At 59.4% G+C, this 57,671-nt stretch carries 50 protein-coding genes (2 of these 50 only partly in view); 23 read left to right on the forward strand and 27 right to left on the reverse strand.

All coding sequences use genetic code 11. The features are described 5' to 3' along the window. The 5 genes from HU718_RS02085 to HU718_RS02105 all read left to right on the forward strand — a co-directional run. A protein-coding gene (locus HU718_RS02085) for a MotA/TolQ/ExbB proton channel family protein (RefSeq protein ID WP_134176178.1) crosses the window boundary here: on the forward strand, positions 1-353 show its end. The gene continues 373 nt to the left of window position 1, outside the view; only the last 353 of its 726 coding nucleotides appear in the window; its start codon lies off the left edge, out of view; the stop codon is at positions 351-353. A gap of 1 nt (position 354) precedes the next feature. Further along, positions 355-756 (forward strand): ExbD/TolR family protein, encoded by a 402-nt coding sequence (locus HU718_RS02090; RefSeq protein WP_003220570.1) that lies wholly within the window; start codon positions 355-357, stop codon positions 754-756. Between the two features lie 362 nt (positions 757-1,118). Beyond that, positions 1,119-1,700, forward strand: a complete 582-nt coding sequence (locus tag HU718_RS02095; RefSeq protein ID WP_093440491.1) for an alpha/beta hydrolase — start codon at positions 1,119-1,121, stop codon at positions 1,698-1,700. A gap of 54 nt (positions 1,701-1,754) precedes the next feature. Then, complete coding sequence (locus tag HU718_RS02100; RefSeq protein WP_110720868.1) at positions 1,755-2,687, forward strand: sigma 54-interacting transcriptional regulator; 933 nt, start codon at positions 1,755-1,757, stop codon at positions 2,685-2,687. Positions 2,688-2,853: 166 nt separating this feature from the next. After that, positions 2,854-3,651: a MetQ/NlpA family ABC transporter substrate-binding protein gene (locus HU718_RS02105; RefSeq protein WP_007918708.1), complete on the forward strand. Its 798-nt coding sequence runs from the start codon at positions 2,854-2,856 to the stop codon at positions 3,649-3,651. A gap of 233 nt (positions 3,652-3,884) precedes the next feature. On the opposite strand, the gene HU718_RS02110 is transcribed toward HU718_RS02105, so the two are convergent. Next, positions 3,885-5,026, reverse strand: a protein-coding gene (locus HU718_RS02110) for an IS3 family transposase (protein ID WP_437180867.1) whose coding sequence is annotated in 2 segments (ribosomal slippage) — positions 3,885-4,765 and positions 4,765-5,026 — 1,143 coding nt in all. Because the reading frame shifts where the segments join, the coding sequence is not laid out codon by codon here. Between the two features lie 934 nt (positions 5,027-5,960). On the opposite strand from HU718_RS02110, the gene HU718_RS02115 reads away from it, so the two are divergent. From HU718_RS02115 to HU718_RS02130, 4 genes are read left to right on the forward strand one after another with little or no spacing between them, the layout of a single operon-like run. Beyond that, the gene (locus HU718_RS02115; RefSeq protein ID WP_095113915.1) at positions 5,961-6,626 is read left to right on the forward strand and encodes an amino acid ABC transporter permease; all 666 of its coding nucleotides are present in this window, start codon (positions 5,961-5,963) and stop codon (positions 6,624-6,626) included. After that, on the forward strand, positions 6,607-7,266 hold the full coding sequence (locus HU718_RS02120) for an amino acid ABC transporter permease (protein ID WP_007918714.1): 660 nt from the start codon (positions 6,607-6,609) through the stop codon (positions 7,264-7,266). The genes HU718_RS02115 and HU718_RS02120 overlap by 20 nt, the downstream gene beginning before the upstream one ends. Beyond that, positions 7,263-8,045 carry an amino acid ABC transporter ATP-binding protein gene (locus HU718_RS02125; protein ID WP_186616652.1) on the forward strand — a complete coding sequence of 261 codons (783 nt, stop codon included), beginning with the start codon at positions 7,263-7,265 and terminating at the stop codon, positions 8,043-8,045. Before HU718_RS02120 ends, HU718_RS02125 begins: the two co-directional genes overlap by 4 nt. Further along, positions 8,042-8,914 (forward strand): transporter substrate-binding domain-containing protein, encoded by an 873-nt coding sequence (locus HU718_RS02130; RefSeq protein ID WP_150708887.1) that lies wholly within the window; start codon positions 8,042-8,044, stop codon positions 8,912-8,914. The genes HU718_RS02125 and HU718_RS02130 overlap by 4 nt, the downstream gene beginning before the upstream one ends. 351 nt (positions 8,915-9,265) lie before the next feature. On the opposite strand, the gene HU718_RS02135 is transcribed toward HU718_RS02130, so the two are convergent. Next, positions 9,266-10,462, reverse strand: a complete 1,197-nt coding sequence (locus HU718_RS02135; RefSeq protein ID WP_186616651.1) for an AAA family ATPase — start codon at positions 10,460-10,462, stop codon at positions 9,266-9,268. 147 nt (positions 10,463-10,609) lie between these two features. Here HU718_RS02135 and HU718_RS02140 point away from each other — a divergent pair, with 147 nt between their 5' ends. The 4 genes from HU718_RS02140 to HU718_RS02155 all read left to right on the forward strand — a co-directional run bounded on the left by HU718_RS02140 (position 10,610) and on the right by HU718_RS02155 (position 18,179). Continuing rightward, positions 10,610-11,713 carry an efflux RND transporter periplasmic adaptor subunit gene (locus tag HU718_RS02140; protein ID WP_150731268.1) on the forward strand — a complete coding sequence of 368 codons (1,104 nt, stop codon included), beginning with the start codon at positions 10,610-10,612 and terminating at the stop codon, positions 11,711-11,713. Beyond that, positions 11,710-12,774 (forward strand): efflux RND transporter periplasmic adaptor subunit, encoded by a 1,065-nt coding sequence (locus HU718_RS02145; protein ID WP_127925420.1) that lies wholly within the window; start codon positions 11,710-11,712, stop codon positions 12,772-12,774. Before HU718_RS02140 ends, HU718_RS02145 begins: the two co-directional genes overlap by 4 nt. After that, positions 12,771-15,836 (forward strand): efflux RND transporter permease subunit, encoded by a 3,066-nt coding sequence (locus HU718_RS02150; protein WP_186616650.1) that lies wholly within the window; start codon positions 12,771-12,773, stop codon positions 15,834-15,836. Before HU718_RS02145 ends, HU718_RS02150 begins: the two co-directional genes overlap by 4 nt. 90 nt (positions 15,837-15,926) lie before the next feature. After that, entirely contained in the window at positions 15,927-18,179 is a 2,253-nt protein-coding gene (locus tag HU718_RS02155; RefSeq protein WP_186616649.1) for a glycoside hydrolase, read from the forward strand. A 1-nt stretch (position 18,180) separates the two neighbouring features. Here HU718_RS02155 and HU718_RS02160 read toward each other — a convergent pair whose 3' ends face one another. Next, entirely contained in the window at positions 18,181-18,807 is a 627-nt protein-coding gene (locus tag HU718_RS02160) for a class I SAM-dependent methyltransferase (RefSeq protein ID WP_186616648.1), read from the reverse strand. A 244-nt stretch (positions 18,808-19,051) separates the two neighbouring features. Here HU718_RS02160 and HU718_RS02165 point away from each other — a divergent pair, with 244 nt between their 5' ends. Next, the gene (locus HU718_RS02165; protein WP_225936834.1) at positions 19,052-20,449 is read left to right on the forward strand and encodes a hypothetical protein; all 1,398 of its coding nucleotides are present in this window, start codon (positions 19,052-19,054) and stop codon (positions 20,447-20,449) included. A 264-nt stretch (positions 20,450-20,713) separates the two neighbouring features. Here HU718_RS02165 and HU718_RS02170 read toward each other — a convergent pair whose 3' ends face one another. From HU718_RS02170 to HU718_RS02220, 11 genes are all read right to left on the reverse strand, one after another. Beyond that, positions 20,714-21,358, reverse strand: coding sequence for a methionine ABC transporter permease (locus HU718_RS02170; RefSeq protein ID WP_034151854.1), 645 nt, complete (start codon positions 21,356-21,358; stop codon positions 20,714-20,716). Then, positions 21,348-22,469 carry a methionine ABC transporter ATP-binding protein gene (locus HU718_RS02175; RefSeq protein WP_186616647.1) on the reverse strand — a complete coding sequence of 374 codons (1,122 nt, stop codon included), beginning with the start codon at positions 22,467-22,469 and terminating at the stop codon, positions 21,348-21,350. Before HU718_RS02175 ends, HU718_RS02170 begins: the two co-directional genes overlap by 11 nt. A gap of 2 nt (positions 22,470-22,471) precedes the next feature. After that, positions 22,472-23,281 (reverse strand): MetQ/NlpA family ABC transporter substrate-binding protein, encoded by an 810-nt coding sequence (locus HU718_RS02180; protein WP_186616646.1) that lies wholly within the window; start codon positions 23,279-23,281, stop codon positions 22,472-22,474. Between the two features lie 119 nt (positions 23,282-23,400). Beyond that, positions 23,401-24,759, reverse strand: coding sequence for an LLM class flavin-dependent oxidoreductase (locus HU718_RS02185; protein ID WP_186616645.1), 1,359 nt, complete (start codon positions 24,757-24,759; stop codon positions 23,401-23,403). After that, positions 24,759-25,952: an SfnB family sulfur acquisition oxidoreductase gene (locus HU718_RS02190; protein ID WP_186616644.1), complete on the reverse strand. Its 1,194-nt coding sequence runs from the start codon at positions 25,950-25,952 to the stop codon at positions 24,759-24,761. The genes HU718_RS02185 and HU718_RS02190 overlap by 1 nt, the downstream gene beginning before the upstream one ends. 23 nt (positions 25,953-25,975) lie before the next feature. After that, a complete protein-coding gene (locus HU718_RS02195) occupies positions 25,976-27,217 on the reverse strand; it encodes an SfnB family sulfur acquisition oxidoreductase (protein WP_186616643.1) in 1,242 nt (413 codons plus the stop codon). A 268-nt stretch (positions 27,218-27,485) separates the two neighbouring features. Further along, on the reverse strand, positions 27,486-28,250 hold the full coding sequence (locus HU718_RS02200) for a hypothetical protein (RefSeq protein WP_102899611.1): 765 nt from the start codon (positions 28,248-28,250) through the stop codon (positions 27,486-27,488). A 473-nt stretch (positions 28,251-28,723) separates the two neighbouring features. Further along, entirely contained in the window at positions 28,724-29,473 is a 750-nt protein-coding gene (gene tcyN / locus HU718_RS02205; protein WP_186616654.1) for an L-cystine ABC transporter ATP-binding protein TcyN, read from the reverse strand. Positions 29,474-29,477: 4 nt separating this feature from the next. Continuing rightward, positions 29,478-30,143, reverse strand: coding sequence for a cystine ABC transporter permease (tcyL, locus tag HU718_RS02210; RefSeq protein WP_007918741.1), 666 nt, complete (start codon positions 30,141-30,143; stop codon positions 29,478-29,480). Beyond that, entirely contained in the window at positions 30,143-30,943 is an 801-nt protein-coding gene (gene tcyJ, locus HU718_RS02215; protein WP_095122237.1) for a cystine ABC transporter substrate-binding protein, read from the reverse strand. The genes tcyL and tcyJ overlap by 1 nt, the downstream gene beginning before the upstream one ends. A gap of 307 nt (positions 30,944-31,250) precedes the next feature. After that, complete coding sequence (locus HU718_RS02220) at positions 31,251-32,243, reverse strand: D-cysteine desulfhydrase (protein WP_095122235.1); 993 nt, start codon at positions 32,241-32,243, stop codon at positions 31,251-31,253. A 190-nt stretch (positions 32,244-32,433) separates the two neighbouring features. Here HU718_RS02220 and epsC point away from each other — a divergent pair, with 190 nt between their 5' ends. Both epsC and betT read left to right on the forward strand, forming a co-directional pair. Next, the gene (gene epsC / locus HU718_RS02225; RefSeq protein WP_095122234.1) at positions 32,434-33,360 is read left to right on the forward strand and encodes a serine O-acetyltransferase EpsC; all 927 of its coding nucleotides are present in this window, start codon (positions 32,434-32,436) and stop codon (positions 33,358-33,360) included. 400 nt (positions 33,361-33,760) lie between these two features. Further along, on the forward strand, positions 33,761-35,722 hold the full coding sequence (gene betT, locus HU718_RS02230; protein WP_186616653.1) for a choline transporter BetT: 1,962 nt from the start codon (positions 33,761-33,763) through the stop codon (positions 35,720-35,722). A 24-nt stretch (positions 35,723-35,746) separates the two neighbouring features. Here the strand turns inward: betT and HU718_RS02235 are convergent, their stop codons facing one another. Beyond that, a complete protein-coding gene (locus HU718_RS02235) occupies positions 35,747-36,007 on the reverse strand; it encodes a hypothetical protein (protein ID WP_095122232.1) in 261 nt (86 codons plus the stop codon). 311 nt (positions 36,008-36,318) lie between these two features. On the opposite strand from HU718_RS02235, the gene HU718_RS02240 reads away from it, so the two are divergent. Both HU718_RS02240 and HU718_RS02245 read left to right on the forward strand, forming a co-directional pair. Then, positions 36,319-36,501: a type II toxin-antitoxin system HicA family toxin gene (locus HU718_RS02240; protein ID WP_026000492.1), complete on the forward strand. Its 183-nt coding sequence runs from the start codon at positions 36,319-36,321 to the stop codon at positions 36,499-36,501. A gap of 59 nt (positions 36,502-36,560) precedes the next feature. Further along, positions 36,561-36,962, forward strand: coding sequence for a type II toxin-antitoxin system HicB family antitoxin (locus tag HU718_RS02245; protein ID WP_150708876.1), 402 nt, complete (start codon positions 36,561-36,563; stop codon positions 36,960-36,962). 5 nt (positions 36,963-36,967) lie between these two features. On the opposite strand, the gene HU718_RS02250 is transcribed toward HU718_RS02245, so the two are convergent. Then, positions 36,968-38,005 (reverse strand): LacI family DNA-binding transcriptional regulator, encoded by a 1,038-nt coding sequence (locus tag HU718_RS02250; RefSeq protein ID WP_186616641.1) that lies wholly within the window; start codon positions 38,003-38,005, stop codon positions 36,968-36,970. Positions 38,006-38,210: 205 nt separating this feature from the next. Between HU718_RS02250 and HU718_RS02255 the strand changes: the two genes are divergently transcribed. The 3 genes from HU718_RS02255 to mgrA all read left to right on the forward strand — a co-directional run bounded on the left by HU718_RS02255 (position 38,211) and on the right by mgrA (position 42,905). After that, on the forward strand, positions 38,211-40,436 hold the full coding sequence (locus HU718_RS02255; RefSeq protein ID WP_150708874.1) for a TonB-dependent receptor: 2,226 nt from the start codon (positions 38,211-38,213) through the stop codon (positions 40,434-40,436). Between the two features lies 1 nt (position 40,437). After that, entirely contained in the window at positions 40,438-41,757 is a 1,320-nt protein-coding gene (locus tag HU718_RS02260) for an LLM class flavin-dependent oxidoreductase (RefSeq protein ID WP_186616640.1), read from the forward strand. A 110-nt stretch (positions 41,758-41,867) separates the two neighbouring features. Beyond that, positions 41,868-42,905, forward strand: coding sequence for an L-glyceraldehyde 3-phosphate reductase (gene mgrA / locus HU718_RS02265; protein WP_007917913.1), 1,038 nt, complete (start codon positions 41,868-41,870; stop codon positions 42,903-42,905). Positions 42,906-43,103: 198 nt separating this feature from the next. On the opposite strand, the gene tauD is transcribed toward mgrA, so the two are convergent. The 8 genes from tauD to HU718_RS02305 all read right to left on the reverse strand — a co-directional run bounded on the left by tauD (position 43,104) and on the right by HU718_RS02305 (position 52,970). Then, positions 43,104-43,946: a taurine dioxygenase gene (gene tauD / locus HU718_RS02270; protein ID WP_186616639.1), complete on the reverse strand. Its 843-nt coding sequence runs from the start codon at positions 43,944-43,946 to the stop codon at positions 43,104-43,106. 142 nt (positions 43,947-44,088) lie between these two features. Next, positions 44,089-44,928, reverse strand: a complete 840-nt coding sequence (gene tauC / locus HU718_RS02275; RefSeq protein ID WP_186616638.1) for a taurine ABC transporter permease TauC — start codon at positions 44,926-44,928, stop codon at positions 44,089-44,091. Further along, the gene (tauB, locus tag HU718_RS02280; protein ID WP_038359812.1) at positions 44,925-45,719 is read right to left on the reverse strand and encodes a taurine ABC transporter ATP-binding subunit; all 795 of its coding nucleotides are present in this window, start codon (positions 45,717-45,719) and stop codon (positions 44,925-44,927) included. Before tauB ends, tauC begins: the two co-directional genes overlap by 4 nt. Before the next feature lie 16 nt (positions 45,720-45,735). Further along, positions 45,736-46,713, reverse strand: coding sequence for a taurine ABC transporter substrate-binding protein (gene tauA / locus HU718_RS02285; RefSeq protein ID WP_186616637.1), 978 nt, complete (start codon positions 46,711-46,713; stop codon positions 45,736-45,738). Between the two features lie 441 nt (positions 46,714-47,154). Then, a protein-coding gene (locus HU718_RS02290) for an IS3 family transposase (RefSeq protein ID WP_437180867.1) occupies positions 47,155-48,296 on the reverse strand; the annotation gives its coding sequence in 2 pieces (ribosomal slippage) (positions 47,155-48,035 and positions 48,035-48,296; 1,143 coding nt in all). A gap of 112 nt (positions 48,297-48,408) precedes the next feature. After that, positions 48,409-49,992 carry a glutamate--cysteine ligase gene (gene gshA / locus HU718_RS02295; RefSeq protein ID WP_186613093.1) on the reverse strand — a complete coding sequence of 528 codons (1,584 nt, stop codon included), beginning with the start codon at positions 49,990-49,992 and terminating at the stop codon, positions 48,409-48,411. A gap of 270 nt (positions 49,993-50,262) precedes the next feature. Beyond that, positions 50,263-50,646: a PaaI family thioesterase gene (locus HU718_RS02300; RefSeq protein WP_007917925.1), complete on the reverse strand. Its 384-nt coding sequence runs from the start codon at positions 50,644-50,646 to the stop codon at positions 50,263-50,265. Beyond that, positions 50,646-52,970, reverse strand: coding sequence for a Tex family protein (locus HU718_RS02305; protein WP_186613091.1), 2,325 nt, complete (start codon positions 52,968-52,970; stop codon positions 50,646-50,648). Before HU718_RS02305 ends, HU718_RS02300 begins: the two co-directional genes overlap by 1 nt. Before the next feature lie 358 nt (positions 52,971-53,328). On the opposite strand from HU718_RS02305, the gene ompR reads away from it, so the two are divergent. Together ompR and HU718_RS02315 are read left to right on the forward strand one after the other, a co-directional pair. After that, positions 53,329-54,069, forward strand: a complete 741-nt coding sequence (ompR, locus tag HU718_RS02310) for an osmolarity response regulator transcription factor OmpR (RefSeq protein WP_095123420.1) — start codon at positions 53,329-53,331, stop codon at positions 54,067-54,069. Positions 54,070-54,182: 113 nt separating this feature from the next. Continuing rightward, positions 54,183-55,496 (forward strand): ATP-binding protein, encoded by a 1,314-nt coding sequence (locus HU718_RS02315; RefSeq protein ID WP_007917930.1) that lies wholly within the window; start codon positions 54,183-54,185, stop codon positions 55,494-55,496. Positions 55,497-55,819: 323 nt separating this feature from the next. Here HU718_RS02315 and rimK read toward each other — a convergent pair whose 3' ends face one another. The 3 genes in view from rimK to rimA are tightly spaced (at most 16 nt apart) and all read right to left on the reverse strand, a layout consistent with a single transcriptional unit that may run on beyond the window. Then, on the reverse strand, positions 55,820-56,725 hold the full coding sequence (rimK, locus tag HU718_RS02320; RefSeq protein ID WP_007949201.1) for a 30S ribosomal protein S6--L-glutamate ligase: 906 nt from the start codon (positions 56,723-56,725) through the stop codon (positions 55,820-55,822). After that, complete coding sequence (gene rimB / locus HU718_RS02325; protein ID WP_042557136.1) at positions 56,722-57,201, reverse strand: retropepsin-like aspartic endopeptidase RimB; 480 nt, start codon at positions 57,199-57,201, stop codon at positions 56,722-56,724. The genes rimK and rimB overlap by 4 nt, the downstream gene beginning before the upstream one ends. A 16-nt stretch (positions 57,202-57,217) precedes the next feature. Then, positions 57,218-57,671 carry the 3' portion of a S6 modification regulatory phosphodiesterase RimA gene (gene rimA / locus HU718_RS02330; protein WP_186613107.1) on the reverse strand. 326 nt of this gene lie beyond the right edge of the window, so the window shows 454 of its 780 coding nt (coding positions 327-780); the start codon falls outside the window, past its right edge; it ends in the stop codon at positions 57,218-57,220.

The raw sequence follows: 57,671 nt of genomic DNA on the forward strand, positions 1-57,671 counted from the left end.
TCGCCAGTATTGGCAGTACCTCGCCGTTCATTGGTTTGTTCGGCACGGTGTGGGGAATCATGGAAGCGTTGAAAGGCATCAGCGCGGCCGGTTCGGCGAGCCTGGAAACGGTGGCCGGGCCGATCGGTGCGGCACTGGTCGCCACGGGTGTGGGGATCGCCGTCGCGGTGCCGGCGGTGCTGGTTTACAACTATTTTTTGCGTCGGTTGAAACTGACGGCGGCGGATCTCGATGACTTCGCCCACGACTTCTACAGCCTGGCGCAGAAGAGTGCGTTCCGCGTGTTGATCCATCCCACCGCGCACAAGGTCGCTGCGCCGGGCAACGCAGCAAAAGTGAAGGAGGCGTCCTGATATGGCCTTCTCCACGCAAGACAGTGATGAGGTACTCAGCGAGATCAACGTGACGCCGCTGGTGGATGTGATGCTGGTGCTGCTGGTGGTGTTTATCGTCACCGCGCCGCTGCTGACCAACGCGATCCCGATCAACCTGCCGAAGACTGAGGCGGTGGCGCCGGTCGAGCAGAAGGATCCGCTGGTGGTGAGCATCGACGGCGCGGGCAAACTGTTTATCAACAAGGATGAGATTCAGCCGGACTTGCTGGAATTCAACCTCAAGTCGGCCAAGGCCAAGGACCCGGAAGTGCGCGTGCAGTTGCAGGCCGATGACGGGGTGAACTACGGCGAAGTGGCGCGGGCGATGGCTTCGATTGAACGGGCGGGGATTACCAAGTTGTCGGTGATTACTGCGCGGTGACAGATTCAACGTTTTTCCGGGGCCGTCTCCTTGGCAGGGTGCGGCCCTTTTTTTATTTTTGGCAGGGAGAAAAGCCCCTCACCCTAGCCCTCTCCCGGAGGGAGAGGGGACTGACCGCGTTGTTTGGCCGCTATACGCCGACCTGAAATACCCAGTCGAACTCCGGATTTGAAAGGCCAGGTGATCGGCTCCCTTCCCCCTCGCCCCCTTGGGGGAGAGGGCAGTGAGGGGGAAAAGATTTCAAGCCATGCACACGTCTCATATTCAATTCAGGTCTTAATAAATAGCTTCTTATTCCTTAACGAATATAAATCCCCTCCCTATACTCGTTCAGGAACAGACACGACGCAGGAGAGCTCCCCATGCGCAACGAATCAATCCGCTACCTGATTGTGCCGGGCTGGCAAGGATCGCCAGATGATCATTGGCAAAGCCACTGGCAGAACAGCCTGCCAAACAGTGCGCGGGTCGAGCAGGCCGATTGGCTGACGCCGCGTCGTGAAGACTGGGTCGCGGCACTGGCCGAGGCGATTGCTGCCGACAGCACGCCGGTCATCCTTATCGCCCACAGCCTCGGCTGCATCACCGTTGCCCACTGGGCGGCCACGGCGCCGTTGCAATACCTGCGTCAGGTCCGCGGCGCCTTGCTGGTTGCGCCGGCCGATGTCGAGCGCCCGGCCTGCGCGCCGGCGCTGCGTAACTTCGCACCGATTCCGACTGATCTGCTGCCGTTCCCAAGCCAGGTGGTCAGCTCCGACAACGACGCCGCCGTCAGCGCACCGCGCGCTCTGGAACTGGCGCGCAACTGGGGTGCCGAGGCGGGGATTCTCGCCGGTGCCGGACACATCAACGTCAAGTCCGGGCATCAGCGTTGGGAGCAGGGTTTTGCTTATCTATATCGCTTGCAAAACCGTATGGAACACCACGCTCGCCGCCGCGCCTGATTTTTATTTCTTTCAACGCCCCCGTCTCCCGGCGGTTTTGGGCGGGAGTCTGCCATGAGTTTCGAAACCTTCGGTCAGCCATTGCTGACCTTTCCTGACGCGGAAAAAAGCCCCCTGAGCATTCGCGCCAAGGCATTGGTGTTTGTCGACCCACGCTCGCGTCAGTTGCGTGAAGAGCTGGAGCAATTGGCGCCGCGCTCGACCTCGGTATTGATTCGTGGCGAGACCGGCACGGGTAAAGAATTGCTCGCCCGGCACATCCATCGCGCCAGTGACCGCAGCGGTCTGTTCGTTTCGGTCAATTGCGGCGCGATCAGCCCTACCTACGCCGATGCCGAACTGTTCGGTTACGCCGCCGGCAGTTACAGCGGCTCGGCCAGCAGTCGTGCCGGATGGTTCGGTTCGGCCAATGGCGGCACCTTGTATCTGGATGAAATCGGCGACTTGCCGCTGCCGATCCAGATCAAACTGCTCGCCGCCCTGGAGAACCACGAAGTCACTCGGGTCGGTGCGCATCAGCCGAGCCCGGTGGATGTGCGTCTGGTGGCCGCGACCAGCATCGATCTGGCGCAAGCAGTGGACGCCGGGAAATTCCACGAGCGGCTTTATCACTACCTCAGCGAAGGTCATCTCGAGTTGCCAGCGTTGCGCGCGCGTATCGGCGATATCCTCTCGTTGGCCGAGTACTTCCTTGGCATCTATAGCCAGCGCCTCGACCTGCCTGTGCCGCTGATCAGCGAAGCAGCGCAACACGTGCTCGAACAACACAGCTGGCCGGGCAACACCCGCGAGCTGGAAAACGTCATTCACTTTGCCTTGCTGGTGAGCACCGGTGACGAGATTCTCCCAGAGCACCTGAACCTGCCCGAGGTGTCTGGGCCGCAGCTTCAGATCGAGCGACTGGTTGCACAAATCAACATCGGCGGCAGCGTCGATGAGCGTAAGGCATTGAAAGATTTGCTGATTCGTTTGGGTGAGGCGTTGTAACCGTTTCGTTCAACATGAACAAAATGGAATATGAAGCTGAATAAACGTTATTGTCCGGGAATAAAAAATCCCGGTATTGTCCGACCCACGCCAGCGATATCACTTCACTGGCACACGTATTAATGCCGTCGTCGATGACGACCGTGATTTTCGATAAGGACACTGCATGAAAAAGGTTCTGTTGTTTACCGCATTGGCGGCTGCTCTGACTGCTTCCCTGGCCAATGCCGGCGAGAAACTGGTGGTTGCTGCGACCCCGGTGCCGCACGCTGAAATCCTTGAGCTGATCAAACCGACCCTCGCCAAAGAAGGCGTGGATCTGGAAATCAAAGTCTTCACCGACTACGTTCAGCCGAACGTACAGGTTGGCGAGAAGCGTCTGGACGCCAACTACTTCCAGACCCTGCCGTACCTGAACAGCTTCAACCAGGGCAAATACAAGGACGACAAGTCCAAGTACCTGGTGACCGTGCAGGGCGTGCACGTTGAACCGTTCGGCGGCTACTCGAGCAAATACAAGACCCTGGCTGAATTGCCGGACGGCGCGACCATCGCCATCCCGAACGAAGGCAGCAACAGCGGCCGTGCCCTGATCCTGCTGCAGAAGGCAGGCCTGATCGAGCTGAAAGACCCGAAAAACGCTCTGGCAACGCCAAAAGACATCGCCAAGAACCCGCATAACTTCAAGTTCAAGGAACTGGAATCGGCCCTGCTACCACGCGTTCTGAAAGAAGTTGATCTGGACATGATCAACACCAACTACGCGCTGGAAGCCAAGTTGAACCCGCAGAAAGATGCGCTGGTGATTGAGGGCGCTGACTCGCCGTACGTGAACTTCCTGGTGGCCCGTGAGGACAACAAGAACAGCGACGCGATCCAGAAACTGGCCAAAGCCCTGACCAGCCCGGAAGTCAAAGCGTTCATCGAGAAGAAATACAACGGCGCGGTACTGCCGGCGTTCTGATCTGACGCTTGAGTGAACCCCTTCAAGGTGTGAAAACGCCGATGGCCAGCGATGGGCATCGGCGTTTTTGTGTGTGCGTTGAAAAGCCCCTCACCCTAGCCCTCTCCCGGAGGGAGAGGGGACTGATTGGGGGATGCTGTAGAGGTACGCCGATGTGAAAGATCTCCGCCGAATCCATAATCGGGTGATCTGGTCAAACGATACTGGACACGGTTATAGGGTTTTACCCTTTTTCATGCCGCCAGGGCCTCCATGTCCACCGGAGTTCGGTAGCCATTGTGACTGTGCAGCCTGATCCGATTGTAATAATGGGTCAGGTAGCGCAACACATCGGTACTGGCCTCGTCTTCGTTTCGGTAGCCTGTCTTGGGTATCCATTCAGATTTCAAACTGCCAAAGAAACGCTCCATCGGCGCGTTATCCCAGCAGTTTCCTCGTCGACTCATGCTTTGTTTTATGCGCATGTCCGCCAGCGTTTCACGAAACACTTTACTACTGTAATGACAGCCCTGATCCGAATGGAACATTAGGTTTTCAGGGCGTCCTCGCGACTCGAAAGCCATCTTTAACGCTCGACAGGTCAGAGCTGAATCCGGACTTCTGGACATCGCCCAGCCGACGATGCGGCGGGCATGCAGATCAAGTACAGCAGCCAGATAAACCCAGTAAGTACCGGCCCAAATGTAAGTCACGTCGCCACACCACACTCGATTGGGGGCCTCGACATTGAATTTACGCTCCAAATGATTGGGGGCGTATTGCGCCTCCGCACCGCTGGGTTTGTACCGATGCCTGCGCCGTTGCTGGCTCTTCAAACCGAGCTCGCGCATCAGGCTACGAGCCATGTAACGACCTACCGACTCTTTTTCGTTACACAGCGCTTTTGACAGGCTGCGCGCGCCCATTGAGCCGCGACTTTGCTCATGTAATTCGGCAGCCTTGATCTTTAGGCGATCGCGCCCGACATGCACTTTCGCCCGCTGTTTCAGACGCTCGTAATAACTGCTGCGGTTGATACCAAACACGCCACACAACTCGGATCTTGGATATTGCTCGCTTAACTCCTCGACCAGCCTTACCGATCGAGGGAATCCGACATCAAGAGAGCTGTAGCCTTTTTTAAAATTTCCTTCTCGCGCTCAATCCGTCGAATTGTTGCTTCCAGTTCTTGGATGCGTTGTTGGTCAACGGTCATGGCCTTGGACTTCTCAGGCGTCTTGCCGCTGCGCTCCGCACGCAGTTGCTCAACCCAGCGGCGCAGAGCTGTAGGGCCCACGCCCATTGCTTCACAGGCTTCACTCACCGAATAGTCTTTATCCAAAACCAGGCAAGCCGCATCCCGTTTGAAATCTGTCGAAAAATATCGTCTGGTCAAATCACACCTCGTCGTTGGGCGTAGATTAACGCCCTTTAGGGGTGTCCAGAATCATTAAGCCAGATCAGACTCGATCTTTCAGGTCGATGTTTGACGCAAGACACCTCGGTCGGCTCCCTCTCCCAGAGGGAGAGGGGACTGATTGGGGGATGCTGTAGAGGTACGCCGATGTGAAAGATCTCCGCCGAATCCATAATCGACTCGATCTTTCAGGTCGATGTTTGACGCAAGACACCTCGGTCGGCTCCCTCTCCTAGAGGGAGAGGGGACTGATTGGGGGACGCTGTAGAGGTACGCCGATGTGAAAGATCTCCGCCGAATCCATAATCGACTCGGTCTTTCAGGTCGATGTTTGACGCCAGACACCTCGGTCGGCTCCCTCTCCCAGAGGGAGAGGGGACTGATTGGGGGATGCTGTAGAGGTACGCCGATGTGAAAGATCTCCGCCGAATCCATAATCGACTCGGTCTTTCAGGTCGATGTAAAACGCCAGACACCTCGGTCGGCCCCCTCTCCCTCCGGGAGAGGGCTGGGGTGAGGGTGCTGTTGATCTTGACCTCAGGCCACCTGAGCCTTCAACGCCCGCCTCAACGCTACCAACAATTTCACAATCTCCTGCGGATCCAGTCGCTGCGGCACTTTTACGTCCATGTTCTCTTCCTTGTTATGTAATTGGCCGGGGGGAGTCTGGCCAAAAGCTGTTCATCCTTGGAGGGCTTTCGTGAAAAAAAGATCCGTCCTACAGCGCAAAGGAAAATAGCCTTCTTATTCCTTCCCGGCAAACCCACAAGATAGTTTTTTGGGTGATATCAATATGCTTTAACGGTATTTAAATTCTTGTTTTTATACCTATAAAGTCGGTGCTTGCCGGACAGCCATCCGCTGTCCATGGACTGCACCACCGTCGCTTACCGAGCGATGTCCAGGACGTTTCATGACCTTCGATTACGCTTTTATCCTCAGCACCCTGCCGGCGTTTCTCAAAGCCGTGGGCGTGACGCTGCAGGTCGGTTTTATCGCCATAGGCACCTCGCTGCTGGTGGCGCTGCTCAACGCGACGATTCTGGTGTTCCGCACGCCGTACCTGCAAAAACTGGTCGGCCTGTATGTGGAGCTGGCGCGCAACACGCCGCTGTTGATCCAGTTGTTTTTCGTCTACTTCGCCTTGCCGGCAGTGGGGGTCCAGGTTTCCGGTTTCACCGCCGCGATCATCACCATGACCTTCCTCGGCGGCGCTTACCTCACCGAAGTGCTGCGTGCCGGCGTCGATGCGGTGCCGCAGGCGCAACTGGAATCAGGGCGCTCGATCGGCCTGTCCCACGGCCAGTTGCTGCGCTACGTGATCCTGCCGCAAGCGGGGATTCTCAGTCTGCCGTCGTTGTTTGCCAATTTCATTTTTCTGCTCAAGGAAACCACCGTGGTCTCGGCGGTGGCGGTGCCGGAAATTCTCTACACCACCAAGAGCTACATCGCGCTCTATTACAAAACCTACGAAATGCTCGCCGTGCTGACGCTGATCTGCGTGCTGCTGTTCCTGCCGCTGTCGCTATTGCTCAGCCGTTTGGAAAGGAGGCTCCAGCATGGCCAGTTCGGGTCTTGAACTGCTCTGGGTGTCGTTGCCGCAATTGGCCAAGGGCGCCGGACAAACCTTGTCGATCTCGTTTCTGAGCATTGCCATCAGCACTGTCGGCGGCGTGCTCTACGGCGTGTTGCGCACGCTCAACGTGACGTGGCTGAATGCGATTTTGCGGGTCTATCTGGAGCTGTTCCGGGCGATTCCGGTGCTGGTCTGGTTGTATCTGTTGTTCTTCGGTCTGCCGATTTTCTTCGGCCTGAGCATTCCCAGCTTTTGGTGCGCGGTGCTGGTGCTGTCGCTGTGGGGCGCCAGCGAGGTCGGCGAAGTGGCGCGTGGTGCGCTGCATTCGTTGCCACGCGGACAGCGTGAAGCGGGGCTGTCGATCGGTCTGAACGCCGCGCAACTCTACGGCTACGTGTTGCTGCCGCAAGCACTGAAACGCATGACGCCGCCGACCATCAACGTCTACACGCGAATCATCAAGACCAGTTCGCTGGCGGTGCTGATCGGTGTGGTCGACGTGATCAAGGTCGGCCAGCAGATCATCGAGCGCACTTACGAATCGGTGCTGATCTACGGCGCGCTGTTCCTGTTTTTCTTTTTCATCTGCTACCCGCTGTCGGCCGCCTCGCGCGTGCTGGAGCGGCGCTGGACGCAAGCATGAGCGCATTGATCGAGTTTCACGGCTTCAACAAATTTTATGGTGAGCAGCAGGTGCTTAACGGCATCGATCTGCAGGTGCAGAGCGGTGAAGTGATCGTCATCCTCGGCCCCAGCGGCTGCGGCAAAAGCACCTTGCTGCGTTGCCTCAATGGTCTGGAAGAAGCCCACAGCGGCAGCCTGAAATTTCTCGGCCGTGAGCTGCTGGGCAAGGCCACCGACTGGCGCGAGATCCGTCAGCAGATCGGTATGGTGTTCCAGAGTTATCACCTGTTTCCGCACATGAGCGTGCTCGACAACCTGCTGCTCGGCCCGCTCAAAGTGCAGAAGCGCCAGCGTCGCGAAGCGCAGCAGCAAGCCGAAGCCCTGCTCGAACGCGTTAGCTTGGCCGACAAGCGCGACGCCTTCCCGCGTCAGTTGTCCGGCGGCCAGCAGCAACGCATCGCCATCGTCCGCTCGTTGTGCATGAACCCACGGGTCATGCTCTTCGACGAAGTCACCGCCGCCCTTGACCCGGAGATGGTCAAGGAAGTTTTGCAGGTCATTCAGGGCTTGGCCCGCGAAGGCATGACCCTGTTGATCGTCACCCATGAAATGGCCTTCGCCCGCGCGGTGGCCGACCGCATTGTGTTCATGGATGCCGGGCGCATCCTTGAACAGAACCCGCCCGAGATTTTCTTTACGAACCCGCAAACCGCACGCGCGCAGCAGTTTCTGGAGAAGTTCTCCTTCGTTGCAACACTGCCAAAAACGAATCCGACAAAGGAACTGGAACTGTTATGAAAACTGCCGCTTTTTTACTGCCCCTGCTCAGCCTCGCCTTGCTTGCCGGTTGCAGCAAGACCGAAGAACCGCCAAAACCGAAAGTCGCCAGCGAAAGCACCGCGCCGGCTGGTTATCTGGACAAGATCAAGGCTCGCGACAAGTTGATTGTCGGCGTCTTCACCGATAAGCCGCCATTCGGCTTTGTCGATGAGGCCGGGCGCTACGTCGGCTTTGATACTGATATCGGCCGGCGTTTCGCCAAGGATCTGCTCGGCGATGAAAACAAGGTCGAGTTCGTTGCTGTTGAACCCGCGAGCCGCATCCCGTTCCTGCAAAGCGACAAGGTCGACCTGATCCTCGCCAACATGACCGTCACGCCTGAGCGCAAGGAAGCGGTGGAATTCACCAACCCGAACCTCAAGGTTGCGGTGCAGGCGTTGGTGCCGCAAAGCAGCTCGGTGAAAAGCCTCGATGATCTGGCGACCCGCACCACTATCGTCACCACCGGTACCACTGCGGATATCTGGCTGACCAAGAATCATCCGGACTGGAAACTGCTCAAGTTCGAGAAAAACTCCGAATCGCTGCAAGCCTTGGCCAACGGCCGTGGCGATGCCTATGCGCAGGACAACCTGGTGCTGTTCAGCTGGGCCAAGCAGAACCCGGGCTATCGCGTGCTGGATGAAAAGCTCGGTGCCGAAGCGCCGATTGCGCCGGCGGTGAAGAAGGGCAATATCGAGCTGCGTGACTGGGTGAATACAGAGCTGGTCAAGCTGGGTGAGGAGAAGTATCTGCTCAAGCTGTACGACCAATATGTGCGTAAAGAGCTGAGCGATGACACCAAGCCTGAGAGCGTGATTGTCGAGGGTGGCAAGTGGCAGGGGTGATTGCCTGTTGAATCGGTGGTGAGGCCTGCCCCTCACCCCAGCCCTCTCCCGAGGGAGAGGGAGCCGACCGAGGTGTCCTGCGTCATACATCGACCTGAAAAACCGAGTCGATTATGGATTCACAGAGTCATTTTCAGGTCGGAGTAATTCAACAGCATTCCCCAATCAGTCCCTCTCCCGTAGCGAGAGGGAGCCGACCGAGGTGTCTTGCATCAGACATCGACCTGCGGAACCGAGTCGATTATGGATTCACAGATGCATTTTCACGTCGGCGTAGTTCCCGAACATCCCCCGGTCAGTCCCCTCTCCCTCTGGGAGAGGGCTAGGGTGAGGGGCTTTTGGCTGGAACGCTCAATCCGGCCAATGCCACGCCGGCTCATCCAGCACCCGCTGGCCGACAATCCCGGTCTGCCCCAGGGTTTTCTCCAGCACAATGCAATTGCACTCGGGATCTTCCTGCAATGCCGAAATCAACCGCCGCGCATGTGACACCACCCACACCTGACATTGCTCCGAGGCACGGATAATCAACCGCGCCAACGCTGGCAACAGATCCGGATGCAGACTGGTTTCCGGTTCGTTCAGTACCATCAATGACGGTGGCCGTGGCGTCAGTAATGCCGCGACCAGCAGCAGATAGCGCAGCGTCCCGTCCGACAACTCCGCCGCCGATAACGGCCGCAACAAGCCTTCCTGATAAAACTCGATGGCAAACCGTCCACCAGCCTGCGCTTCGATATGCACCCGCGCGCCAGGAAACGCATCGGTAATCGCCGCACGCATCGCATCCCCATCACCAATCTCGATGATGGTCTGCAACGCCGCCGCCAGATCCCGCCCGTCGTGATACAGCACCGGCGTGCGCGTGCCCAATTGCGGCTGGCGCACCGGTGCATCGGCATCGCTGCGAAAGTGATCGTAAAAGCGCCAGCGGCGAATGAACTCACGCATCTGGAACACTTCCGGTGAGCTGCGCAGGCTGCCGACCTGATCGAACAGGCTGTCGAAGTTCGGCGTGTGTTGCGCCAGCACATCCCATTTTCGTTCGGTGCGTGCGCGGATCATCGGGCCGTCGCGATCGACCAGCAGGCTGGCGGGGCGGTAAAGCGGGCCGGCCCAGATGCATTCGCGCTTGATCTGCGGGTCGAGGCTGAAGCGCGAAGGGATTGGTCGCGAATGCTCGGGCAGCATGAAGTGACCGTTGGAATCGGGCAGCCCGAGGCTGATCGAATAACTGAAATCTTCCCCGGCGAACCCCAGGCGCAGTCGCTTCACCCCCTGGCGCACCGTCGACTGAATGGGCACTTCGCCGTTGCGCATACGCCGACTGATGGTTTCCGGCCCGGCCCAGAAGGTCGACTCCAGTCCGCCTTCACGGGCCAGCGCATTGACGACGCCACCCTGCGCGGTTTCCGCCAGCAAGCGCAAGGCGCGGTAGAGGTTGGACTTGCCGCTGCCGTTGGGGCCGGTGATCAGGTTCAGCCGGCCCAGCGGGATCACCAGTTTGTTGATCGAACGGTAATTGGCCACTGCCAGAGTGTTGAGCATGGAATTCCTTCTCTTGAGGCGCCCATTGTAGGAGCTGCCGAAGGCTCCTACAGGGAAATGTTGTGATCGCGCAGGCGAAGGCGGAACCCTGTTCTAAGCTCACAGTCGTATCGTCACTTGCACGTTCGTACACAGGAAGGAGTCTGCATGGCGAGTCCCGGTTTGAAAACAGCGGTCATGCTGAGTCTGTTCACCTTGGTGACCGCATGTGGCGAGAAAAAAGCCCCCGCTGAGTACCTGCCACGGGTTTTTGTACAAGAGGTCAAACCCACGGATTACGCGGCTTCGGTGACATTGACCGGGGACGTGCAGGCGCGCGTGCAGACCGAACTGTCGTTCCGCGTCGGCGGCAAGATCATCCAGCGCATGGTCGATGTCGGCGATCGCGTCACCGCTAAACAAGTGCTGGCCAAACTCGACCCCAAGGATTTGCAGACCAACGTCGATTCGGCTCAAGCCCAGGTAGTCGCCGAACAAGCCCGGGTGAAACAGAGCGCTGCGGCCTTCGTGCGCCAGCAAAAACTCCTGCCCAAGGGCTACACCAGCCAGAGCGAATACGATTCCGCCCAAGCGGCGTTGCGCAGCAGCCAGAGCGCCTTGAGCGCGGCGCAGGCGCAATTGGCCAACGCAAAGGACCAGCTGAGCTATACCGCGCTGATCGCCGATGCCCCGGGGGTGATTACCGAGCGCCAAGCCGAAGTCGGCCAGGTCGTGCAGGCCACGGCGCCGATTTTTTCGTTGGCCCGCGATGGCGACCGTGACGCGGTGTTCAACGTCTACGAATCGCTGCTGGCCGAGCGTCCTGCGGATCCGTCGATCGTCGTCAGCCTGCTCGATAACCCTGCCATCAAAACCACCGGTACGGTGCGTGAAATCACCCCGGCGGTGTCGGCGCAGTCCGGCACGGTGCAAGTCAAAGTCAGCCTCGACAGCCTGCCACAAGGGATGCAGCTGGGCTCGGTGGTCAGCGCCACCGCCAAGGGCAGCGGCAAGTCGGCAGTCGAATTGCCATGGTCAGCACTGACGAAAAACATCAGTGATCCGGCGGTGTGGATGGTCGACGATAAAGGTGAAGCGCAGTTGCACAACGTGACCGTCGGCCGCTACCTGATCGGCAAGGTCATCATCAGCGAAGGCCTCAAGGGCGGGGAGAAAGTCATTGTCGCCGGTGGGCAGTTGTTGCATCCCGGCATGAAAGTCGAAATCGCTGAAAACACCTACAAGGATCTGCAGCCGGGAGCGCAGCCATGAAGCGTCTGGGACTGTTATCCGTGGGCGTGTTGCTGGCGGCCTGCTCGAAAAGCGAGCCACCTCCGGAGCCGGTACGTCCGGTGTTATCGGTCAAGGTTCAGGCGCTGAGCGAGGAAAGCCTCGGGCGTTTCGCCGGCAGCATCCAGGCGCGTTATGAAAGCAACACCGGTTTCCGCGTCGGTGGCCGCATCGCCAGCCGCAACGTCGATGTCGGAACCGAAGTGCAAAAGGGCACGCTGCTCGCCACCCTCGATCCGTCTGATCAGCAGAACCAATTGCGTTCGGCCCAGGGCGATCTGGCCAAGGTTCAGGCACAACTGATCAATGCCCAGGCCAATGCCCGCCGTCAGCAGGCGCTGTTCGATCGTGGCGTAGGAGCGCAGGCACAACTGGACATCGCCACCACGGACTTGAAAACCACCCAGGCCTCGCTGGACCAGGCACGGGCGGCGGTCAATCAAAGCAAGGACCAGCTCGGCTACACCGAACTGCGTTCCGACCATAAGGCCGTGGTCACCGCGTGGAATGCCGAAGCCGGGCAAGTGGTGACGGCGGGCCAGCAGGTCGTGACTCTGGCGCAACCTGACATCAAGGAAGCGGTGATCGATCTGCCCGACACCCTGGTCGATCAGATTCCCTCCGACGTGGTGTTTCTGGTGGCCGGGCAACTCGACCCGAGCATCAACACCACGGCAACCCTTCGCGAGATCGAACCACAGGCGCAAAGTGCCACGCGTACGCGTCGCGCACGCCTGACGCTGGCCGAGACACCCGACGGTTTCCGCCTCGGCACGGCGATCAGCGTGACCCTCAGTTCGGCGATCAAACCGCGCATCGAATTGCCGGCTACCGCTGTGCAGGAGGTCGACGGCAAACCACGGATCTGGGTCATCGACACCCAGAGCAAAACCGTCAGCCCCCGCGACGTCAGCGTGATCAGCCGCACCGACAGCAGCGTGGTGCTCGCGGGCGGCGTGAAGAATGGCGAGCGCGTGGTCAGCGCCGGCGTCAACAGCCTCAAACCCGGACAATCGGTAAAACTTGACGAGGACAGTCAATGAAAGGCTCTTTCAACCTCTCCGAATGGGCCCTCAAGCATCAGTCATTCGTCTGGTACCTGATGTTCGTCGCGTTGCTGATGGGCGTGTTCTCGTACTTCAATCTGGGCCGCGAAGAAGACCCGTCGTTCACCATCAAAACCATGGTGATCCAGACCAAATGGCCGGGCGCGACCCAGGAAGAAACCCTCGCGCAGGTCACCGACCGCATCGAGAAAAAACTCGAAGAACTCGACTCTCTCGACTACGTGAAAAGTTACACGCGCCCCGGTGAATCGACGGTGTACGTGTACCTGCGCGACACCACCAGCGCCAAGGACATCCCGGAAATCTGGTACCAGGTGCGCAAGAAGATCGACGACATTCGCGGGCAGTTCCCCCAAGGTATTCAAGGGCCCGGGTTCAACGACGAGTTCGGTGATGTGTTCGGCTCGGTCTATGCCTTCACCGCCGACGGCCTGACCATGCGCCAGTTGCGCGATTATGTAGAACAGGCGCGGGCCGAGATCCGCAATGTACCGGGGCTGGGCAAGATCGAAATGATCGGCCAGCAGGACGAAGTGATTTATCTGAACTTCTCTACCCGCAAACTCGCGGCGTTGGGTATCGATCAGCGTCAGGTCGTGCAGAGCCTGCAATCGCAGAACGCCGTGACCCCGGCCGGTGTGATCGAGGCCGGCCCTGAGCGGATTTCCGTGCGCACTTCCGGGCAGTTCGCCTCGGAAAAGGATCTGGCCGAGGTCAATCTCAAGCTCAACGACCGTTTCTATCGTTTGGCTGACATCGCCGACATCACGCGCGGTTACACCGATCCGGCTACCCCGGAATTTCGCTTTGACGGCAAACCGGCCATCGGTCTGGCGATTGCCATGCAGAAGGGCGGCAACGTTCAGGAGTTCGGCAAGGCGTTGCACCAGCGCATCGATGAACTGACCGCAGACTTGCCAGTTGGCGTGGGTGTGCACACCGTGTCCGATCAGGCGGTGGTGGTGGAAGAAGCGGTCGGTGGCTTTACCAGTGCCCTGTTCGAGGCGGTGATCATCGTGCTGGTGGTCAGCTTTATCAGCCTCGGCGTGCGTGCCGGTCTGGTGGTGGCGTGCTCGATTCCGCTGGTGCTGGCGATGGTGTTTGTGTTCATGGAATACAGTGGCATCACCATGCAGCGGATTTCTCTCGGCGCACTGATTATCGCCCTCGGCCTGCTGGTGGACGACGCGATGATCACCGTGGAGATGATGGTCACGCGCCTGGAAATGGGCGAGAGCAAGGAGGAGGCCGCGACGTACGCGTACACCTCGACGGCGTTCCCGATGCTAACGGGGACGCTGGTGACGGTCGCCGGTTTCGTGCCGATCGGCCTCAACGCCAGTTCCGCCGGTGAGTACACCTACACGCTGTTTGCGGTGATTGCCGTGGCCATGATTGTGTCGTGGATTGTCGCGGTGTTCTTCGCTCCGGTGATCGGCGTGCACATTCTCAGCGCCAACGTGAAGCCCCATGACGCCGAGCCGGGCCGCGTCGGGCGTGCGTTCAATGGCGGTCTGTTGTGGGCGATGCGCAATCGCTGGTGGGCGATCGGCATCACCGTACTGCTGTTTGCCCTGTCGATTTTTTGCATGCGCTTTGTGCAGAACCAGTTCTTCCCTGCATCGGACCGCCCGGAAATTCTCGTCGACCTGAACCTGCCACAGAACGCCTCCATCGACGAAACACGCAAGGCAGTCGACAAGCTGGAAGAAACCCTCAAAGGCGACCCGGACATTGTGCGCTGGAGCACCTACATCGGTCAGGGCGCGATCCGTTTCTACCTGCCGCTCGACCAGCAATTGCAAAACCCGTACTACGCACAACTGGTGATCGTCAGCAAAGACTTCGAGGCCCGTGAGGCACTGAGTCAGCGTCTGCGCGAGCGCCTGCACAAGGACTTCGTCGGCATCGGCAGTTACGTCCAGGCGCTGGAAATGGGCCCGCCGGTGGGGCGGCCGATCCAGTACCGGGTCAGTGGCAAGGACATCGATCAGGTGCGCAAGCACGCCATCGACCTCGCCACCGAACTGGACAAGAACTCGCACATCGGCGAGATCATTTACGACTGGAACGAGCCGGGCAAAGTCCTGCGCATCGACATCGCCCAAGACAAGGCGCGGCAGCTCGGGCTGTCGTCCGAAGACGTGGCGAACCTGATGAACAGCATCGTCAGCGGCGCGCCGCTGACCCAGGTCAACGACGACATCTACCTGATCAATGTGGTCGGCCGGGCGGTGAATTCGGAGCGTGGTACGCCGGAAACCCTGCAGAATCTGCAGATCGTTACGCCCAACGGCACATCGATTCCGTTACTGGCGTTCGCCACTGTGCGCTATGAGCTGGAACAGCCGCTGGTGTGGCGTCGCGACCGCTTGCCGACCATCACCATCAAGGCCTCGGTGCGCGACGAGATCCAGCCGACCGATCTGGTGAAACTGCTCAAGCCGTCGATTGATGCCTTCGCTGACAAACTGCCAGTGGGCTACAAGGTCGCCACGGGCGGTACGGTCGAGGAAAGCGGCAAGGCCCAGGGGCCGATTGCCAAGGTCTTGCCGTTGATGCTGTTTTTGATGGCGACCTTTCTGATGATCCAGTTGCACAGCGTGCAGAAGATGTTCCTCGTCGCCAGTGTCGCGCCGCTGGGACTGATCGGCGTGGTGCTGGCGCTGGTGCCGACAGGTACGCCGATGGGCTTCGTGGCGATTCTGGGGATTCTTGCGCTGATCGGCATCATCATCCGTAACTCGGTGATTCTGGTGACGCAGATCGATGAGTTCGAGAAGAAGGGCTATGCGCCGTGGGATGCAGTGGTCGAGGCGACTGAGCATCGGCGCCGGCCGATCCTGCTGACCGCGGCGGCGGCGAGCATGGGCATGATCCCCATCGCCCGGGAAGTGTTCTGGGGGCCGATGGCGTACGCGATGATTGGCGGGATCGTGGTGGCGACGTTGCTGACGTTGCTGTTCCTGCCGGCGCTGTATGTGGCCTGGTACAAGATCCGCGAGCCGAAGAAGGACGCTTCGTCATCGACCCACTGAGTGCGTTTGTTACACCTTTGGGAAAGGTCTGACTTACAACTGTGATGCCTTGCGTTACCGTCCTTCCTCCATTTGGAGGAGGGACGCCCGATGTCGACTGTCACTTGCTGGTTGCGCCAACTGCTGTTAGTGGCCGGCCTGTGCCTGTCGCCTTCATCGCTGGCCGAAACGCTGCTGCAAAACCCGCTGTGGCGCGTACAGCTCGACCCCGCAACCCTCGCCGTGCGAGTCACCCCGGCCAACGGCGCGACTGTGCAGGCATCGACGGGCGTCGCTGCGCACAGGATCAGCAACCTGGTGCAACGTGACAATCGTGTCGACTGGCAATGGGACGATGGCGCCTGGACACTCAGCGTTGATCTCGATCAACGCGACCTGAACTTCTCGATCACCGCACGCGCCCCGGCTGAACTTGAGTTCTTGCGCCAGCCCGGCAATACCATGGGCAAGGGCCTGATCTGGCCCTTGGCCGAGGGCCATTATGTGCCGCGCGGCGATCCGGTGTGGCAGGCGTTTCTGGTGAGTCAAGGGGTGCTCAATGCCACTCAGGATATGAGTCTGCCGATCTGGGGCGTCGAGCATGAGGGATTCAGTCTCAACTGGTTGCTGAGCAACCCCTACAACAATCAACTGCTGTTCAGCGCTGAGGGCGATGCGCTCGCGTTGTCGGTGCGGCATCAATTCACCTCACTCAAGCCGTCGACAGCGCTGACGTTCAGCCTGTTTCTGGGTGACGCCGAGCCGCTGGCCGGTGCCAAGCGCTACCGACAATGGCGGATCGACACCGGCCGTCACGAAAGCCTGAGCAGCAAGCTTGAGAAAACACCGACATCGCGAAAGCTGTTGGGCGCCAGTCATGTCTACCTGTGGGGTAACGATCTGCTGGGGCAAAAGGATGTGCGTAACTGGCCGGCGTTGCTTGGCAAGTTGCGCGGCCAGACTGACCTTGCCGGTGCGTTGCGCGGCGGCATGGATACTGAAGCCTTGCAGCTGCTCGCCACGCAGACCGTGCTCAATCGTTATCAGCAAAACATTCTGCTGCGCAGCCTCAATCGGGCGCTGAACACTCAGGCTCGCAAAACCTGGCAGGCCCGCGCGGTGCCGGACATGCAAGCACTGGTCAACGGTTACGCTGCCCTGCGTGGCCAACTGGCCCGCGAATTCGCCGGTGCCGTGACAGCCAGGCCTGAGCAATGGGGCAGCACCCTGTCGCTGGACTCCATTGCGCAATTGCAAAACGCCGGGCTGTCGCGCTTGTGGCTGGGTCTTGGTGAGGGGTGGGAGGGCGGGCTCTGGCATCCCGAGGCGGTTCGAGCAGGCGTGCAGGCCGGGTATCTGCTGGCACCGTATGATTCTTACGAGACGGCGCTGAGTCGGAATGAGAACCCGGACTGGACCACCGCGCATCTGGGTGACACGGCTTACCGCGAGTGCGCCATCGTGCTGGAAAACCGCACGCTGAAAAGCGGCTTTCAGCAATCAGGTCACTACACCGACCCACGTTGCGTGCGCCCTTTGCTGGAGAAACGAGTCAAAGCGGTCAGCGTCGCCGCCGGTTTCAACAGCTGGTTTCTCGACGCCTACGCCACAGGCATGGTGTTCGACAGCTACCGTGCGGATGCCCCAATGACACAGGCACAGAACGCCGAAGGCAATGTCGAGGCGTCGCGCTGGATCAATGAACTGCTGCAATTGCCCAGCGGCTCCGAGGATGGCAATGCGACCACGGCTCAAGGCGTGCTGTTCGCCCATGGCATGCAGACGCCGGTGATCGGCTGGGGTGATGCCGACATGAGTAAAAATCCGGATTCCGAATACTTTGTCGGCAAGTGGTTTCCGCCGGAGCAACCGGCCGTGTTCTTCAAATCCGTGCCAATAAAGGAACCGTTGCGGCGCATTCACTTTGACCCGGCCAGCCGTTTGCCGCTGTATCAAGCGGTGTTCCACGGCTCGCTCATCACCACCCATCACTGGTTGTTCGACAGCCTTAAATTGAGCAACGCAAGGGTGGAAAACGAACTGACGCAATTGCTTTACAACGTGCCGCCGCTGTACCACCTGAGTGCGGCAACGCTGGCGCAGCGACTGCCGCTGATGGCCCGCCAGGATGCATTCTTCCGTCCGCTGCATGAGCGCCTGGCGACGCAGGCACTGACCGGTTTCCAATGGCTGAGCGAAGATCGGCGGGTGCAGCAGACTTCATTTGAAGACGGCACTCGGCTGCTGGCCAACTTCGATCCAGCCCCGCGTGAAGTGGACGGTCGGACCCTGCCCGGCGAGAGCGTCACGCTGCTGCTGCCGGAAGGTACCGTCAGCCACTACCGGGTGCAGGCAACTCCCTGACTCAGCCTTTGCGCCAGACGCTGGCCAACCACGGCTGCTGCTCGCGCGGCAGGCCTGCGGGACGGAAGTAGTGTTCCAGTTCGACGAATCCGGCGCGGGCAAGCAGCCCGCGCCATGCCTCCAGATCGTGATACGAGCCATAGCGCGGCCCGTTCCAGCCCTCGCGGTTATCCCCGCGCGGGTTAGAGCTGAACAGCACACCGCCCGGTTTCAAGGTATCGCGCAGCTGTTGCAAAACCCGTGGCAATTCCTGCAATGGCACATGAAACAGCACCGCGTTGGCGAAGATTCCGTCGAAGCGTTCGGCGGGTAAATCAAGCTTGAGGAAATCCTGGCACCACACTTCACAGCCACTGTCGTCACGGGCCATCCGCGCAAACTCGGGTGAGCCGTCGAGCCCGACCGCGACGTGCCCCATGCGTGTAAACGTCTGCAGATCCCGTCCCGGTCCACAGCCAAAATCAAGAATCGCTAACGGCGCTACGCCCTGGATGTGCCGCAACAGCGCCTCGATGTTCTGGCTGACATCGTGAGCGCGGGTGCCCTCACGGAAGTCTTCGGCCACTGAGTTGTAGTGGGCAAGGGTGGTGGCGGTGATCTGTTCCAGGTCGGTCGGAGTCTGCTTCATGGTCGGTTCGTGGTGGCAAGGACGATGGGCAGACTATAAGCGCTTTCGCGCTTTAAAAGATCGCAGCCTACGGGCCTTGTATCTTCATTCACCAGAAAGCACAAAACCCCGGCGCCTGTGCAATACATATGTACCGCACGCAGTAGCGCGCTGCGGGATGTAATGACGCCTGCGCGATAGACCACTGTCGCGATGTCTGCCCTGTTTTTTTATCGGGGGGGAATCACTCAGGAAAAGGATGTTCATGAGCATTGTTCGCAAACCTGGCACTACCTCGCCAACCAACCGTAACCCGGTGAACGCCACACCACTGCGGAAAAGATCCGGCAGTTCGCCATCCGGCGACGGGACTCCCGTGAAGATTTACCGTTCTGATACGGATCCAGCTAACCAGGAGGCGGGGGCGCATTTCCCCGCCGTTACGATTGCGCCGTTGCACTCTGCCCAGATCCGGCCGGTGTCTGCGCAAGTCAAAACCCTTGAACGCTACAGCTTGCGCGCGCCAGCCAACTTGCCTGCCGCCAATGCTCAAGGCCTGCGCGTGTACAAGAACCGAAAATATGTCGATATCGCCCCCGGCGAGATCGTCCTGGTTCGGGAAACCGGCACAGTCGGTGAATATCGGGCATCGCTGGTCTCTGAATCGGCGGCGTTGGGCCCGGCCTTGTTTCTTGATCCGCGCAGCAAGATCTGGACACTCGAACGGCCTCAACCGTTAACCGGTCCAGGCAAAGTGATTGACATCGACATCGATGAGCTCATTGGCGAGCTCAGAAGGGAGCATGCGCAAAAAAACCGGGTTCATACCGGTAGCGATGACTCGTTTGAGTACACGGCGGCACAGGAGGGCGCGCTGGTCGCCCGCGGCTTGAAGCAGTTCTCGCCGGAACAGGTGGCGATCATTCGCTCAGAACTGAAAGCGGTTGAAAACATCTTCGCTGATGCCAGCCACGCCATTGGTCTGAAATACCGGGATGCGGATGCCGTTTACGAAAGTTTCTTCGGCACCGGGCACCTCAACGTTGCGCAACGATTCTCTGATTCGGTCGCGCGCGGTCTGGCGGTTTCCAGGGAATACCAGGGGGTTTGGGGCGGTGAAAAATTCCTCGGCGTCGATGCGCACAGCAATAGCGCGGCGTGGATGTACAAAAGCGATTTCCACGGCCGGCTGTTCATCAATCGCAAGTACATGCAGCGCGGTACATTGAGCCTGTCGTTGGGCCATGAAATGTTGCACACCAACAGAATCGACCGGTTCCAGGCCATCGGGCCCAACGCCGCGGACTATTTCTATCTGGACGGCCGACTGGGTCGTTTGCTGATCTGGGATTCGCTAGCCGCGTACGACGTTCCCGAGCGCGGCGTCTCCGAGGCAATCATGCGTGGCGGTTTGACGGTCGACTATCTGAACGCGTTTTCACACGATCACGATGCCTTCCTGTTCGCTGTCAGTGATTACCTGGGTATCGGCGACGATCTGCAACTTCAGGCGGCGGTTGACGCGTTCAACGCCAGTCCGCCGTTGCGTGCGCAGTTGGCGGTGAACAACGCTGACAGCCTGATTTGTGCGGCAAAAGCTCTGCAAGTGCTGCATCAAAACAAAAGTGAATATTCGTGGCTGGACAGCCTGATTGAAGATTAAGACCGGCGCCCCTTCAATTCAGTTGTTTGAGTGTGTACCTGCTAGTTCTTACAGTTTCGGAACACCGTCAAAGCGCTCATTCTCCACTCTAAGGTGAGAAAGGACGCTTGTGACCATGAATGTTCACCATGCCGCCGCCACTGTCGGATCATTGAGCCACGTTCGCTGATGATCCGCAGTGATGTCGATGCTCTGATTGAAGAAATAGCGCCGCCGCAGTCGGTCAGATTTATCCCGATTCCCAAAAAACAAACCTTCTTTTTTTCAGCGCTTGTTGAGACCCCGCGCCAACCGATCCCCACCCAACTGAATCACCGCCACCAGAGCCACCAGCAACACAATCACCGTCAGCATGATCTGGCTGTCAAAGCGCTGATACCCATAGCGATAGGCGATATCCCCCAACCCACCCGCGCCAATCGCCCCGGCCATGGCCGACGAGTTGATCATCGTCACCAGCGTAATGGTGAAACCGCCGACAATCCCCGGCAGCGCCTCTGGCAACAGCACATGCCAGACGATGTGCCAGCGCCGACAACCCATCGCTTGCGCCGCTTCAATCAGACCATGATCAACCTCGCGCAGACTCACTTCGGCAATCCGCGCAAAGAATGGCGTAGCGGCAATCGTCAGTGGCACCACGGCAGCCCAGACACCGTACGTAGTGCCGACAATCAAGCGGGTAAACGGAATCAGCGCGACCATCAGAATCAGAAACGGGATCGAGCGGAACAGGTTCACGAACGCCCCCAACGCACGGTTCAACACTGGCGCTTCGTAGATCCCGCCCTTGTCGCTGGTGACCAGAATCACCGCCATGGGAATCCCCACCAGCAGCGCGATCAGTGATGACACACCGACCATCAGGAAGGTGTCGATAAAACCCTGCAACAAGCGATCAAACCACATAACCCAATACCTCCACGCGTTGCGCCCATTGCGCGGCGCGCTCACGCAATTGCTCGGCGCTGAACGATGTACCGCTGACGGCGAGCAGCAGTTGCCCCAGCGCATGCCCCTGAATCCGCTCGACACCGCCTTGAAGCAGCTTCACCCGACCACCTAATGCCGCGAACAGTGCCGCCAGATCCGGCTCATCACTGGCGCTGCCGGTGAACTGCAAGCGCAGCACCACAGCGGCGTCGGAGGAGGGCGGCTGCGCCTGCAAACGGCTTTGCAATTCTTCCGGCAGCGCGTGTTGCAGCGGCGCCAGCAAGGTTTGGCTGACCTCATGCTGCGGATTGCCGAACACTTCCCATACCGGGCCTTGTTCGACAACCCGCCCGTGCTCAAGCACGACAACGCGGTCGCAGATTTCGCGGATCACTGCCATCTCGTGAGTGATCAGAACGATGGTCAGGCCCAGGCGATTATTGATTTCGCGCAGCAGGCCGAGGATCGACTGGGTGGTCTCTGGATCGAGCGCCGAAGTAGCTTCGTCGCAGAGCAGAATATCCGGGTCATGCACCAGCGCGCGGGCGATGCCGACACGCTGTTTCTGCCCGCCGGAAAGCTGCGCCGGATAGGCCTTGTGCTTTTCTTGCAGGCCGACCAGTTCGAGCAGTTCGCGCACCTTTTTCTCGCGTTGTTCTTTCGGCACACCCGCGACTTTCAGCGGCAGTTCGACGTTCTGCCAAACCGTCTTGGCCGACATCAGATTGAAGTGCTGGAAGATCATGCCGATGCGCCTGCGTAGCGCTACCAGACGGTCTTCATCGAACTCGCCGATGTCGACCTGATCGATCAAAACCCGTCCAGACGTCGGCTGCTCCAGGCGATTGATCGTGCGTATCAGCGACGACTTGCCGGCGCCGCTGCGACCAATGATGCCGAACACTTCGCCGCGCTGAATTGCCAGATCGATGCCCTGCAAAGCCGCGACCGGGCCTTGCCGGCCGTTGTAGGTTTTGCCCAGACCAATGAAGCGTACGTGGGCGCGATTCAGCTCGGGGTGCAGCTCGGTTTTTTCAGCAGTGTGTGGCTCTGGAGTTTCCAGTCGCCGTTGGATCGCGGCCGTCATGCTCAGCTTTCCCAACCGGCTTGATACAGCTTGCCATGGGCTTTATCCAGCGCCGCGCGAACGACCGGCGAATGCTGGTAGATGTCGACGAATTTGATCAGGCGCGGGTCGGTTTTGCTTTTCGGCTGGATGACGAACTGGATCACGTATTCCTTGTGGTCGAGGCCGTCGAACAGCAGCGCCGAACCGGCATCGAAAGTCTTCGCCAGACGAATGTAGGCCGGGTAGCCCTGGACCAGATCGGCGTCGTCATAGGCGCGCACCAGTTGCACGGCTTCGACTTGCAGAATCTTGATCTTTTTTGGATTAGCGACGATGTCGTCTTCGGTGGCCTTGTAACCAACGCCCGGTTTCAGGGTGATCAAGCCAGCCTTGGCCAGCAGCTGCAACCCGCGACCGCTGTTGATCGGATCGTTGGCGATGGCGACGCTGGCGCCTTCGGGCAACTCGTCGAAGCTTTTGTATTTTTTCGAATAGAGGCCGACGTTGTTGATGATCCCCGGGGCGAACGGCACCAGATCAAAACCCGACGCGGCTTTGGCGTTTTCGAGGAACGGGATGTGCTGGAAGTAGTTCACGTCGATGTCGCCGGCGGCGAGGCTGACGTTCGGCGCGATCCAGTCGCTGAACTCCACCAGTTCGACTTTCAGGCCTTGCTTGGAGGCTTCTTCGACAGCGGCTTCCAGCGGGATGGCGAAGGCGGCGGTGGTGCCGATTTTCAACGGTGCGTCGGCGGCGAAGACTGCCGAGCTGAACAGGCCGAGGGCCAGGACCAGTGCTTTGACTGGGTGGGACAGGCGTTTCTTGGTCATGATGAGTTTTCCAGTCAGTGCATAAATTTGTGGTGTATTGGATGGCCTCTTCGCGAGCAGGCTCGCTCCCACAGGGGAAATGCATTCCCAATGTGGGAGCGAGTCTGCTCGCGAAGGTTTTAGCGGCGAAATGCGGAACCCGTGTGTTGCTCAGGTAGCTGCGCTTCGCCGTGAAACAGCTTCTCGCGCAGGCTGCCGGTGTCGTACGCGGTCTTGTACGACCCACGCCGTTGCAACTCCGGAATCACCAGCTCAATGAAATCGACATAGCTTTCCGGCGTAACAATCCGCGTCAAATTGAACCCATCAAGACCGGTCTCGGCGATCCACGATTCCAGCTCATCCGCCACTTGCTCGGGGGAGCCGACCACAGTGATGTAGCGGCCACCGAGGGCGTGCTGGTCGAGCAATTTGCGTCGCGTCCAGTCGTTGTTTTGCAGGTTCTTGGTCGCGGACTGAATGGCGTTGCACTTCACGTACTGGATCGGTTCGTCGATCTCGTACTGGGAAAAGTCGATGCCGGTGGATGCGGAAAAATGCGCCACGCCGGCCTCGGCGCTGGCGTAACTCAGGTACTCGGCGTGCTTGGTCCATGCGGCTTGTTCCGTCGCGCCGACGATGACGTTGAGGCCCATGAACACCTTGATGTCCTCAGGGTTGCGCCCCGCTTCAACCGCGCTGGCGCGGACCTTGTCGACTTGAACCTTGGTCGACGGTTTGTTCTGGCCGCTGATGAACACACACTCGGCATGACGACCGGCGAAGAGCAAACCGCGATCGGAGCTGCCGGCCTGAAACAGCACCGGCGTGCGCTGCGGCGACGGCTCGCAGAGGTGATAACCCTCGACCTGATAGAACTCGCCTTTGTGCTCGACCTTGTGGACCTTTTCCGGTTGGGCGTAGATGCGCTGCTCGCGGTCATTGAGCACTGCGCCGTTTTCCCAACTGCCTTCCCAGAGTTTGTAGAGCACTTCGAGGTATTCATCGGCCTGATCGTAACGACGGTCATGCTCGACTTGTTCGCGCAGGCCCATGGCTTTGGCGGCGCTGTCGAGGTAACCAGTGACGATGTTCCAGCCGACGCGACCACGGCTCAGATGATCGAGCGTCGACATGCGCCGGGCGAACAGATACGGCGGCTCATAAGTGAGATTCGCGGTCAGACCGAAACCAAGATTTTTGGTCACGGCAGCCATCGCTGAAACCAGCAGCAACGGATCGTTGACCGGCAACTGGATCGACTCTTTCAGCGGGACATCGACCGAGTTCTGATAGACGTCGTACACGCCAACGATGTCGGCGATGAACAAGCCGTCGAACAGCCCGCGCTCCAGCAATTGCGCCAGTTCCGTCCAGTATTCGATGGTGTTGTAGCGCGTCGAGGTATCGCGCGGATGCGTCCACAGGCCATGGTTGATATGGCCGATGCAGTTCATGTTGAACGCGTTGAGCAGGATCTTCTTTTTCGCCGCGCTCATCAGATCGTTCCTCGCAATGGAGGGTTTTCATCGTTGAGGTAGTAGTTGCCCACCGCGTGATACTTCCAGCGCACCGGATCGTGCAAGGTGTGCACGCGCGCGTTGCGCCAGTGACGGTCGAGGCCGTGCTCGATCAGCGTGGCCTGGCTGCCAGCCAGTTCGAACAAGGTGCTACCGGCGGCGAGGGAAATTTCTGTGCTGATCGCCCGTGCTTCGGCGACGGCAATCGAGGCCGCCGCAACCGTGTCAGCGTTGGTTTCTGCCTGCGCGGCATCAAGGAATTCGCCGGCCCGTTCAAGCAAGGCTTCGGTGGCATGCAGACGAATGCTCAAGTGGCCGAAGCTTTTCAGTGTCAGTGGATCTTCGGTGGCTTTGTCGTTGCCGGAATCGATCCATGGCCGGGTCTTGCTGCGCACGAAGTGCAGGGCGTCTTCGTAAGCGGCGCGGGCGATGCCGGTATCGATGGCGGCGTGAAGGATTTGTGCCAACGGGCCGACAGTGGTCGGGCGTTCGAAAGCGCTTTGAAACGGCAAAACGTCTTCGGTGGCTACATACACGTCTTCGAACACTACGGAGCCGCTGCCGGTGGTGCGCTGACCGAAGCCGCTCCAGTCGTCGATCACCGTCAGGCCTTTGCTGTCGCGCGGGACGAAGGCCAGTTGCTGCACACCGTTTTCATCGACAACCGAAGTCGGAATGCGTTGCGCGTAGATCGCACCGGTTGAATAAAACTTGCGGCCGTTGATGCGATAGCCGTCACCGTCGCGTTTGAGATTGGTGATGCGGTCGTGGGCGGTTTTTGTGCCCAATTCCGCCAGGGCATTGCCGAAGCGTTGGCCTGCGAGCACTTCGGCATACAGCCGTTGTTTTTGCGTGTGGCTGCCGTTAACCCGCAGCACTTCCAATGCATAAAAATGGTTCTGCGGAATCTGCCCGAGCGAGCCGTCAGCCTGAGCGATCAGGGCGATGACTTTGGCCAGGGTGACGTTGGATACGCCAGCGCCGCCGTATTCCTTGGGCACGCTGATGCCCCATAGGCCGGAGCGGGAAAATACATCGAGTTCCGGCAGTGGCAAGCGACGTTCACGGTCGCGCAGGACGCTGTCGCGTTTGAAATCTTCGGCCAGATCGCTGGCGACGATCAGCGCTTGCTCATCGCTGGTGATGACCGCGACGTGATGGGAAAAAGTCATAGGTTTCTCCAGATGTCTGGTCGTCAGATCCAGGAATGGCGAGCAGGTAAAGTGCCGTTGAGGCGATAGGCGCCGACCGCGTGATACTTCCAGCGCACCGGGTCGTGCAGGGTATGCACCCGGGCATTGCGCCAGTGACGGTCGAGGTTGAATTCGGCGAGGGTCGCGCGGCTGCCGGCCAGTTCGAAAAGCTTTTCGCTGGCCAGCAGCGAGATCTCGGTGGTCAGCACTTTCGCCTCGGCCACGGCAATGGATGCGCGAGCGGCGGACTCGGCGGTGAGCGGCGCGGCGTGCACTTGATCGAGCACCTTGCCGGCCTTGCGCAACAGTGCTTCGGCGGCGTGCAGTTCGATTTTCAGTTTGCCGATGTCAGCGATCACATAGAGGTCATCGCTGGCGCGATCAACCTTGGCGTCGATCCATGGCCGTGCGCGGGTTTTGACGAACTCGATGGCGTCGTCAATGGCGCCACGGGCGATGCCGGCGTCGATCGCGGCTTGAATCAGCTGCGACACCGCGCCTTGGGTGTTCGGGGTTTCGTTGATCTTCCAGTTGTCGACCACCAGGCTCGACTCGACGCGCACGTTGTTCAGCAGAATCGTGCCGCTGGCGGTGGTGCGCTGACCGAAGCCCGACCAGTCATCAACGATGCGCAGACCCGGCGTGCCGCGACGAACGAAGGCCAGCACTTGCTTGCCGTCATCGTTGAGTGCCTTGACCGCGACCCAGTGCGCAAACAGCGCGCCGGTGGAATAAAACTTCTGGCTGTTGATCACGTAATCGTCGCCGTCGGCGGTGATTCGCGCTTTCAGTTCCAGGGTATTTTTGGTGCCGCGTTCCGGGCCGGCATTGCCGATGCGCCAGCCTTCCAGAACACTTTGGAACAGCTGCTTTTTCTGCTCCTCGGTGGCGCTACCGAGCACCAGATTGATGATGCCGAACTGGTTCTGCGGGATCTGCCCCAGCGCCGGGTCGGCGGCGGAAATGATCGCGAACACCTCAGCCAGGGTGACAAAGGAAACCTGCGGACCACCGTATTCACGCGGGATGGCGATGCTGCCTAATCCGCTGCGGGTGAACTGCTCGATTTCCGACCACGGCAACTTGCGCTGGCGATCGCGTTTGGCGGCCTGCACGCGGGCGACTTGTGCCAGCTCTTGGGCGGCGTTGATGGCTTGGGCGTCGTTGCGCAAGACCTGCGCGGGCAACAACAGTGGGGCGATGTCCAGATCCGACTGGACGTTTGCGTCTGCCAGACTGGACATCAGTGCCGCTCCTTGGCTGCACGCAATGCCCTGGCGATCTGCACTGGGGTGATTGTGTTCCGGACCATACTACCTACCTCACATCTCATGAAAAACGCCGCAAGAGTGCGGCGAACGAAAGAATGTCCGGTGGTCCGGTTCATATACCCTAAGCGTGTATAAATATTAAATAAACTAACTTTTAGGAATATGTATAGAAGGGGTGATGGTCGGGCTGGTTAAGAATTTTCAGGAGAGGGGGCTGAGCCCCCGCCACCACCAAAGCGCATCAGACTTTGCGCGATTCGGCCGCCTTGAGATCCTGCCTCAGAGGGACTTTCAGATAAGGATTTACACAGCCGATCTTCAAGGTGCGGGGCGGTGCCCAACGCGAGTTATTGCCGACTCGGTCTATGACGCAATAAGTCACGTCCAGCCGCAGATCCTCACCCGCTTCGACAATCACCGCTGGCGGTACCCAGACCTGAATCGGCAAGCCGATATCCGCGACAGTGATCGGCGCCAGATCCATGCGCACATCACCCCAGCGCAAGGTGATGGCGTCGTCCTCAGCCATGTTCAGGTACGGCTCGATAGTCAGCGGCACGCCGCGTTTGATCTGGTTCGGATTCACGCCTTGGCGGCGAATCGCGTCGGGAATGGTCACGGGGGCCAATTGCTGGTTTTCATCTGCGCTCAGCGTCGAGGGTTGCCCTCCGGGGCAGTCCAGTTTGACCTGCACGCGCGTCGCTGCCGACAGCGCCGGACCCTGACCGACCTGCATCACGCGATAGTGAATGCGCGCGGTGCCGCTGGCGATGAAACTCTCCGGCACCCGCAGGCGTACTGCTGTGCCGACGTCATCGGCCGTCAGCACCCTGGAGGCGACATAGCATTTGTTCCAGAACAGCTCAATGAGGTCTCCGCTGTCCATATCGGGGTAGGGCGAGACCTCGACCAGAAAATGTGCGGCGGCGCTCAGATTGATGCCGGTTTTTTGCGCAGGCGCCAGGATCGGCGCTGCCAGTTCGGGGGTATGCGAAGTGCGGGTCATCGATTTCTCTCCTTGAAGCCTTGCAGCGAAGTCCGTTTCTGGAAGAACAAAAGACATGAATAAACTGACAATAAAGCTTTGAACTTTTATTCAAGTTGGATACGGGTTGGTTGAACTAAGTGGTGCCGGTTGCCGACTAGATAAGAGTGCGCGGGATAAGCTGTCAATAGACGATATTAGTTAATTCGTGGATTACGAATTAATCAGAAGTTTCCTACGTCGCTATGACCTCTTGCCTAGACCTATAAGTGAAATAAGCCACGGTGCCTCGGGCTTTTTGCCTGTTTTTACGCAAGGTTTATTCGAACGCGGACAGGTCAGTCGGAGAGGAAGGCAGGCGGGTATTATCTGTTGCAGAACATATATATGTAGCGCTTCTGATAAGTTTTGTTCAGGTAGGGTGTTGGTTGATACTGAAGTTGTATTGGGATAACTTCCGTCCGTGGAAGTTTTCGATGGTGCAATGAAAGTTCTCAGGCGTGATTCAGAAACTTGCTGAGAAACTGTTGAGTGCGTTGTTCTTTCGGATTGGCAAACAACGCTTTGGCTTCACCTTGCTCGACGATCACGCCTTTATCGAAAAACACCACACGGTTGGCCACGTCGCGAGCAAAACCCATTTCGTGAGTAACGATGACCATGGTGCGTTTTTCTTCGGCGAGACCCCGAATAGTCGCCAGCACTTCGCCGACCAGCTCCGGATCGAGCGCCGAAGTCGGTTCGTCGAACAGGATCACTTCCGGCTCCATCGCCAGCGCTCGGGCAATCGCTACGCGCTGTTGCTGACCTCCGGACAGGCGACGCGGATAGGCGTCCTCCTTACCGGCAAGACCGACCTTGGCCAGCAGCTTCTTGCCCAGGCCAACAGCCTCGTCGCGCGGCATCTTCTTGACCACGATCGGGCCTTCGATGACGTTCTCCAAAGCGGTGCGATGCGGGAACAGGTTGAAGTTCTGAAACACGAAACCCACGTGCTGGCGCAGATTGCGCACCAGGCTTTGCTGCTGGTTCAGCGGGCGGCTGGTATCGATTTCGATATCGCCGACCTTGATCCGGCCGCTGGTGGGTTGTTCAAGGAAATTCAGGCAACGCAGGAACGTCGTTTTCCCCGAGCCGCTGGGGCCGATGATCGCGACCACCTCGCCTTCCTTGACCTCGAGGTCGATGCCGTTGAGCACGACTTGACCCTTGAATTGCTTGGTCAGTTTTTCCACGACAATCATCAGGTCAGGACTCCTGGTCATGCCGATTGACCCGCTCTTCCAACTTGTTCTGGAAGTGCGAAAGCACTGTGGCCAGAATCCAGTAGATCAGCGCGGCGGCAAGATACATGGTGAAGACTTCGAAAGTCCGGGCGGTAATCAACTGCGCCTGACGGAACAGTTCCGGTACTTGAATGGTGGCTGCAAGAGCGGTGTCTTTGACCAGTGAAATGAAGCTGTTGCCCAGCGGCGGCAATGCCGTGCGCATCGCTTGCGGCAGGATGGCCCGGCGCAGGGTTTGCGCGCGGGTCATGCCAATGCTCGCAGCCGCTTCCCACTGACCACGCTCGATCGAGCCGATCGCGGCGCGGAGGATTTCACAGGCGTAAGCAGCCATGTTCAGCGAGAAGCCGATCAGCGCCGCTGGCAGCGGATCCAGTTCGAGACCCAATTGCGGCAAGCCGTAATAGATCACGAACAGTTGCACCAGCAGCGGCGTGCCGCGAAAGAACGACACGTAGATGCGTGCCAGCCAACTGACCGATTTGAAACGCGACAGGCGCATCAATGCCAGGCCGAAGCCCAGCAGCAGGCCGAAGAACATGCCGCCGAGGCTGAGGACTACCGTGTAATACGCGCCCTTGAGCAGGAAGGGCGCGGAGTCCAGTGCGAGTTGGAAAGCTTCTTCCATTATTGAGTGACGTCAGCGTTGAAGTACTTCTCGGACAGCTTCTTCAGGGTGCCGTCGGCACGCAGTTCGTCGAGGGCCTTGTTCACGGCAGCCAGCAGTTCAGGCTCGCCTTTGCGCAGGGCGATACCGGCTTCCTGACGGGAGAAGGCTTCACCGGCGGCAACGGTTTTCGGGGCTTTCTTGGCGTATTCCAGGGCGGCCAGACGGTCGATCAGAATGGCGTCGGTGCGGCCGTTGTTCAGGTCGGCGAACTTGGTCGGATCATCGTCGTAGGTGCGCACGTCGGCACCCGGCACGTTGGCGCGGACCCATTGTTCGTAGTTGGTGCCCAGGCCTACGCCGACTTTCTTGCCGGACAGGTCGGCGGCAGTCTTGATGTTCAGCGCGGCTTCCTTGCTCTTCAGCACCAGTGCCTGAATCCCGGAAACGGTATACGGCTCGGAGAAGTCATACTTCTTCTTGCGCTCGTCGGAGATGGTCACCTGGTTGACTACAACGTCCAGACGCTTGGATTCCAGCGCGGCGAGGATACCGTCCCACTTGGTTGGCTGAACCTTGGCTTTGACGCCGAGTTTTTGTGCCAGGGCTTCGGAAAGTTCGACTTCGAAACCGGACAGTTTGCCGTCGGCATCGACGAAGCTGAACGGTGGATAAGTGCCTTCCAGGCCGACGTTGATAACGCCTTTGTCCTTGATCTGTTGCAGCTGCTCACCGGCCACTGCCTGGCCGATCAGACCGGCGCTCAGCGCCAGGCCCAGCGAACCCACCAGCAGATTGCGACGTAGTGCGGAAAAATTCATGACGAGCCCCTGTGTTTTCTTATGGAAGACGCTTAAGGAAAGTTGGCGAATTTATGATTTCGACGACAGCGCTATCCTGCCTTAAAGCAGCTTATGCGTCTTGCGCGAAATTCGCCTGCGGCGAGACTATAGGATGTCTTCGTTAGACTTGAAAATACTAAATTTTTGATCTGTTAGTTCTTTTTGGAATATTTATCGTTCCCACGCTCTGCGCAGGAATGCCTTTAGGGACGCTCCGCGTTCCAGCTCTCGAAGGGACGCGGAGCGTCCCGCGCTGCATTCCCACGCAGAGCGTGGGAACGATCAGTCAGAGGAAATCCTTGTAGGCAAATAGCGCCGGCGCCCCACCGGTATGCAGGAAGATGATCGGGCCTTCATTGAAGCGCTGACGGCCGATACCATCGAGTAACCCAGCCATGGCCTTGCCGGTGTACACAGGATCGAGCAACAGCGCTTCCTGGCTCGCCAGCAATTTCACTGCCGCCAACGTCCCGGCATTCGGCTCGCCATAACGCGGGCCAAAATATTCGTCCCACAGCTCAACCTTGAAACTGGTCGGGAGCTCGACGCCGAGCAGGTCCGCCGTACGTTCGGCAAGTCCCTGAACCTTCGGCCGCTGGTCTTCTTCACTGCGCGAAACGGTCACGCCAATCACCGGCAATTGCGGCAACACTTCGCTCAACGCCAATGCCAGACCGCTGTGCGTCCCGGCACTGCCTGAGGCCAACACTACAGCGGCGAAATTCAGGCCGGTGTCCTTGATCTGCTCGGCCAGCTCCAGACCGGCGCGCACATAACCCAACGCACCGAGGGCATTGGAGCCACCGATCGGCACCAGATACGGCTTCTTGCCGTTGCTGCGCAGGCGTGTGGCGAGGGCGGCCAATTGGTCGTCGGCGTTGTCGAGGTTGTCGACCAGTTCGACTTTGGTGTCGAACAGATCCAGCAGCAGGCGGTTGCCGTTGCCGGTGTAGTTGCTGTTGTCGGTGCCCAATGGGTTTTCCAGCAGCGCCACGCAACCCAGGCCCAATTTGGCGGCGAGTGCGGCGGTCTGGCGAACGTGATTCGACTGCAGCGCACCGGCGGTGATCAGCGTGTCGGCGCCTTGCGCCAAGGCGTCGGCAGCGAGGTATTCGAGTTTGCGCAGTTTGTTGCCGCCCATGGCCAGCGGCGTCAGGTCATCGCGCTTGATGTACACCTCGCGGCCGAGCCATGCGGACAGGCGTTCGAGTTTTTCCAGTGGCGTCGGGTGGCCGAGCAGGTCGAGACGGTTAAAGCGGTCCAGCTGTTGTTTGATCATGAGTCCGTACTGGCGGAGGAAGATGAAAGGACTATAGGCACGCGCTTTTACAGGGGCAACCGCCAATCGCTTATAGCCAATTGAACTGACGCCAGCACTATCGGTTCTTAATTCGCTCTCCTGACCTTGCCGTAAAGTAGTCGCCGTTGACGCGGCCAGACAGTCCGGCCGCCCGTGAGGAGTTTTTACCGTGAGCGAGCGTTCCAGCCATTGGCAATTGCAGACCATCGTCAGCCAACTGCGCAGCGCGCGGGATCAGTGGCGGGCACAGAACGGCCGGGCGTCCGGCGAGCAGGGTGGTCGCGAGTTGCCGTCGCGGGCGGCGATGGCAGAGATTCTTGAAGCGTTGTGTGGTGCGTTGTTCCCGATGCGTTTGGGGCCGGTGGATCTGCGTGAAGAGAGTGAGGATTTTTACGTTGGTCATACCCTTGATGTCGCACTGAATGCCTTATTGGCGCAGACCCGCCTGGAGCTGCGCTACGTTGCCCGCCACAGCGCTTCGGCTGACACCGAAGTCGAGGCCCGTGCGATTCAGATTATTCAGGACTTTGCCCTGGCCTTGCCGGGCCTGCGCACGCTGCTCGACACCGATGTGCTGGCCGCTTATCACGGTGACCCGGCGGCCCGCAGTGTTGATGAAGTGCTGTTGTGCTATCCGGGGATTCTGGCGGTGATTCACCATCGCCTGGCGCACCATTTGTATCGCGCCGGGTTGCCGTTGCTGGCGCGGATCAGTGCGGAGATCGCCCATTCGGCGACTGGTATCGATATCCATCCGGGGGCGCAGATTGGCCGGAGCTTCTTTATCGATCACGGTACGGGTGTGGTGATCGGCGAGACGGCGATCATTGGTGAGCGCGTGCGGATTTATCAGGCCGTTACCTTGGGCGCCAAGCGCTTCCCGGCGGATGAGGACGGGCAGTTGCAGAAAGGTCATCCGCGTCATCCGATCGTTGAAGATGACGTGGTGATTTATGCCGGGGCGACGATTCTCGGGCGGATCACCATTGGCAAGGGGTCGACCATTGGCGGCAACGTGTGGCTGACGCGCAGTGTGCCGGCGGGGTGCAATCTGACCCAGGCGAATTTGCAACATGATGACGGGACGCAGAAGTAGGCTCTGAAATTGCGTTGCGGCATCTGGCCTCTTCGCGAGCAGGCTCGCTCCCACACTGGAATGCGTTTCAAATGTGGGAGCGAGCCTGCTCGCGAATGGTTTTCAGACCAAATCAAGATAATGGCAATCAGCCAATTCTCCAGTGAACGAATCCCCCCAAACCCACGTCATACCCATCCTTGAGCTAGCGTAGGAAAACTACCGCCTAGCCGTACGATTAGTCCTTACCACCCCATCCATGTTTAACTTGAACGTTCATTCAAGTTAAACCGGTGGTTCGCTGCCCGCTCACAACAGGAGGCTTGCCTTTGCTGAGTCCGATCATTTCAGCCACGTTTCAACCCCTCGAGGTGCACGTTTCATGAGTGCATCGTCTAACCCCGCCAGCGGTCTGGTGCGCATGAATCCGCCGGTGTTCTACTTCGCCGCGACGGTCATTCTGCTGTTTGGTCTCGTTGTTATCGCCATGCCTGAGCAGGCCGGTGCCTGGCTGCTGGAAGCGCAAAACTGGGCGGCCAATACGGTCGGCTGGTATTACATGCTCGCGATGACCCTGTATCTGGTCTTCGTGGTGGTCACCGCCTTATCCGGCTACGGCAAGATAAAACTCGGTGCCGACCACGACGAGCCCGAATTCAGTTATCTGTCCTGGGCCGGCATGCTGTTCGCCGCCGGGATCAGCATCACGCTGTTCTTCTTCTGCGTCTCTGAACCGCTGACCCACATGCTCCAGCCGCCGCAAGGGGAGGCCGGTACGGCGGATGCGGCGCGTCAGGCCATGCAGATTCTGTTTCTGCACTGGGGCCTGCATGGCTGGGGCGTGTTCGCCTTCGTCGGCATGGCGCTGGCGTATTTTGCCTACCGTCACAATCTGCCACTGGCCCTGCGTTCGGCGCTGTATCCGCTGATCGGCAAACGCATCAACGGCCCGATCGGTTACGCGGTGGATGGCTTCGGGATCATCGCCACGGTGTTCGGTCTGGGTGCCGACATGGGCTTTGGGGTGCTGCACCTCAACTCCGGTCTCGACTACCTGTTCGGCATCGCGCACACCCAGTGGATTCAGGTCGGCCTGATCACGCTGATGATGGGCGCGGCGATCATCGTTGCGGTTTCCGGCGTCGATAAAGGCGTGCGGGTAATGTCCGACATCAACATGCTGCTGGCCTGTGCGCTGCTGCTGTTCGTGTTGTTCGCCGGGCCCACCCAGCACCTGCTCAACACCCTGATCCAGAACATCGGCGACTACCTCGGCGCCTTGCCGATGAAGAGTTTCGACCTCTACGCCTACGACAAACCGAGCGACTGGCTCGGCGGCTGGACGGTGTTTTACTGGGCCTGGTGGATCGCATGGTCGCCGTTCGTGGGCCTGTTCATCGCACGGATTTCCCGTGGCCGCACCATCCGTGAATTCGTCTTCGGCGTGCTGCTGATTCCGCTCGGTTTCACCCTCGCGTGGATGTCGATCTTCGGCAACAGCGCAATCGATCAAGTGCTCAACCACGGCATGAGCGCGCTGGGCATGTCGGCCCTCGACAACCCGTCGATGAGCATTTACCTGCTGCTGGAAACCTACCCATGGAGCAAAACCGTCATCGCTGTGACGGTGTTTATCAGCTTCGTGTTCTTCGTCACGTCTGCCGACTCCGGCACCGTGGTGCTCTCGACGTTGTCGGCCAAGGGCGGTAGCCCGGACGAAGACGGGCCGAAGTGGCTGCGGGTGTTCTGGGGCGCGATGACCGCGCTGATCACCAGTGCGCTGCTGTTCTCCGGCAGCATCGATGCGCTGAAGTCAGCGGTGGTGCTGACCTCGTTGCCGTTCTCGCTGATCTTGCTGCTGATGATGTGGGGCCTGCACAAGGCTTTCTATCTGGAGTCGCAGAAGCAGATCGCGCAGTTGCATTCGCTGGCCCCGGTCTCCGGTTCGCGGCGCGGCACGGGCGGCTGGCGACAGCGCTTGAGTCAGGCTGTGCACTTCCCGTCGCGTGACGAGGTGTACCGCTTCATGGACACCACGGTGCGCCCGGCGATTGAAGAAGTGACGGCGGTGTTCGTCGAGAAAGGCCTGAACGTGGTCACCCAGCCGGATCCGGCGAATGACAGCGTCAGCCTCGAAATCGGCCATGATGACGCACATCCGTTCATCTATCAGGTGCAGATGCGCGGCTACTTCACGCCGTCGTTCGCGCGTGGCGGCATGGGTTCCAAGCAGCTCAACAATCGTCGCTACTACCGCGCCGAAGTGCACTTGAGCGAGGGCAGTCAGGACTACGATCTGGTCGGCTACACCAAAGAGCAGATCATCAACGACATCCTCGACCAGTACGAACGGCACATGCAGTTTTTGCATTTGGTACGTTGATCGGCGGCTGAGCGCCGGGACGTTTTACGACTCGGCGCTCAGCACCATGAACAACACCATCGCCGCCACCGGCACGCCGAACACCGCACTGCCAATCGCGATTTCCGATCCCACGGACTGGCCGGCATGCACCACCCCCACCGCACCATTGATCACCGTCAACGCCAGCCACAGGGCGGCGAAGCCGTAGGCCATGGTCTGGCGGCTGAAGCCGATGCGCTCGCCGATGTAGAGCATCAGAGCGAGCAGGATCAGGCCGAAGAAAATGATGATGGCGGTGTGCATGGGGCGTTCTGTCTGATGGGTGGGTATCGCCTGAAAGACCGCTTTCGCGAGCAGGCTCGCGAAGGGGCCACCTCGGTGTTCCTTAGAGCATAGCCAGTCCCGCCACATCTCTATTGGACATATTTTGCGACCCTTACAGAGAGTTTGGCCGGCGACGTGTTTTTCTTGCTGGCCCAAGCCTGCCGTTGATCTGCCCCATAACCGAGCGATTGTTCAGTGAGCTAATATTTATCTGAGTGTGTATCGTGTGTATCAAAGGCTCCTGCGCCCTCTAGAGTAAATGGTTCTAGCTGTCGAACAGGGCAAAGGAAATGCGCAGTCGGGAAATGATCAGGATGATCGAAGACGATGGTTGGTATCTCGTGGCGGTGAAAGGCAGCCACCACCAATACAAGCATCCGCACAAGCCAGGAAGGGTGACGATCAAGCACCCTGATTCGGATCTGCCCAAGGGCACGATCAACAGCATTTTGAAACAGGCGGGCTTGAAATGAGGCCCGTTATTGGAAACGAAGGCCGTTTTATGGGCCTGTCAGAGGAAGGACTCACTCATATGAAATTCCCGGTCGTTCTGCACAAGGATGCCGACTCAGACTACGGAGTGATCATCCCGGATGTCCCGGGTTGTTTCTCCGCAGGCACCACGGTCGCTGAGGCGTTTGAAAATACTCAGGAGGCATTGGCGCTTCACTATGAGGGGTTGGTCGCCGACAGCGCGCCGTTACCGCAAGTGCGGGACATTGATGTTCATCTCGATAACCCGGATTACGCGGGAGGGATCTGGGGCGTGGTCGATTTTGATATCACCCCGTATTTCGGCAAGTCAGTGCGTTTTAACGCCACGCTGCCGGAGCAGTTGCTTGAGCGTATTGACCAGACAGTCCGCCGTGACCAGCGCTATCGATCCCGTTCCGGATTTCTCGCGGCGGCCGCCTTGCGCGAACTGTCGGTATAGCGAAGTCAGGTACTTTCCCGTTCGATGACTTGGCACTGCAGCAGGTTCAGCCGCTGCACCTCGTCGCTCGGCAACACGCCAAGGCTTTCCAGCACGCGTGTTGCGGCCAGTACGCCGATCTCCAGTGCCGGTGGTTTGATCGTGCTCAGGCTTGGCAAAAGCATCTCGGCGAACGGGTAATCGCCGAAGCCGAGAACGGCGCAGTCTTCGGGGATTTTCAAACCGACGCGTTGCCCGGCGAGCAGCCCGCCAGCGGCGAGGTTGTCGTTGGCGAAGATGATCGCGTCGGGGCGCGGTGTGGTGTTCATCAGGGCATCCATCGCCTGTTTGCCGGCCTCGAACGGTGCTCGATCAGCGTCGGGAGCGAAGATCCAGGGTTTCAGGCCGGATTCTTTTAAAGTCGCCGCGTAACCGTCGCGGCGCTCCAGTGCGCTGAAGTCCCCCGGCGCGCTGTTCTGCACGAAGGCGATACGTCGGTAGCCTTTTCCCAGCAGATGTTTTGCCGCCGTCACGCCCACTTCAAAATGCGAAAAACCGATCTGCATCGGCTCACGATCCGGCTGGTAATCCCAGGTCTCAATCACTGGAATATCCGCCTCGGCGATCATCTTTTCCGTACCCGCACTGTGGAAGTGACTGGTCAGCACCAGCGCCGCCGGCGACCAGCCAAGAAACGCGCGCACGGCGTTTTCTTCCTGCTCGGTGCTGAAGTAACTCGACGCCAGCAACAGCTGATAACCGTGACGGCTGAGCGTGTCGCTGAAGCCTTGAATGGTATTGGCGAAGATCGGCCCGGAGATGTTCGGGATCACCATCCCGACGATTTTCCCCCGTGCCGAGGCCAGCCCGCCGGCCACCAGATTCGGCACGTAACCCAACTCAGCCACCACCGCCGCAATGCGCTCGCGACGCTCGGGCGAAACCTGCTCAGGCTGGTTGAAGTAGCGTGACACGGTGATCGCTGAAACCCCTGCTTGGCGCGCCACGGCATTGAGGGTCACACGGCCGGCGCCACGGCGTTTGCGGGGTTTTTCTTCGCTCAAGGCTCGATCCTTCTTAAAAACCAAATCGCATATAAAAGTAATTTTTCAGTATTGGACGCTCTATGTGTGGCTTGCCAATACTGTCGATGGTAGCGCTAACAAAGCGCGCTGTCTGCTACTCGCTCGAGCGAATGCCCAAGACACCGATTCAGGCGCTGTCGTCGCAGAACGGCAGCGGTTAAGGGCTAATTTCGAGCGGGCAAACATGCACAACATTCCTGGGGCGACACACAAACTGACGCAATCGATCCGTGCGGCGGGCTGGTTATTCACGGGGTTGGCGGCACTGCCGCTGCCTAACGCATTCGCTGCCGAGAGCAGTGATCAGGAGCCGACACTCAAATCGGTGACCGTCACTGCCACACGCCGCGAAGAGTCGCTGCAAAAAGTGCCGGTGGCGGTCTCGGTGATCGATGGCGAACAGCTTGAGCGCGACAACCGCAACGGCGTGGCCAGTATCGTGCAGCAAGTGCCGTCGCTGAATTTCCGTACCGGCGCGTCGAACAAGGACACCTCGTTGTTCGTGCGCGGCGTCGGCACGATTTCCACCTCGCCGGGCGTCGAGCCGACCGTGGCGACGGTGATCGACGGCGTGGTGTATGCGCGGCCGGGTCAGTCCACGCTCGATCTGCTGGATCTGGAACGCGTCGAAGTATTGCGCGGGCCGCAAGGCACGCTGTTTGGCAAGAACGCCTCGGCCGGCGTGCTCAACATCACCAGCAAGGCACCCACCGCCGAGACCCACGGCTACATCGATCAGTCGTACTACAGCGGCAACGAAAGCCGCACCCGATTCGGCATCGGCGGCAGCCTGATTCCGGATACGTTGAAAGGCTCGATCAGCACGCTGTTCGGCAGCTACGACGGCAACGTCGACAACCAGCACAACGGTCAGGAGGTCAACGGCTACAACCATCGCGGCGTGCGCGGCAAACTCGAATTCACCCCGAATGACGACGTCACTTTCACTCTGATTGCCGACTACATGCAGTCCCACGACGACGGCCCCAATGGCGTGGTCAGCAAGTCGTTGACCCCGGCCTTCACCAACGCGCTGAGTCCGGTCAATGCAAGCAGCCACAACCGCGACATCAACACCGACACCCGCTCACACGTTGAGGACACCAACAAAGGCCTGTCCGGCCAGCTCGACTGGCAACTGGGCGATTACACCCTGACGTCGATCACCGCATGGCGCGGCTGGGACAACACTCAGTATCAGGATGGCGACCGTCTCGGCACCGTGACCGCAGCGTTTCCCGGCACGGCGGACAAGGGTGATCTGGCCTTCGATCAATACTCGCAAGAGCTGCGTCTGGCTTCGCCGAAGGGTGAATTTCTCGAGTACGTCGGCGGCCTGTTCTACATGCACGGCAAGGACGACGAGACCTATCAGCGCACACTGACCACCACCACGCGCACCGATCGCGGCGTCGCCGATTACAGCACCACCAGCGACAGTTACGCCGTGTTTGGCGAGAGCACGCTGAACTTCACGTCCGACTTTCGCGGCATCGCCGGCCTGCGCTACACCCACGATGATCTCGAATACGATCACCGCCGCGTTTCCACTTCAGCGACCACGGTCAGCGGCATCCAACCGGCCACCAGCAGTTCAGGTTCGGTGGACGAAGACGGCTGGTCCGGTCGCCTCGGCGTGCAGTACGACCTGAGTGATACGGTCACCACTTACCTGACCTACTCGCGCGGCTACAAAGGCCCGGCCTACAACGTGTTCTTCAACATGCAGCCGCGCGACACCGAAGCACTCAAGCCGGAAACTTCCAACACCTGGGAGGCGGGCATCAAAGCCACGTCCTGGAACAATCGCCTGACCACCAACCTCGCGGTGTTCCACAGCGAGTACGACAACTATCAGGCGAACTTCTTTGACACCGTCGCCGGCCAGGTTGTGACGCGTTTGATCAACGCTGGCAGCGTCAGCACCGAAGGTGTCGAGCTCGATTACGCCTTGCAGGCGACCCAGCAATTGAAACTGTCCGGCGCACTCGCCTACACCCGCGCGCGCATCGACGAGTTCGCCTGCCCGGCGGGCGCGGCGGCGTCGTGCAACGTCAACGGCAAACCGCTGCCGTTCAGTCCGGACTGGAAAAGCTACGTGCGCGCCGACTACACCATTCCGCTGGATAACGGTCTGGATATCGAACTGGGCACCGATTACAGCTGGCAGAGCGAAGTGCAGTACGACATCAGCCAGAACGCCGACACCAAGCAGGGCGCCTACGGTCTGTGGAACGCCAGTGTCGCCCTGGCCGATTACAGCAATGGCTGGCGCGTGGCGCTGCTGGGCAAGAACCTCACCGACAAGTCCTATTCGCCATTGCTCGCCAGCGGCGGCAATTACATTTATCGCGCCGTGCCACGGGATGACGAGCGCTACTTCGGCGTGCAACTGCGCAAGGATTTCTGAGATGAGCAGACAGTTGAAACTCGGTGCATTCCTCATGGCCACCGGGCACCACGTGGCGGCGTGGCGTCATCCGGATGTGCCGGCGAATGCGGGTCTGGATTTCGCCCATTACAAGCGGCTGGCGCAGATTGCCGAGGCGGCGAAGTTCGATGCCTTGTTTGTTGCTGACAGTGTTGCCGCGCCGACCCAGGACATCGCCAGTCGCATGGCACGCTCCGATCACTTTGAACCGCTGACCTTACTCTCGGCGTTGAGTGCGGTGACCGAGCACATCGGCCTGATCGCCACGGCGACCACCAGTTACAACGAGCCGTATCACGTGGCGCGCAAATTCGCTTCGCTCGATCACCTTTCCGGTGGGCGTGCGGGTTGGAATCTGGTGACTTCGGACAATGCTGCCGAGGCGCTTAATTTCGGGCGTGACGAACATATCGGCCATGCCGAACGCTACAGCCGAGCCCGCGAGTTTCATCAGGTGGTGACCGGGCTTTGGGACAGTTGGGAGGATGATGCGTTTGCGCGCGACAAGGCCAGTGGGGTGTATTACGACCCTGCGAAACTGCACGTGCTGGATCACGTCGGCGAACACTTTCGGGTCAAAGGCCCGCTGAACGTTGCGCGCTCGCCGCAGGGGCAGCCGGTGATTGTCCAGGCCGGCTCTTCGGAAACCGGGCGCGAATTGGCGGCGCAGACGGCTGAAGTGGTGTTCACCGCGCAGACTTCGTTGGCCAATGCTCAGGCGTTCTATGCCGACCTCAAAGGACGTTTGCCCAAGTACGGGCGCAGCGCTGACTCGCTGAAAATCATGCCCGGGGTTTTTGTCGTGGTCGGCCGCACCGAAGCCGAAGCGCAGGAAAAATGTGAAACGTTTCAGCAATTAGTCGAACCCGAGGTTGGCGTCGCCTTGCTTGGGCGTATGCTGGGCAACTTCGATTTGTCGAAGTACCCGCTGGACGGGCCGTTGCCCGAGTTGCCGCTGACGGACAGCGGCCAGCAGAGCCGGCAGAAATTGCTGACAGAATTGGCGGGCCGGGAGAACCTGAGCCTTGCGCAATTGGGTCGCAAGATTGCGGGTGGACGCGGGCATTACAGCCTGGTCGGTACACCGGAGCAGATCGCTGATCGCTTGCAGGAATGGTTCGAACAGGGCGCGGCTGACGGCTTCAACGTGCTGGTGCCGCACCTGCCGGGCGGGCTCGAAGACTTCGCCAATGGCGTGGTCCCGGAACTGCAACGGCGTGGGTTGTTCAGAACGGAGTATGAGGGCCGGACCTTGCGTCAGAACCTTGGCCTGGCTCACCCCGGCAACAGATTTGTGTAGCACCCTTCGCGAGCAGGCTCGCTCCCACAGGGAAATGCATTCCAAAGGTGGGAGCGAGCTTGCTCGCGAAGCAGTCGACACCCATTTCAAGACAGACAAGAGAGGATTCGATGACTTACACCGCTGCCGAAAACCGCTACGACTCCATCCCTTACCGCCGCGTCGGGCGCAGCGGTCTGGTGCTGCCGGCGCTGTCGTTGGGCCTGTGGCACAACTTCGGCGACAGTACGCCGATCGACACTCAGCGCGCCTTGCTGCGCACTGCATTCGATCTGGGCATCAACCACTTCGACCTGGCCAACAATTACGGCCCGCCGTACGGCAGCGCCGAGATCAATTTCGGTCGTCTGCTGCGCGAAGACTTCAAGCAGTACCGCGATGAACTGATCATCTCCAGCAAGGCCGGTTGGGACATGTGGCCCGGCCCTTACGGTCAGGGTGGTGGCTCGCGCAAATACGTACTGGCCAGCCTCGACCAGAGCCTGCAACGCCTTGGTCTGGACTATGTGGATATCTTCTATTCGCACCGCTTCGACCCGGACACCCCGCTGGAAGAAACCGCCAGCGCCCTCGCCACAGCCGTGCAACAGGGCAAGGCGTTGTACATCGGTATCTCGTCGTATTCCGGGGTGAAAACCCGCGAGATCGCGGCGCTGTTGAAAGAGTGGAAAGTGCCGCTGCTGATTCATCAGCCGGCGTACAACCTGCTCAATCGCTGGGTGGAAAAAGACCTGCTGGATACCACCGATGAACTCGGTACTGGCGTGATCGCTTTCACGCCGCTGGCGCAAGGTCTGCTAACCGACAAATACCTCAACGGCGTGCCGGCGGATGCGCGGGTCAATCGTCCTGGCGGTGGTTCGTTGCAGGCTTCGCACTTGTCCGAGGCCAACATTGCCCACGTGCGCGCGCTGAATGAAATCGCCAAGCGTCGCGGTCAGAGCCTGGCGCAACTGGCGCTGGCGTGGACGCTGCGCGATCCGCGGGTGACTTCGGCGTTGATTGGTGCGAGCCGGCCGGAGCAGATTATCGAGAACGTTGGGGCGTTGAAGAATTTGAGTTTTAGTGCTGAAGAGCTGGCGGAGATTGACCGGTTTGCCCAAGAGGGCGGGATCAATCTTTGGGAGAAGCCTTCGACGGCGGAGTGAGGCACCCTCACCCCAGCCCTCTCCCAGAGGGAGAGGGAGCCGACCGAGTTGTCCGTCGCCATACATCGACCTGAAAAACCGAGTCGATTATGGATTCAGTAAAGTACGTTCAGGTCGGCGTACATCTACAGCATCCCCCAATCAGTCCCCTCTCCCTCCGGGAGAGGGTTAGGGTGAGGGGCTTTTGCTGTTCAGGGCTCAACGAAAAAACGGCACATCCCCCAACACCGTCGCCCGCTGCATCACCCGCCGCGCCGGCCGATAATCATCCACCGCGTAATGCTGTGTCACGCGGTTATCCCAGAACGCAATATCGTCCTGCTGCCAGCGCCAGCGAATGGTGAATTCCGGCCGCGTTGCATGGGCGAACAGAAACTTCAGAATCGCCTCGCTCTCGGTTTCCGACAGCTCATTGATCTTCGAGGTGAAGCCTTCGTTGACGAACAACGAGCGCCGGCCACTGACCGGGTGCGTACGAATCACCGGGTGCGACAGCGGCGGATTCTTGCGTCGGGCTTCTTCCCACTGCGCCAACGCTTCAGGCGTATTGCCGTAGCGCTCCAGCGGAAACGAGCGGGTGAAATCGTGGGTCGCGGTCAGGCCTTCAAGCAAACCTTTCAGCGGCGCTGACAGCACTTCGTACGCAGCAATCCCACTGGCCCACAGCGTGTCGCCACCAAACTCCGGCAGCAACTTGGCGCTGAGCACCGCGCCCATCGCAGGTGTCGGCAGGAAGGTCACGTCGGTGTGCCAGATCGCGTTGTCGCGCACGTCGGTGACGGCGGTGTCGAGGATCAGCACTTCCGGTTGTTCCGGCACGTTCGGGTAGATCGGGTGAATGTGCAGGTCACCGAAATACGCAGCGAAACGTGCCTGTTGTGACGGCTCTATTGGCTGGTTGCGGAAGAACAGCACTTGATATTTGAGCAGCGCCTGTTCGATGGCGTCGCGGTGTTCCAGGGTCAGCGGCTGACTGATGTCGACGCCGCTGATCTGCGCGCCGAGGGCTGAGCTTAATGGGGTGATGTTGAGGCTGCTCATGGTCTTTCTCTTCGAATTCGGGGTTCAAGCTTTTGTGGGAGCGAGCTTGCTCGCGATTGCAGACTGGCAGACAATGCTGTGGTGAATGACACACCGCAATCGCGAGCAGGCTCACTCCTACAGGGGATTCACATGAAAGTTGTCAGTGGGCCTGGCCGTGCCACGGCACCAGTTTGCGCTGCAGGGCGCGCAGGCCCATTTCCATGGCGAAGGCGATCAGGGCGATGACCAGAATCCCCAGCACCACCACATCGGTGACCAGGAATTGCGCGGCCGACTGCACCATGAAGCCCAAGCCACTGGTGGCGGCGATCAATTCCGCCGCGACCAACGTCGACCAACCCACCCCCAGACCAATGCGCACGCCAGTGAGAATGTCCGGTAGAGCGCTCGGCAAAATCACATGACGAATCAGCTGCAAGCGCGTCGCACCCAACGACTGCGCCGCGCGCAATTTCGCTGGATCAACTGTACGAACACCAGTAGCGGTAGCGATGGCAATCGGCGCGAAAATCGCCAGATAAATCAGCAGCACTTTCGACAACTCACCGATGCCGCACCAGATCACGATCAGCGGCAGATAAGCCAGCGGTGGAATCGGGCGGTAGAACTCGATCAGCGGATCGAGCACGCCACGGGCGATGCGGTTGGCGCCGATGGCAATGCCCACCGGTACGGCGGTCAGAATCGCAAAACCGAGGCCCAGACCGATGCGGCTCAGGCTCGCACCAAGGTGCTGCCACAACGTCGAATCCATGTAACCGGTAGTCGCCAGCAACCAGCCTTTTTGCAGTACGGCTGAGGGTGGCGGCAGGAACAGCGGCTCGATCAATCCAGTGGCTGTTACGGCCCACCAGATTGCCAACAACGCGAATAGCGTCAGCAGGCTGATCCAGCGCGTGCTGAGGCTGCGGCGTACGGGAATCGCCACCGACGGTGTTGCGGGTTTTACCGCAGCCGAAGAAACGTCGTAACTACTCATGCGCGCTCCTGCCGTTGCCCGGCGCTGCGTTGCGAGAACACTTTGCTCAGCACGTGTTCGCGGGTTTCGATAAAACGCGGATCGGATTTGATCGCGCGGGCGGACTCGCCAGCGGCGTAACGCTGACCGAAGTCCAGATGCAGGCGCTCAACGATCTGCCCCGGATTCGGCGCGAGCAGAATCAGGTCAGTGGCGAGGAACACCGCTTCTTCAATGTCATGGGTAATCAGGAAAACCGGCTTGGCCGTGCGCTGCCAGACTTGCAGCAACAGCTCTTGCATCTGCTCGCGGGTGAACGCGTCGAGGGCGCCGAAGGGTTCGTCCATCAGCAATACGCGCGGGTCGGCGGCGAGGGCGCGGGCGAGACCGACACGCTGCTTCTGACCACCGGAGAGTTGCCAGATACGACGGCTTTCAAAACCGGATAGATCAACCAGCGCAAGCATTTCACGGGCGATCTTTTCGCGCTTGTCCTTGGCGACACCGGCCAGCTCCAGACCGAATGCGACGTTGGCCAACACATCCTGCCAAGGCAACAAGGCGTCATCCTGAAACACTACGCCACGTTCGGCGCTCGGGCCTTTGACCGGCACGCCGTCGAGGGTGATGCGCCCGGCGCTCGGTTCGACGAAACCGGCAATCAGGTTCAACAGCGAAGTCTTGCCACTGCCGGACGGGCCGAGGGCGACCAGCAATTGCTGAGGCCCCAGGGTCAGAGAAATATCCGCCAGCACCGGTTCCGGGCTGCCCGGGTACTGTGCGCTGATGCGCTCCAGCTGTAGCAAGGCCATCGCAGTTAACTCCCGATCAGTTGGTGATGAATTTGGCGCTGACGTACGGCGCGTAGTCCGGCAGAACGGCTTCGACCTTGCCTTGCTCCTTGAGGAACGCGGCGGTGTCGGTGATGGCTTTGGTGGTCGGCGCGCCGAGGCTGACGACCTGATCCGCCGCGAGCGGGTAGACGTTGCCTTGCAGCAGCAGCGGAATATCGCTGGCCTTGGCACCGGAGAGTTTCACCAGTTTGTCGACGTTGGACTGATTGGCGAGCCAGGCTTTCGGGTCTTTGCGGTAGTCGGCGTAGGCGTCGAGGGTGACCTTGGCGAACGCGGTGACGATTTCCGGGTGCTTCTCGGCGAAGTCTTTGCGCACGATCCACGCATCGAAGGTCGGCGCGCCGAACTTGGCCAGTTCGCCGGAGGTGATCAGCACTTTGCCGTTTTCCTTGGCCACGCCCAGCGCCGGATCCCACACGTAAGTGGCGTCGATGTCACCGCGTTTCCACGCGGCGATGATCGCTGGCGGCGCGAGGTTGAGCACGGTGACTTTCGATGGGTCGATGTTCCAGTGCTTCAGCGCGGCGAGCAGGCTGTAGTGACCGGTAGACACGAACGGCACGGCGATTTTCTTGCCGATCAGGTCTTGCGGGGTCTTGATGCCGGAGCCGTCGCGGGCGACCAGTGCTTCAGCGGCGCCGATCTGCGTGGCGATGAGGAAAGTTTCGACCGGGACTTTGCGGGTGATCGCTGCGGTCAGCGGGCTCGAACCGAGGTAGCCGATCTGCACATCACCGGAAGCGATGGCGGCGATGATGTCGGCGCCGTTGTCGAACTTGCGCCAGGCAATGTCGGTTTTGGTGGCTTTCTCGTAAGCGCCGTCGGCCTGGGCGACTTTCGCCGGGTCAACAGTGGTTTGGTAGGCGACGGTGAGGTCGGCGGCCTGAGCCAGAAAACTCGCGGCAGCCAGAGAGGCTGCGGCGAGCAGGCGAAGCGGGAAATTCAGTTTCATTGGACAGCTCCATATCAAGCGACCGAGCGTCGGCGTGAAAGGAGACTAAATGATCTAAGAATCAGTAAATAAATAACTTTTTAGAATGAGCTTATGAGCGGAAAAATCTAAGAAGGGAGTCAGATCGTTCCCACGCTCTGCGTGGGAATGCAGCCGGTGACGCTCCGCGTCACCTGGACGCAGAGCGTCCCTTGAGGCGTTACCACGCGGAGCGTGGGAACGATCAAAATTGTGGATATTTCGGATCTTGCGTTCGACATTAGATCTTTGCCCCCTCACCCCAGCCCTCTCCCCCAGGGGGGCGAGGGGGAAAGGGGGCCGATCTCTGTGCTTTTCAAGGCCTGAGTTCGGCTGGATATTTCAGGTCGGCGTAAATCTCAAGAGCACCTGAATTGATCTGGTCAAACGATACTGGACACGGTTATAGGGTTTTACCCTTTTTCATGCCGCCAGGGCCTCCATGTCCACCGGAGTTCGGTAGCCATTGTGACTGTGCAGCCTGATCCGATTGTAATAATGGGTCAGGTAGCGCAACACATCGGTACTGGCCTCGTCTTCGTTTCGGTAGCCTGTCTTGGGTATCCATTCAGATTTCAAACTGCCAAAGAAACGCTCCATCGGCGCGTTATCCCAGCAGTTTCCTCGTCGACTCATGCTTTGTTTTATGCGCATGTCCGCCAGCGTTTCACGAAACACTTTACTACTGTAATGACAGCCCTGATCCGAATGGAACATTAGGTTTTCAGGGCGTCCTCGCGACTCGAAAGCCATCTTTAACGCTCGACAGGTCAGAGCTGAATCCGGACTTCTGGACATCGCCCAGCCGACGATGCGGCGGGCATGCAGATCAAGTACAGCAGCCAGATAAACCCAGTAAGTACCGGCCCAAATGTAAGTCACGTCGCCACACCACACTCGATTGGGGGCCTCGACATTGAATTTACGCTCCAAATGATTGGGGGCGTATTGCGCCTCCGCACCGCTGGGTTTGTACCGATGCCTGCGCCGTTGCTGGCTCTTCAAACCGAGCTCGCGCATCAGGCTACGAGCCATGTAACGACCTACCGACTCTTTTTCGTTACACAGCGCTTTTGACAGGCTGCGCGCGCCCATTGAGCCGCGACTTTGCTCATGTAATTCGGCAGCCTTGATCTTTAGGCGATCGCGCCCGACATGCACTTTCGCCCGCTGTTTCAGACGCTCGTAATAACTGCTGCGGTTGATACCAAACACGCCACACAACTCGGATCTTGGATATTGCTCGCTTAACTCCTCGACCAGCCTTACCGATCGAGGGAATCCGACATCAAGAGAGCTGTAGCCTTTTTTAAAATTTCCTTCTCGCGCTCAATCCGTCGAATTGTTGCTTCCAGTTCTTGGATGCGTTGTTGGTCAACGGTCATGGCCTTGGACTTCTCAGGCGTCTTGCCGCTGCGCTCCGCACGCAGTTGCTCAACCCAGCGGCGCAGAGCTGTAGGGCCCACGCCCATTGCTTCACAGGCTTCACTCACCGAATAGTCTTTATCCAAAACCAGGCAAGCCGCATCCCGTTTGAAATCTGTCGAAAAATATCGTCTGGTCAAATCACACCTCGTCGTTGGGCGTAGATTAACGCCCTTTAGGGGTGTCCAGAATCATTAAGCCAGATCAAATCAGTCCCCTCTCCCTCCGGGAGAGGGTTAGGGTGAGGGGCTTTTAGTTGCTGATCGCTAAAATACTCGCCTGATACGACCCGACAAACACATCAAAATCGCCCACCTCGTTCTGCTCCAGCTCAGCCTGCGCGGCCAGCGAAGTACGCGCCAACTCCTCAAACTTCACCTGCTCATCCGCCGCCAACGGCTCGCTACGGAAGAACTCCGCATGCGCCTGGCTCTGACGCAACGAGAACTGCGCAAAGCTTTCCTTGTGCTCAGCCATCGCCGCCAGGACCTGCGCAGAAGGCGTCAGAGACGGATCGCTGACCTTGGCCAGTTGCGCATCCAGCGCCTTGCTGTGCGCATCGCCGCCATGGCTCTGATCCAGCAACGCCGCCAGCGGGGCGATTTGTTCCAGCAATTCTGCAGCCCAGGTCTTCATCTCCACCGACTCACCGTCACGCTGCAATTGCAGACCCGGACGACGACCTTCCTTGACCACGCTGAGGAAGTTCGACGTCGCATTGCCGCACGACGTGTTGGTCAGCAACGGACTGTCGTTGAGCGCGCAATACAGCAGGAACGCATCGAGGAAGCGCGACTCGGTGAGGTCGATGCCCATCGGCAAAAACGGGTTGATATCCAGGCAACGCACTTCGACGTACTGAATGCCACGGGCGACCAACGCCTGAATCGGCCGCTCGCCGGTGTAGGTCACGCGTTTCGGGCGGATGTTGGAGTAGTACTCGTTTTCGATCTGCAGGATGTTGGTGTTCAACTGCACCCACTCGCCATCCTGATGTGTGCCGACTTCAACGTACGGCGCGTACGGCGTGGCCACGGCTTTGCGCAGGCTGTCGGTGTAGCTCGCCAGATCGTTGTAGCACGGTGTCAGACCGGCCTGGGCGTTGCTCTGGTAACCGAGGTCGCTCATGCGCAGGCTGGTGGCATACGGCAAATACAAGGTGTCCGGATCGAGCTGTTCCAGCTGATGCGAACGACCGCGCAGGAAACCGGCGTCGAGCGCTGGCGAGGCACCGAACAGGTACATCAGCAGCCAGCTGTAACGACGGAAATTACGGATCAGTGCGATGTAGGAAAACGACTGATAATCGCGGTCAGTGCCGACAAATCCTTCGGTTTCACGCAGCAGCGGCCAGAGCTTTTCCGGCAGGGAGAAGTTGTAGTGAATCCCGGCGATGCACTGCATGGTCTTGCCGTACCGCAGGGCCAGACCCTTGCGATAGACGTACTTGAGCTGACCGATGTTGGAGGTGCCGTAATAGGCGATCGGGATGTCTTCCTCGGCCGGCAACGGGCACGGCATCGATGGACTCCACAGGTACTCGTTGCCGAGTTTGCTGTAGGCAAAACGGTGAATCTTGTCCAGGCTCGCCAGCGTGTCGGCCGGGTCGGGCAGGGCGGGCGTGATGAATTCCAGCAGCGACTCGGAGTAGTCGGTGGTGATCTGTTCGTTGGTCAGCGCGGAACCCAAGGCTTCGGGGTGCGGCGTTTGCGCCAGGCGACCTTCGCTGGTCACGCGCAGGCATTCACGTTCGATACCGTGCAGGCACTGCTCGAGCAGAGAGAGGTTAGCGCGCTCGCCGAGCAGAGCCAGGCGGCGGTTGAGAAGTTCGCTCAATTTGGATTCCTTCACGCGTCAGTCGCCCCAATATGGGGGTGGGCAGGACGGTCTACAAGGGTGAAGTTGAAACTGGCGTTTTCGCCTGGTTTTGTAGCGGCAGGCCATTTGCCGGTCAGTCAGGAACTGCACAATCCCTGTGGGAGCGAGCTTGCTCGCGAAGAGGGTTTATCAGCCAAAATTTCGGTTGCCTGACACACCGCCTTCGCGAGCACGCTCGCTCCCACAAGGTTCGTTGCGCCGAAATTAACTCAAAATGATGACCGGTAGCTACAGGACAGCGAACGTGCCTTGCGCTTTTGCGACCAGTTTGTCGCCCTGCATCACGTCGGCTTCGACCACCAGCGTGCGCCGGCCCGGGTGAATCACCCGTGCCGTGCATAGCACCTCACCGTCAGAAACGGCGCGGATATAGTTGATCTTGCACTCGATGGTCGCGCTCTGCTGATCGAAGCCGTGGGTGCTGGAACAGGCCAGCCCCATGGCGATGTCGACCAGACTGAACAGCGCGCCACCGTGCAATTTGCCGCCGCGATTGCGCAGTTCCGGTTCCAGCACCAGGGCGACTTGCGCCACCCCGGTTTCCAGGCTGTGCAGGCGGCAGCCCAACAGCTTGAAAAACGCGCTCTCGACGAGCCCGGCCGGAATTTCCATCAGCGCTTCTTCAACTGCTTGGCGTTGGCGAACAGCGAGGCCATCGCGTTGTTCACTGGCGCTGCGGTTGCGGTTTCCTTGCGTGGCGCATTGTTCGAAGGCTGGCGCTGGGCCGAGCCCGGACGCGAACCACGGGCACCGTCGATTTTCTCGCCCGGGGTGTCGCCCATGCGCATCGACAGGCCAACGCGTTTGCGCGGAATGTCGACTTCCATGACCTTCACCTTGACCACGTCACCGGCCTTCACCGCTTCGCGCGGATCCTTGATGAACTTCTCCGACAGCGCCGAGATATGCACCAGACCGTCCTGATGCACGCCGATGTCGACGAAGGCACCGAACGCAGTCACGTTGGTCACCACGCCTTCGAGGATCATCCCCAGTTGCAGGTCTTTCAGATCTTCGACGCCTTCCTGGAACTCGGCAGTCTTGAACTCCGGACGCGGGTCGCGGCCCGGTTTTTCCAGTTCCTGGATGATGTCGGTGACGGTTGGCAGACCGAAGGTCTCGTCGGTGAATTTCTTCGGATCCAGACGCTTGAGGAAGCTTGCATCACCGATCAGCGAGCGGATATCACGGTCGGTTTCAGCGGCAATACGCTGCACCAGCGGATAGGCTTCCGGGTGAACGGCCGAGGAATCCAGCGGGTTGTCGCCGTTCATCACGCGCAAGAAACCGGCGGCCTGTTCGAAGGTTTTTTCGCCTAGACGTGCGACCTTCTTCAGGGCTGCGCGGGTTTTGAATGCGCCGTGCTCGTCGCGGTGCGCGACGATGTTTTGCGCCAGCGTCGCGTTGAGGCCGGAGATACGCGCCAGCAGCGCCACCGAAGCAGTGTTCACATCAACGCCGACGGCGTTCACGCAGTCCTCGACTACAGCGTCCAGACCACGCGCCAGTTTCAACTGCGAAACGTCGTGCTGGTACTGGCCGACACCGATGGATTTCGGATCGATTTTCACCAGTTCAGCCAGTGGATCTTGCAGGCGACGGGCGATGGACACGGCGCCACGGATCGACACGTCGAGATCCGGGAATTCCTTGGCCGCCAGTTCCGACGCCGAGTACACCGATGCACCGGCCTCGGAGACCATGACTTTGGTCATTTTCATCGCTGGGTATTTTTTGATCAGTTCGATCGCCAGTTTGTCGGTTTCGCGGCTGGCAGTGCCGTTGCCGATGGCGATCAGATCAACCGAATGCTTGGCGCACAGGGCGGCCAGGATCGCGATGGTCTGATCCCACTTGTTGTGCGGCACATGCGGGTAAACCGTGGCGTGATCGAGCAACTTGCCGGTGGAATCGACCACGGCAACCTTGCAACCGGTACGCAGGCCCGGGTCGAGACCGAGGGTTGCGCGCGGGCCGGCCGGCGCGGCCAGCAGCAGGTCGTGCAGGTTGTGCGCGAACACGTTGATCGCCTCGGTTTCGGCGCCATCACGCAGTTCGCCGAGCAGGTCGGTCTCCAGGTGCGTGTAGAGCTTGACCTTCCACGTCCAGCGCACCACTTCACCGAGCCATTTGTCGGCCGGGCGGTTTTGGTTCTGGATGTTGAATTGCTGGCCGATCATGCCTTCGCACGGGTGCATGGTGCCCGGCAGCTCGTCGCCGACTTTCAGCGCGGAGCTGAGGATGCCTTCGTTGCGGCCACGGAAAATCGCCAGCGCGCGGTGCGACGGCATGCTTTTCAGCGGTTCGTCGTGTTCGAAGTAATCGCGGAACTTGGCGCCTTCCTCTTCCTTGCCAGCGATGACGCGGGCACTGAGGGTCGCTTCCTGCTTCAGGTAGTTACGCAGTTTTTCCAGCAGGCTGGCGTCTTCGGCGAAGCGCTCCATGAGGATGTACTTGGCGCCTTCCAGAGCGGCTTTCACATCGGCCACGCCTTTTTCGGCGTCGACGAAGCGTGCGGCTTCGGTTTCCGGGGGCAGGTTCGGGTCGTTGAACAGGCCGTCGGCCAGGTCGCCGAGGCCGGCTTCCAGGGCGATCTGGCCCTTGGTGCGGCGCTTCTGCTTGTACGGCAGGTACAAGTCTTCGAGGCGGGTCTTGGTGTCGGCGAGTTTGATGTCGCGCTCAAGGGCAGGGGTGAGTTTGCCTTGCTCCTCGATGCTGGCGAGGATGCTGATGCGCCGTTCGTCGAGTTCTCGCAGGTAGCGCAGGCGCTCTTCCAGATGACGCAACTGAGTGTCATCGAGGCTGCCGGTGACTTCTTTCCGGTAACGGGCGATGAAGGGAACGGTAGAGCCTTCATCGAGTAGCGCGACGGCCGCTTCGACCTGTTGTGGGCGTACGCCGAGTTCCTCGGCAATGCGGCTGTTGATGCTGTCCATAAAACCACCTGACATATTGTGAAATCAGGCTCTCAGGCACGGAAATAAAGGCCCGGAGTCTGGTTGAGCGGCTAGAAAATTGCCGCTGCCTGGGTCAAAAGGCAGGCCATTGACCCGTGAAATCGAACAATTACTGCGCAGGACAGGAAAAAAAGCCTGCCACCTGCGGTAACGATTCAGACGTTGCCTGGCACAAAACGCCGCGCATTATAACCAGCGTTCTGTCATTCGGGGGCGTCGCAGTCTGTAGGCATAAACCCCGGTTTTCTGGCAGTGAAGGAAAAATCTGCTAACAATGCACACGGTGCGTATAACGGCAGCTACGCCATAATGCGCGCCGAGCTAAAAGGAGCATCCAATGAGCAGCACTGCACAAACTGCTGAAGGCGAAAAAATTCTCATCGTTGACGACGATCCGGGGCTGAGCAGCCTGCTGGAACGTTTTTTCGTCAGCAAGGGCTACCGCGCCCGTACCGTACCGAACACCGAGCAGATGGATCGTCTGCTGTCGCGTGAAGTTTTCAATCTGGTCGTCCTCGACCTGATGCTGCCCGGCGAAGACGGTCTGACCGCGTGCCGGCGTCTGCGGGCCGCGAACAACCAGATCCCGATTATCATGCTCACCGCCAAGGGCGATGAGATGAGCCGTATCAAGGGTCTGGAGCTGGGCGCCGACGATTATCTGGCCAAGCCGTTCAACCCGGACGAACTGATGGCGCGGGTCAAAGCTGTACTGCGTCGTCAGGCCGCACCGGTACCCGGCGCGCCGGGCAGCGAAGACGAAAACGTCACCTTCGGTGATTACGTGTTGTCGCTGGCCACCCGCGAACTGAAACGCGGCGACGAAGTGCACATGCTCACCACCGGTGAGTTTGCGGTACTCAAGGCCCTGGTGATGAACGCGCGTCAGCCGCTGACCCGCGACAAACTGATGAACCTGGCCCGTGGCCGCGAGTGGGATGCCCTCGAGCGTTCCATCGACGTGCAGATTTCCCGTCTGCGCCGCATGATCGAGCCTGATGCATCGAAGCCGCGCTATATCCAGACTGTCTGGGGTGTGGGCTACGTGTTCGTACCGGATGGCGCCGCCACCAAGTGATCGGCGATTTGTAGGAGCGGGTCTGCAGGTTTTGGTCGAACGGCCATGCCCGCAGACTCGCAATCCGCAATATGCGAGCATTGCTCGCTCCTGCAAGTGTGTAGCGGTTATAGATGAAAACCCCCGTCTGGTTCCCCCAAAGCTTTTTCTCCCGCACCCTCTGGCTGGTGCTCATCGTCGTGCTGTTTTCCAAGGCGCTGACCCTGGTTTATCTGTTGATGAACGAGGACGTGCTGGTGGATCGCCAATACAGCCACGGCGTCGCCCTGACGCTGCGTGCCTATTGGGCTGCCGACGAAGAAAACCGCGCGAAGATCGCGGATGCCGCCACCCTGATCCGGGTCGTGGGCGCCGGTGTGCCGGAAGGTGAGCAGCATTGGCCGTACAGCGAAATCTATCAGCGACAAATGCAGGCGGAGCTGGGCGCCGACACTGAAGTGCGTTTGCGCATGCACTCGCCGCCGGCGTTGTGGGTGCGCGCACCGAGCCTCGGTGACGGCTGGCTGAAGGTGCCGCTGTATCCGCATCCTTTGCGCGGCCAGAAAATCTGGAACGTGCTCGGCTGGTTCCTCGCCATCGGCTTGCTGTCGACGGCGTCGGCGTGGATTTTCGTCAGTCAGCTCAACCAACCCTTGAAGCGTCTGGTCTATGCCGCCCGGCAACTCGGTCAGGGTCGCAGCGTACGTCTGCCGATCAGCGATACGCCGAGCGAGATGACCGAGGTGTATCGCGCTTTTAACCAGATGGCCGAAGACGTCGAGCAGGCCGGACGCGAGCGTGAGTTGATGCTGGCCGGCGTGTCCCATGACTTGCGCACACCGTTGACGCGGTTGCGCCTGTCGCTGGAATTGATGGGCGACCGCAATGACCTGACCGACGACATGGTCCGGGACATCGAAGACATGGATGCGATTCTCGACCAGTTCCTCGCGTTTATTCGCGATGGTCGCGACGAATCGGTGGAAGAGGTGGATCTGACTGATCTGGTGCGCGAGGTCGCGGCGCCCTACAACCAGAACGAAGAGAAGGTGCGTTTGCGTCTGGAGCCGATTCAGCCGTTTCCGCTGCGTCGGGTATCGATGAAACGCTTGCTGAACAACCTGATTGGCAACGCCTTGAACCATGCCGGCGGTCACGTTGAAGTCGCGGCTTATGTGTCCGGTGACGTCAGTGCGCCGTATGTGGTGCTGAGCGTGATGGACCGAGGTGCGGGGATTGATCCTTCGGAGCTGGAGGCGATCTTCAACCCGTTTACCCGTGGCGATCGTGCCCGGGGCGGGAAGGGTACTGGCTTGGGTTTGGCGATTGTGAAGCGGATTGCTTCGATGCATGGCGGCAATGTTGAACTGCGCAATCGGTCCGGGGGAGGACTGGAGGCGCGGGTGAGGTTGCCGTTGGGGTTGATGTTGCCTAGGGACGCTGTGTAGATCAAAAGCCCCTCACCCCAGTCCTCTCCCGTAGGGAGAGGGGGCCGACCGAGGTGTTTTGCGTCATACATCGACCTGAAAGACTGAGTCGATTATGGATCCGGTACAGCAAGATCAAGTCGGCGTATCTCTTAATCATCCCCCAATCTGCCCCTCTCCCGGAGGGAGAGGGGCCGACCGAGGTGTCTGGCGTAATACATCGACCTGAATGACCGAGTCGATTATGGATTCGGCACAGCAGGATCAGGTCGGCGTAGTTCTCCAATATCCCCCAATCAGTCCCCTCTCCCCCTGGGAGAGGGTTAGGGTGAGGGGCTGTTGCTCTAGCCCTTGCCTTTTGTCCGAGTCATATTCGGCCCGCCATTCTTCTCAAGGTGCTCAATGATGATCCCCGCCACATTCTTCCCGGTGGTGGTCTCGATCCCTTCCAGCCCCGGCGACGAATTCACTTCCATCACCAGCGGCCCGTGATTGGAGCGCAGGATATCCACGCCCGCCACCGCCAGGCCCATGACCTTCGCCGCGCGCAACGCGGTCATGCGTTCCTCTGGGGTGATCTTGATCAGGCTGGCGCTGCCGCCGCGATGCAGGTTGGAGCGGAACTCACCCGGTTTGGCCTGACGCTTCATTGCCGCGATGACTTTGTCACCGACCACGAAGCAACGAATATCCGCACCGCCCGCTTCCTTGATGTACTCCTGAACCATGATGTTCTGCTTCAGGCCCATGAACGCCTCGATCACCGACTCTGCCGCCGTGGCGGTTTCGCACAGCACCACGCCGATACCTTGCGTGCCTTCCAGCACTTTGATCACCAATGGCGCACCGTTGACCATGTCGATCAGATCGGGAATGTCATCCGGCGAGTGGGCAAACCCGGTCACCGGCAGACCGATGCCGCGCCGCGACAGCAGTTGCAGCGAACGCAACTTGTCCCGCGAACGGGCGATGGCCACCGATTCGTTGAGCGGGAATACCCCCATCATTTCGAACTGGCGCAACACCGCGCAGCCGTAGAACGTCACCGACGCACCGATCCGAGGAATCACCGCGTCAAAGCCTTCCAGCGGTTTGCCGCGATAGTGGATCTGCGGCTTGTGGCTGGCGATGTTCATGTAGGCGCGCAAGGTGTCGATCACTACCATTTCATGCCCGCGCTCGGTTCCGGCTTCGACCAGACGGCGGGTGGAATACAGACGCGGGTTCCGCGACAGCACAGCGATCTTCATGCAACACCTGTGGAGGAGGTAGATACCGGGAACACCGGCTTGTCTTGTACATACTTGATGCCCGGATTGACGACCAGTTGGCCATCGATCAGGGCTTTGGAACCGAGCAACAGGCGATAGCGCATGGATTTGCGGCAGGCGAGGGTGAACTCGATCGGCCAGACCCGATCACCCAAAGCCAGAGTGGTGCTGATCACATAGCGCTCCTGGGCATGGCCGTTGGAGCTTTTGATGGTTTTGCGCGTCACCAGTGGCGCTTCGCAGCGGCGGTGACGCAACTGCACCACCGTGCCGAGGTGCGCGGTGAAGCGCACCCATTTCTCACCGTCGCGTTCGAACGGTTCGATGTCGGTGGCATGCAGGCTGGAGGTGCTGGCGCCGGTGTCGATTTTCGCTCGCAGGCCTGCGACTCCCAGATCAGGGAGCGCCACCCACTCACGCAGACCGACAACGGTCAAATGATCAAATGTCTTCAATAGAAAAAACCAACGATTAACGTGTCCAGGCCTCAGGTGAAACCTGGGCCAACGCTTTGAATGCAGGTTTGGCGAACCAGTAGCCCTGCATCAGAAATATTCCACAGTCCGCCAGGAAATCCCGTTCACCGGCGCTCTCGATGCCTTCGGCAATGACTGTAACGTCCAACTCCGCACAGATTGTGACAATCCCCCGGACGATCGCCTGACGAACACGGTCTTGATCGACATTGCGGATCAGCGCCATGTCGAGTTTGATCAGGTCCGGTTGGAAATCAGCCAGCAGATTGAGCCCCGAATAACCGGCACCGAAATCGTCGATGGCAGTCTTGAAGCCGAATTCGCGGTATTCACGCAGAATATTGGTCAAATGGCGATAGTTATCTACGTGCTCGCTTTCCAGGGTTTCGAAAATCAGCCGGTCGATAGGGAAACGGTGTTTTTTTGCCGCCTCCAGGGTACTGCGAATG

This window comes from Pseudomonas tensinigenes (assembly GCF_014268445.2).
Taxonomy (GTDB): Bacteria; Pseudomonadota; Gammaproteobacteria; order Pseudomonadales; family Pseudomonadaceae; genus Aquipseudomonas; species Aquipseudomonas tensinigenes.

Bases quoted from the DNA above. Each gene is read 5' to 3' on its own strand.
- HU718_RS02200 (WP_102899611.1), bottom strand. From the start codon at position 28,250: ATGACCCGCACTTCGCATACCCCCGAACTGGCAGCGCCGATCCTGGCG.
- HU718_RS02145 (WP_127925420.1), top strand. From the start codon at position 11,710: ATGAAGCGTCTGGGACTGTTATCCGTGGGCGTGTTGCTGGCGGCCTGC.
- betT (WP_186616653.1), top strand. From the start codon at position 33,761: ATGAATCCGCCGGTGTTCTACTTCGCCGCGACGGTCATTCTGCTGTTT.
- HU718_RS02090 (WP_003220570.1), top strand. From the start codon at position 355: ATGGCCTTCTCCACGCAAGACAGTGATGAGGTACTCAGCGAGATCAAC.
- HU718_RS02175 (WP_186616647.1), bottom strand. From the start codon at position 22,469: ATGACGGCCGCGATCCAACGGCGACTGGAAACTCCAGAGCCACACACT.
- HU718_RS02105 (WP_007918708.1), top strand. From the start codon at position 2,854: ATGAAAAAGGTTCTGTTGTTTACCGCATTGGCGGCTGCTCTGACTGCT.
- HU718_RS02185 (WP_186616645.1), bottom strand. From the start codon at position 24,759: ATGAGCGCGGCGAAAAAGAAGATCCTGCTCAACGCGTTCAACATGAAC.
- HU718_RS02300 (WP_007917925.1), bottom strand. From the start codon at position 50,646: ATGGAAATTCCGGCCGGGCTCGTCGAGAGCGCGTTTTTCAAGCTGTTG.
- HU718_RS02115 (WP_095113915.1), top strand. From the start codon at position 5,961: ATGACCTTCGATTACGCTTTTATCCTCAGCACCCTGCCGGCGTTTCTC.
- HU718_RS02150 (WP_186616650.1), top strand. From the start codon at position 12,771: ATGAAAGGCTCTTTCAACCTCTCCGAATGGGCCCTCAAGCATCAGTCA.
- tcyL (WP_007918741.1), bottom strand. From the start codon at position 30,143: ATGGAAGAAGCTTTCCAACTCGCACTGGACTCCGCGCCCTTCCTGCTC.
- HU718_RS02190 (WP_186616644.1), bottom strand. From the start codon at position 25,952: ATGACTTTTTCCCATCACGTCGCGGTCATCACCAGCGATGAGCAAGCG.
- HU718_RS02140 (WP_150731268.1), top strand. From the start codon at position 10,610: ATGGCGAGTCCCGGTTTGAAAACAGCGGTCATGCTGAGTCTGTTCACC.
- HU718_RS02100 (WP_110720868.1), top strand. From the start codon at position 1,755: ATGAGTTTCGAAACCTTCGGTCAGCCATTGCTGACCTTTCCTGACGCG.
- HU718_RS02220 (WP_095122235.1), bottom strand. From the start codon at position 32,243: ATGATCAAACAACAGCTGGACCGCTTTAACCGTCTCGACCTGCTCGGC.
- HU718_RS02240 (WP_026000492.1), top strand. From the start codon at position 36,319: ATGCGCAGTCGGGAAATGATCAGGATGATCGAAGACGATGGTTGGTAT.
- HU718_RS02245 (WP_150708876.1), top strand. From the start codon at position 36,561: ATGAAATTCCCGGTCGTTCTGCACAAGGATGCCGACTCAGACTACGGA.
- HU718_RS02315 (WP_007917930.1), top strand. From the start codon at position 54,183: ATGAAAACCCCCGTCTGGTTCCCCCAAAGCTTTTTCTCCCGCACCCTC.
- HU718_RS02135 (WP_186616651.1), bottom strand. From the start codon at position 10,462: ATGCTCAACACTCTGGCAGTGGCCAATTACCGTTCGATCAACAAACTG.
- tauC (WP_186616638.1), bottom strand. From the start codon at position 44,928: ATGAGTAGTTACGACGTTTCTTCGGCTGCGGTAAAACCCGCAACACCG.
- HU718_RS02130 (WP_150708887.1), top strand. From the start codon at position 8,042: ATGAAAACTGCCGCTTTTTTACTGCCCCTGCTCAGCCTCGCCTTGCTT.
- tauB (WP_038359812.1), bottom strand. From the start codon at position 45,719: ATGGCCTTGCTACAGCTGGAGCGCATCAGCGCACAGTACCCGGGCAGC.
- tauD (WP_186616639.1), bottom strand. From the start codon at position 43,946: ATGAGCAGCCTCAACATCACCCCATTAAGCTCAGCCCTCGGCGCGCAG.
- HU718_RS02260 (WP_186616640.1), top strand. From the start codon at position 40,438: ATGAGCAGACAGTTGAAACTCGGTGCATTCCTCATGGCCACCGGGCAC.
- HU718_RS02255 (WP_150708874.1), top strand. From the start codon at position 38,211: ATGCACAACATTCCTGGGGCGACACACAAACTGACGCAATCGATCCGT.
- HU718_RS02195 (WP_186616643.1), bottom strand. From the start codon at position 27,217: ATGTCCAGTCTGGCAGACGCAAACGTCCAGTCGGATCTGGACATCGCC.
- tauA (WP_186616637.1), bottom strand. From the start codon at position 46,713: ATGAAACTGAATTTCCCGCTTCGCCTGCTCGCCGCAGCCTCTCTGGCT.
- mgrA (WP_007917913.1), top strand. From the start codon at position 41,868: ATGACTTACACCGCTGCCGAAAACCGCTACGACTCCATCCCTTACCGC.
- HU718_RS02155 (WP_186616649.1), top strand. From the start codon at position 15,927: ATGTCGACTGTCACTTGCTGGTTGCGCCAACTGCTGTTAGTGGCCGGC.
- HU718_RS02180 (WP_186616646.1), bottom strand. From the start codon at position 23,281: ATGACCAAGAAACGCCTGTCCCACCCAGTCAAAGCACTGGTCCTGGCC.
- HU718_RS02165 (WP_225936834.1), top strand. From the start codon at position 19,052: ATGAGCATTGTTCGCAAACCTGGCACTACCTCGCCAACCAACCGTAAC.
- HU718_RS02095 (WP_093440491.1), top strand. From the start codon at position 1,119: ATGCGCAACGAATCAATCCGCTACCTGATTGTGCCGGGCTGGCAAGGA.
- HU718_RS02235 (WP_095122232.1), bottom strand. From the start codon at position 36,007: ATGCACACCGCCATCATCATTTTCTTCGGCCTGATCCTGCTCGCTCTG.
- HU718_RS02125 (WP_186616652.1), top strand. From the start codon at position 7,263: ATGAGCGCATTGATCGAGTTTCACGGCTTCAACAAATTTTATGGTGAG.
- HU718_RS02170 (WP_034151854.1), bottom strand. From the start codon at position 21,358: ATGTGGTTTGATCGCTTGTTGCAGGGTTTTATCGACACCTTCCTGATG.
- HU718_RS02160 (WP_186616648.1), bottom strand. From the start codon at position 18,807: ATGAAGCAGACTCCGACCGACCTGGAACAGATCACCGCCACCACCCTT.
- HU718_RS02120 (WP_007918714.1), top strand. From the start codon at position 6,607: ATGGCCAGTTCGGGTCTTGAACTGCTCTGGGTGTCGTTGCCGCAATTG.
- ompR (WP_095123420.1), top strand. From the start codon at position 53,329: ATGAGCAGCACTGCACAAACTGCTGAAGGCGAAAAAATTCTCATCGTT.
- rimK (WP_007949201.1), bottom strand. From the start codon at position 56,725: ATGAAGATCGCTGTGCTGTCGCGGAACCCGCGTCTGTATTCCACCCGC.
- tcyJ (WP_095122237.1), bottom strand. From the start codon at position 30,943: ATGAATTTTTCCGCACTACGTCGCAATCTGCTGGTGGGTTCGCTGGGC.
- tcyN (WP_186616654.1), bottom strand. From the start codon at position 29,473: ATGATTGTCGTGGAAAAACTGACCAAGCAATTCAAGGGTCAAGTCGTG.
- HU718_RS02305 (WP_186613091.1), bottom strand. From the start codon at position 52,970: ATGGACAGCATCAACAGCCGCATTGCCGAGGAACTCGGCGTACGCCCA.